This window comes from Aeromicrobium endophyticum (genome assembly GCF_003586285.1).
Lineage (GTDB): Bacteria > Actinomycetota > Actinomycetes > Propionibacteriales > Nocardioidaceae > Aeromicrobium > Aeromicrobium endophyticum.
Genome location: NZ_QUBR01000001.1, coordinates 1481373 through 1536812, shown reverse-complemented (window position 1 = coordinate 1536812; position 55440 = coordinate 1481373). Strand labels below are relative to the sequence as shown.

Sequence of the window (55440 nt, the reverse complement as noted above, 5' to 3'; positions counted from 1 at the left end):
CTGATCGAGAGGCGGTATCCCCTGCCGTCGGTAGGCTCGGGACGTGGCCCAATCCACCCAGCTCCATGTCGTCACCGGCAAGGGCGGCACCGGCAAGACGACCGTGGCCGCTGCGCTCGCGATGTCGCTGGCGGGCCAGGGCAAGAAGGTCCTGCTCTGCGAGGTCGAGGGTCGCCAGGGCATCGCGCAGCTGTTCGACGTGCCGCCGCTGCCCTACGAGGAGCGCAAGATCGCGGTCGGCCTGGGCGGCGGCGAGGTCTACGCGCTCGCGATCGACCCCGAGGCCGCCCTGCTCGAGTACCTGGCGATGTACTACCGGCTCGGCCGGGCCGGCAAGGCCCTCGACAAGTTCGGCATCATCGACTTCGCCACGACCATCGCCCCCGGCGTCCGCGACGTGCTGCTGACCGGCAAGGTCTACGAGGCCGCGCGGCGCCGCACCGGCGGCCGGTTCACCTACGACGCCGTCATCATGGACGCACCCCCGACCGGACGCATCACGCGGTTCCTCAACGTCAACTCCGAGGTCGCCGGGCTGGCCAAGGTGGGGCCGATCCGTCGCCAGGCCGACTCGATCATGGAGATGATGCGCGCCCCCGAGACCCGGGTGCACCTCGTCACGGTGCTCGAGGAGATGCCGGTGCAGGAGACCATCGACGGCATCGCCGAGCTCACGTCCGAGCGGCTGCCCGTGGGTCACGTCATCCTCAACCTCGTCCGCCCGTCCGTGCTGTCGGGCGTCTCGCAGAAGGCTCTCGCCGCCGGCTCGGTGCGTCCGGCCGAGGTCGCGTCGGTGCTGGCGGCCATCGGCCTCGAGCGCGACGTCACCGTCGCCGAGGCGTTGATCGCCGAGGGCGAGGCGCACCTCGAGCGCCAGCGCCTGCAGGACGCCCAGCGCGAGATCCTCGACGACTGCGGACGCCCGCTGGTCGAGCTGCCGCTGCTCAGCGACGGCATCGACCTCGGAGCCCTGTTCGAGCTCGCCGAGCAGCTGGGAGACCTGCGATGACCGGCAAGGCCCAGACCAGCCCATCGACCCGCAAGGGTCGGACGTCCCCGCGCGGTGGCACCGGCAGCGGCACCGGCACCTCGAGCGGGGGCCGCCTCGACGTCGACGCCCTGCTCGACGACCCGGCCACCCGCATCGTCGTGTGCTGCGGCTCCGGCGGCGTCGGCAAGACCACCACCGCCGCGGCCCTCGCCCTGCGCGCCGCCGAGAAGGGGCGTTCGGTCTGCGTGCTGACGATCGACCCCGCACGACGCCTCGCCCAGTCGATGGGTCTCACCGAGCTCGACAACACCCCCCGACCCGTCACCGGCGCGGCCCTCGACGGAGGCTCGCTCGACGCCATGATGCTCGACATGAAGCGGACGTTCGACGAGGTCGTCGAGCAGCACGCGACGCCCGAGAAGGCCGCGCAGATCCTGACCAACCCGTTCTACGTCGCCCTGTCGAGCTCGTTCGCGGGCACGCAGGAGTACATGGCGATGGAGAAGCTCGGCCAGCTGCACGCGACCGGCCGCTGGGACCTCATCGTCGTCGACACGCCCCCGTCGCGCTCGGCCCTCGACTTCCTCGACGCACCCGACCGCCTGTCGTCGATGCTCGACGGCCGCTTCATCAAGCTGCTGCTGGCTCCTGCCAAGGGCCCGGCGCGACTCATCAGCGCCGGCTTCGGCATCGTCACGAGTGCGCTCAACAAGATCCTGGGCGCCCAGGTGCTCACCGACATGCAGACGTTCATCGCCGCCTTCGACACCCTCTTCGGCGGCTTCCGCCAGCGGGCCGAGGGCACCTACGCGCTCTTGCAGGCCCGCGGCACGGCCTTCGTCGTGGTGGCCGCACCCGAGCCCGCCGCGATGCGCGAGGCGTCCTACTTCGTCGAACGGCTCGCCGGCGAGCAGATGCCGCTGGCCGGCCTGGTCGTCAACCGCGTCCACGAGACCGGTGCCGGCGGCATCAGCGCCGTCGACGCGGAGTCGGCGGCACAGAGGCTGGTCGACGGCTCGGCCGACGACGACCGCACCGCGGGAGAGCTGCTGATGATCCACGCCGAGCGCATGCGGGTGGCAGCGCGCGAGGAGCGGCTGAAGCGGCGCTTCGGCGCGGCGCACCCGGGCGTCCCGACGGTGTCGGTCGCAGCCCTGGCCGGTGACGTGCACGACCTCGACGGGCTGCGCCGCATCGGCGACCTGCTCGCCGGCGACGGCGTCTGACCCAGCACGCGGTCGGGCGGCAACCGATCGGGCGGAGCCCGACCGGCGTCAGCTCAGACGGCGACCTGCAGGACGTTGCGCCAGGCCGTCACGTTGGGACGACGACGCAGCAGCGCACGACGCTCGCGCTCGGTCATGCCGCCCCACACGCCCCACTCGATCCGGTTGTCGAGCGCCTCGGCCAGGCACTCCGCCCGGACCTCGCACGTGCCGCAGACCTGCTTGGCGCGGTTCTGCTCGGCGCCCTTGACGAACAGCGCGTCGGACTTGCCCCGGCACGCGGCGTCAGCAGCCCAGTTTTCGTTCCACATGATGAACCTCCCCGAGACCGGCCCCAGTGGCCGAAGTTGGTTGATACAAACCTAGGAACTTGGTCCCTTGCACGTCAGAGCGTTCCTAGTCATTTTCCCTAGTCCCGAAGGACTAGACACGTTGTCGTCGGCACTGTCCGCTGGCGCGCGTCACGTAGGCTGAGCGGCATGGCCTCGGACGACTTTCGCGACTCGCTGCGCCGCGCAGCCCAGTCGGAGACGCAGAGCAGACGCAAACCCGTCCTGATCGCGGCGATGGCCCGCCTGTCAGGCCTCGCCGGCCTGCTCGTCGCGCTGATCCTGATCCCGACCACGGCGATCGTCGCCATGACCACCACGCAGGTCACCGACGACGTCCTGTCGCTCCCCCTCGAGCTCAAGGACCAGCCGAACGCGCAGACGTCGCGGCTCCTGGCGTCCGACGGCAGCCTGATCGCGTACTTCTACAACGAGAACCGCCAGGACGTCCCTCTGGCCGACATCGCACCGGTCATGCAGGACGCGATCCTGTCGATCGAGGACGCCCGCTTCTACGAGCACGGCGCGCTCGACGTCAAGGGCACGGCGCGCGCCCTGGTCAACAACGCCTCCGAGGGCCAGACGCAGGGTGGATCGTCGATCACGCAGCAGCTCGTCAAGCTGACCCTGCTGTCGCAGGCCACCACCAAGGAGCAGCAGCGGGCCGCGACCAAGCAGTCCGCGGCGCGCAAGATCCGTGAGCTCAAGCTCGCGATCGAGTACGAGTCGAAGCACTCCAAGAAGGAGATCCTCGAGCGCTACCTCAACCTGGCGTACTTCGGCGACGGCGCCTACGGCATCAGCGCCGCCGCGAGCCACTACTTCTCCAAGGCCCCGAACGAGCTCAACGCCCGGCAGGCCGCGACGCTCGCGGGCCTGGTCAAGAACCCCGTCAAGCTCGATCCCAACGCCTACCCCGAGGCCGCCCTGCAGCGTCGCAACACGGTGCTCGCGGTCATGGCCCGGCTCGGCAAGATCTCTCCGGCCGACGCCAAGAAGTACCAGGCGTCCGGCCTGGGCCTCAAGCTCACCGAGTACCCCAACGGCTGCCTCGGCGTCGTGGGCGAGTTCTCGTGCGACTACGCCCGCCAGTGGCTCATGGCGCAGCCCGCGCTCGGCGCCACGGTCGAGGAGCGCCGCGCCAAGCTCGACCGCGGCGGCCTCACGATCAAGTCGAACATCGACCTCAGCATGCAGTCGGCCGCGGACGACGCCGTCACCTCCACGGTCAAGAGCACCGACGGCGCGATCGCGGCTCTCGCCATGGTCGAGCCCGGCACCGGCAAGGTGCGCGCCGTCGCCCAGTCGCGTCCGATGGGCCGCAGCAAGAAGAAGGGCGAGTCGTTCATCAACTTCGTCGTCCCCACCGCCTACGGTCAGTCGGGCGGCTTCCCGGCCGGCTCGACCTTCAAGATGTTCACCGTCGCCGCCGCGCTCAAGAACGGCATCGACGTCGGCCAGAGCTACAACTCGCCCAAGAGCATGACCATGCCGGTCGGCTCGTACACGACCTGCGACGGCCTCAGCACGAGCGAGTGGAAGGTCAACAACTCCACGACGTCCGGTCGCAAGAACATGTACAACGGCACGCGCGAGTCGGTCAACACCTACTTCTCGCAGCTCGAGAAGCAGGCCGGTCTCTGCAACGTCGTGCGTGCGGCCGAGTCGATGGGCATCAAGGTGCGCAAGGACGACCAGGTCGGCCCGTTCACGCTCGGTGTCACCGACGTCAGCCCTCTCGACATGGCCGCCGCCTACGCGACGCCGGCCTCCGGCGGCATGTACTGCAAGCCCCGACCCGTCGACGAGATCGTCGACTCCAGCGGCCAGGTGCTCAAGAAGTTCGAGCCCAGCTGCGAGCGGGTCATGACCAAGGACCAGGCCGCCCAGATCAACGACATCCTGCGCGGCGTGCAGGAGCCCGGCGGCTTCGGCTACTCCAACGGCACGGGCCTGTCGGTGCCGTCGGCGGCCAAGACCGGAACGGCCCAGGACAACAAGGCCGTCTGGTACGCCGGCTACACCCCCGAGCTCGCGACGGCCTCGATGATCGCCGGCGTCGTCACCAACGACAAGAAGGCCGATCTCAACGGCCGGCCGAAGTCGCTGGCCGGCGTGACGATCAACGGCAAGCTGCTCGACTTCAACGCCGTCGGCGGATCGTCGCTGGCCGGACCCATGTGGGCCAAGGCCATGAAGAAGATCCAGAGCAGCCTGACGCCGGTCAACTTCGACACTCCGCCCAAGCGGCAGCCGGTCGCCCAGAGGGCGGACAGCAAGAAGAAGAACGACCGCGGCGGCCGGGGCGGCCGAGGTCGCGACCGCGGCTGAGACGCAGACGCCGCCCCCTGACCCTTCGACAGGCTCAGGGGGCGGCTTCGGCTCGGGGGAGGCGGGTCAGGGGTTGATCTGGCGCTTGACCTCGGCGGCGACGGCACCGCCGTCGGCCCGCCCCTTGACCTGCGGCGACACGATGCCCATGACCTGTCCCATGGCCTTCATGCCCTGACCTGAGGCTCCGGCCGACTCGACGGCGGCCGTGACGATCGCGGCGATCTCGTCGGCACCCAGCTGCGCCGGCAGGTACTCGGCCAGGATCTCGGCCTCGGCGGTCTCCTTCTCGGCCAGCTCGGGCCGGTTGCCCTCGGCGAAGGCGGCAGCCGCCTCGCGGCGCTTCTTGGCCTCGGCGCCCAGCACCGTCAGGACGTCGTCGTCCGTGAGCTCGCGGACCTCCTTGCCCGAGACCTCGGCGTTGGTGATGGCGGTGAGCACCATCCGCAGGGTCGAGGTGCGCAGCGCGTCGCGCGCCTTCATCGAGGTGGTGAGATCGGCGTGGAGCTGGTCCTTGAGGGCTGACATGTCCCCAGTGTCCCACCGCGTCCCCGCCGCTCCTGTGACAGGCTGAGCGCATGCGTCCCCTCCTGTGGCCCGTCGCTGCCGCCGCGGCCACCCTGGCGTACTCCGTCGCCGAGACCCGGGCGTTCACGCTGCGCACCGTGACCGTCCCCGTGCTGCCGGCCGGATCGTCGCCCCTGCGCGTCCTGCACCTGTCCGACACCCACATGACACCTCGACAGCACCGCAAGCAGCAGTGGCTGCGCGGGCTCGCCGACCTGCGTCCCGACCTCGTCGTCAACACCGGCGACAACCTGGCCCACCTCGACGCCGTCCCGTCGGTGCTCTCCGCCTACGGCGACCTGCTCGACGTGCCCGGGGTGTTCGTGTTCGGCTCCAACGACTACTTCTCGCCCACCCGCAAGAACCCCGTCAAGTACCTGACCGGGGGCACCGGCGTCAGCTCGGCCGGCGAGATCCCCCGCGAGCGCGACCTGCCCTTCGACGAGCTGCGGGCCGCGTTCACGCAGCGTGGCTGGGTCGACCTCAACAACCGGCACGCCGAGGTCGAGGTCGCGGGCCGGCGCCTGTCGTTCGCGGGGGTCGACGATCCGCACCTCGAGTACGACGTGCTCGACGGACGTCCGGCCGACGCCTCGGCCCACCTCGCGATCGGCGTGGCGCACGCGCCGTACCTGAGGGTGCTCGACCGGTGGAACCGCTCGGGCTACCCGCTGATCATGGCTGGGCACACGCACGGCGGGCAGCTGCGCGTCCCGTTCTACGGCGCTCTCGTCACCAACTGCGACCTCGACCGGGCCCGAGCGCGAGGCCTGCACACGCACCGCACCGCGGGCCACGACCCGTCCTGGCTGCACGTGTCGGGAGGCCTCGGCACGTCGCCGTACGCGCAGGTGCGCTTCGCATGCCGCCCCGAGGCAACACTGCTCACCCTCACTGGGATAGACTCGTCCGGTTCCCTCTCGTAGGGGGCAAGCACGATCGGGCTGTGGCGCAGTTTGGTAGCGCGCGTCGTTCGGGACGACGAGGCCGCAGGTTCAAATCCTGTCAGCCCGACCAGGAGGATCACGAGGCCCCGGCCCTGCGAGAGCAGGCCGGGGCTTCGTCGTCTGCGCGGGATGGCCGCCGGCGACCGGGCTCGCGGGCGCTGTGACGTGACGCACGCTGTGACAAACTGGCCGCATGGTGGACGAGCAGCAGCCCCCTCGGCGGGTCGTCAAGAAGGTGGTCAAGAAGACCGTCGTACGTCCGGGCGCCCCCAGGCCCGCCGCCGAGCCCGCTCCCACGATCCGTTACGGACGTCCCGTGGCGACCGCCGCGCGACCCGCGCCGAAGGCCAAGGCAGCACCGTCCAACCCCTCGGCGCCTGCGCCGAGGACCGGCGGCTCGCAGACCAGGCGCCCGATGCCGACGATCGACGTCCGGGCCAGGACCGCCGGTGCGCGTGACGTCGCCGGGCGGGCGTGGTGGGCGACCGCCGACCAGGTATCGGTCCGATCACGCACGGCCGGACGCTTCGTGGCCGGTCGCGCCCGCGCCGCTGCCGCGTGGCGACTGCCGCACGTCAACCCCTACCTCGCGTCGGTCGTCACGGGTGCCGTGGTCGGACTCGTCGCCGTGCTGCTCGCCGCTCTGTCGTTGCAGGTCTTCGAGGCCGTCCGCGGGGTCTCGTCCGGTGGAGGGCTCTGGGGCGGGCTGACCTTCGTCACCGTCGCAGTCGTGTGCCTGTTCGCCGGCGAGGCGTTGCTGCGCGGCTTCGGCACGCCGTCGGCCCGGCTCACCAGCTTCCTGGCCGTGATCCTCGCGATCATCGCGATGCTCGGGCTGTTCATCGACCTGCTCGACGGCGTGGCGGGCCTCGCGATCGTGCCGCTGATCGGCGTCGCGGGCTACGCGCTCTCGCACTGGCTGGTCGACCTCGCCGAGCAGCGACCCCACGACGAGTGAGTCCCGAACTTCGGCCTCAGGCCAGCACGCGACCCAGCTGACGGACGCCGAAGGCGTAGCCGTCGATGCCGGCTCCGACCACGACGACCTCGGCGATGTCGGACACGTACGAGTGGTGCCTGAACGGCTCGCGCCGGTGGACGTTCGACAGGTGGACCTCGACGACCGGCAGCTCGACGGCCAGCAGCGCGTCGCGCAGCGCGATCGAGGTGTGGGTGAAGGCGCCGGGGTTGATGACCACTCCGGCGCAGTCGTCGCGGGCGGCATGGATCGCGTCGATCAGCACGCCCTCGTGGTTGCTCTGCACGCTGCGCACCTCGAGCCCCAGCTCGGCGGCCGTCTCGCCGACGAGCGTCTCGATGTCGGCCAGCGTGTGGTGCCCGTAGACCTCCGGCTCACGGGTGCCCAGGAGGTTGAGGTTGGGGCCGTTGACCAGGAGGATGCGCTGCGAGGTGCTCACGCGCCCACGGTATCGGGTGCCGGCGAGCAGGGAGTCGTAGGACGTCAGCGGCGCATCGAGCGCCAGATGACGACCTGATTGTCGGCGATGAGCGCCGGCAGGTTCTGCACCTGCTGCGACTGCGCGAGCTCGGTCTGCAGCTCGGCGACCCGCGCCTGCAGCGCCAGCACCTGGTTCTCGAGCTCGATGACCCGCTTGACGCCCTCGAGGCCCAGCCCCTCGGCCGTCAGCCGCGCGACCGTGCGCAGCAGCTCGATGTCGCGCAGCGAGTAGCGCCGCCCACCTCCGCCCGTGCGACCCGGAGCCACGAGACCCAGACGGTCGTACGTGCGCAGGGTCTGGGGGTGCAGCCCAGACAGCTCGGCGGCGACGCTGATGACGAAGACCTTGGCCTCGGGCCCCGGCGGCTGGAAGCCGTCGGCACCCTGACCGGGCCGCGGCGACTGCGTCGTCACGAGGCAACCCCCTCGAACAGTCCGTCACGCGGGGTGACGGCGCCTCGCGCCTCACGCAGGGCCTCGACGGCCGCACGCTCGGCATCGGACAGCTCGGTCGGCACCTGCACCTCGACCGTCACCAACAGGTCTCCGCGGCCACCTGCCGACGTCGTACCCCCCTTGCCGCTGGCGCGGAAGGTGCGGCCGTTCGGCGTGCCCGCGGGGATGCGGATGCGCACGGGCGGCCCGTCGAGGGTCGGCACCTGGATCTGAGCGCCGAGTGCCGCTTCGTCGAAGGCCACCGGCACCGTGATGGTGAGGTTGGCCCCCTTGCGGCCGAACGTCTCGTGCGGCTCGACGTGCACCAGCAGGAACATGTCACCGTTGGGGCCACCGTTGTCGCCCTTGCCGCCCTTGCCCTTCAGGCGGATGCGCTGGCCGTCCTTGACCCCGGCAGGCACCTTGACGTTGAGCGTGCGGCTGGAGGCAGCACGGCCCGAGCCCCGGCAGACGTCGCACGGGTGCTCGACGACCAGGCCGCGTCCGCGGCACTGGTCGCACGGCTCGGTCATCGCGAACAGGCCGCCCGCGGCACCGGTCTGCATGCCGCTGCCCTGGCACTTGGAGCAGACCTTCGGGGTGGTGCCGGGCTTGGCACCGGTGCCGTGGCAGGTGGCGCAGGCCTCGTCGCTCGTGGTGCGCAGCGGGAGCGTGGCGCCCTCGACGGCCTGCTGGAAGGTGATGGTGGCCTCGGTCTCGAGGTCGTCACCCTTGCGGGGCTGGGGACGCCGCGACCTCCCTCGACCGCCTCCGAAGAGGCCGCCGAGCAGATCGCTGACGTCGAAGTCGGGCTGGCCGCCGCCCGGGGGGCGGAAGCCCGTGGGGCCCCCGCCCCCGCGGAACTGACCGAACATCGAGCGCTGCTCGTCGTACTCCTTGCGCTTGTCAGGTGACGAGAGCACGGCGTACGCCTCGGAGACGCCCTTGAAGCGCTCCTCGGCAGCCTTGTTGCCGGGGTTGGAGTCGGGATGGTTGTCCCGCGCCAGCTTGCGGTATGCCTTCTTGATCTCGTCCTGAGATGCGTCCTTCTTGACGCCGAGGACCTTGTAGAAGTCCTTGGTCGCCCAGTCGCTTGCCGCCATCCCGTCCTCCTTTCCCGTGCTTGCTACTTCTCGTCGGTCTCGTCGCCGGTCAGCGACGACGCGTCGTCGGGCACCTCGACATCGACCTCGGCCTCGTCGACCGGGCCGGCCGACGAGGCCGGATCGACCACGCCGACCGTCGCCGGCCGGAGAACCCGCTCTCCGTGGCGGTAGCCGGTGCGCATGACGGTGTCGACCGAGGTCACCTCGACCTCGGTGGACTCGCCGGCGTGGAACACCGCCTCGTGCAGGGACGGGTCGAAGGCGTCGCCCTTGGCGCCGAACGCCTCGAGCTGGTGCTTGGTGACCGCCTGCTGCAGCGAGTCGGCGACGGCCTTGAAGCCACCGGTCAGCTCGCCGTGCTCGTCGGCGCGGGCGATGTCGTCGAGCACCGTGAGGAGCGACTGCAGGACGGCAGCCTCTCCTTGGGCGCGGACGAGCTCGCGGTCGCGGTCGACGCGGCGCTTGTAGTTGACGTACTCCGCCTGGAGCCGCTGCAGGTCGAGCGTGCGCTCGGCGAGCTGCTGCTCCGCGGTCGGGGCACTGGGCTCGGCGGGAGCCTCGGCCGGCTGCTCCTCAGCAGCCGGCTCGAGGTTCTCCTGCTCGGGGGCCGGGCCGTCGGTCGGCTCGGTCACTTGGCGCCCTTGTCGTCCTCGTCGTCGACGATCTCGGCGTCGACGACGTCGTCGTCATCGGCCGACTCCCCCGCGGGAGCATCGGCACCCGTGGCCTGGGCCTCGGCGGCCGCGGCGGCGTACATCGCCTCGCCCATCTTCGAGCTCGACTCGCCGAGCTTGGTCACGGCTGCCTGCACGGCGTCCGCGTCCTCGCCCTTGAGCGCCTCGTTGAGCGCGTCGAGGTCGGCCTGGACCTCGGTCTTGACCTCGTCGCCGACCTTGTCGCCGTTCTCGGCCAGGAACTTCTCGGTGGAGTGCGCGAGCGACTCGGCCTGGTTGCGGGTCTCGATCTGCTCGCGACGCTTGCGGTCCTCCTCGGCGTACTGCTCGGCATCGCGGACCATCTTGTCGATGTCGTCCTTGCTGAGCGCGGAGCCGCCGGTGATCGTCATCGACTGCTCCTTGCCCGTGCCGCGGTCCTTGGCCGAGACGTTGACGATGCCGTTGGCGTCGATGTCGAAGGTGACCTCGATCTGCGGGACGCCGCGCGGAGCCGGCGGCAGGCCGGTCAGCTCGAACGTCGCCAGCAGCTGGTTGCCCGCCGCCATCTCGCGCTCGCCCTGGTAGACCTGGATGGCCACGGACGGCTGGTTGTCGTCGGCTGTCGTGAACACCTCGGACCGCTTGGTCGGGATCGTGGTGTTGCGCTCGATGAGCTTGGTCATCACGCCGCCCTTGGTCTCGATGCCGAGGCTCAGGGGGGTGACGTCGAGCAGCAGGACGTCCTTGACCTCGCCCTTCAGCACGCCGGCCTGCAGGCTGGCGCCGATCGCGACGACCTCGTCGGGGTTGACGCCCTTGTTGGGCTCCTTGCCACCGGTGAGGCTCTTGACCAGCTCGGTGACGGCCGGCATGCGGGTCGAGCCGCCGACCATCACGACGTGGTCGATCGCGCTGAGCTGGACGCCCGCGTCCTTGATGACGCTGTTGAACGGCGCCTTGGTGCGCTCGAGCAGGTCGGACGTGATCTTCTCGAACTCGGCGCGGGTGAGCGTCTCGTCGAGGAAGACGGGGTTGCCGTCCTGGACCGTGATGTAGGGCAGGTTGATCGCGGTGCTCGACGAGCTGGACAGCTCGATCTTGGCGCGCTCGGCGGCCTCGCGGATGCGCGGCATAGCCATCTTGTCCTTGGTCAGGTCGACGCCCGTGCTGCTCTTGAAGCGGTTGACGAGCCACTCGACGATGGCCTGGTCCCAGTCGTCACCACCGAGGTGGTTGTCGCCGCTGGTGGCCTTGACCTCGATGACGCCGTCGCCGATCTCGAGCAGCGACACGTCGAAGGTGCCTCCACCGAGGTCGAACACGAGGATCGTCTGGTCGTCGGCCTTGTCGAGGCCGTAGGCCAGGGCGGCCGCGGTGGGCTCGTTGATGATGCGGCTGACGTTGAGGCCCGCGATCTCGCCGGCCTCCTTGGTGGCCTGGCGCTGGTGGTCGTTGAAGTAGGCCGGCACGGTGATGACCGCGTCGGTGACCGTCTCGCCCAGGTAGGCCTCGGCGTCGCGCTTCAGCTTCTGGAGGATGAAGGCCGAGATCTGCTGGGGGTTGAACGACTTGCCGTCGATGTCGGTCGACCAGTCGGTGCCGATGTGACGCTTGACCGAACGGATCGTGCGATCGACGTTGGTCACGCCCTGGCGCTTGGCGACCTCGCCGGCCAGGACTTCTCCGTCCTTCGCGAACGCGACGACGGACGGGGTGGTGCGAGCGCCCTCGGCGTTCGCGATGACGGTGGGCTCGCCACCCTCGAGAACGGCGACGACCGAGTTGGTCGTGCCCAGGTCAATTCCGACCGCTCTTGCCATGGTGTTTCCTCCTGCTGTGGGTGAACTGTGGGACCTCAAGACGAGCCCTCACGATGAGGTGTCACAAGACTTGAGTCTGATGTTATCAACTACGCACAAGCCCTCCCCATTCCACCCCTGACGACTTTTCACAGTAGTTTTCTCGTATGCGCACCCTGACCCGCCGCGTCGCGGCCCTGGCCGTCGTCTCGACCCTCACGCTCGCTGGCTGCGGCGGGAGCGACGACGACAAGCCCGACACCGACACCTCGTCCTCCGCATCCGACTCCGATTCCGATTCCGGCTCGGACGCCGACTCCGACGTCGCACCGGCCACCGGAGACGTCATCACCGCCGACGGCTTCTCGTTCAACGCGCCCGAGGGCTGGACCGATGCCAAGGACGTCAACCCGGCGGCCGTCGCCCTCGCCGCCAACCGTCAGGACACCGACGGCTTCGCCGACAACGTCAACGTCATCGAGGACCCCACCGTCGTCGACGCCGACATCGACGAGCTCGAGAGCTCGATCGAGCGGGTGCTCAAGAATGCCGACTCGCAGGAGGTCGAGGTCGAGGACCCGACCGACATCGACGGTGAGGAGGCGGCCCGCATCAGCGCCCTGCTCACCCTGAACGGCAACAAGTACCGCACCGAGCAGTTCGCGGTCGACCACGACGGCAAGGGCTACATCGTGACGTTCTCGTTCAGCGAGACCGTGTCCGACGACGACCGCGACGAGCTCGCCGAGTCGGTCCTCGCGACCTGGAAGTGGAGCAAGTGACCACCACGGCGCAGCGGGACGAGCTGGCGACGGCGATCCTCGCGCTGCTGTGGGAGACGACCGACCACCAGATCAGCCGCGAGATCGCGCACCTGGCCGACATCACCGCCGACACCGACGACGACGGATCGCACGCCGCGCCTCCTGGGCTCGTCATGCCGTCCGGCGGTTGCATCACCACGCGGGTCGTCGCCACGGCCCGCGGGCACCAGGGCGTCAGCGAGGCGATGCGGGTGGCCGTCTGGCCCACGGCCGAGGGCGACGACCCCGCCTTCGTCGTGACCCGGTCCGACTCCGACCGCACGCTGCCGGTCGCGCTGACCGACGTCCAGCCCGAGGTCACCGAGCACCTGCGGCACCAGGTCAACGACTTCATCGCGGCGATCATCGCCCAGATGGTCGCCGACCTCGACGTCAAGATGCAGCGCACGTACATCCGCGAGTCGCAGGGCGATCTCGCCGAGTACACCGAGGACTGACCCCCGACGTCACAGGGACCGCGGCCCGGGGGCCACGGTCCCTATGACGCGAACGACGTGGGGGTCAGCCGGCGTGGGCGTGCGGCTTGGCCGCGTGCTTGCCACCGTCGACGTCCGTGCCGAGGTGCCGCTCGAGCGACTCACCCTCGATGTCGAGGTTGGGCAGCGTCTTGTCGAGCCACTTCGGCATCCACCACATGCGGTCGCCCATCAGCGCCATGAACGCCGGGACGATCGTCATGCGCACCAGGAAGGCGTCGGCCAGCACGCCGACCGCCAGGCCGAAGCCGATCGACTTGATGATGATGTCGTCGCCCAGGGCGAAGCCTCCGAAGACGCCGATCATGATGGCCGCGGCCGCCGTGACGACGCGCGCGCCGTACTGGAAGCCGATCACGACCGACTCCCGTGCCGGGCGTCCGTGCGTGTACTCCTCGCGCATGCGTGACACCAGGAACACCTCGTAGTCCATCGCGAGACCGAACAGGATGCCGGTCAGCAGCAGCGGCAGCATGAACAGCACCGGACCTGAGGTGTCGACCCCGATCAGGCTGGCCAGCCAGCCCCACTGGAACACCGCGACGGTGGCGCCGAGCGCCACTCCCACCGAGAGCAGGAAGCCGAGCACCGCCTTCAGCGGCACGAGCACCGAGCGGAACACGATCGTCAGCAGGACGAACGCCAGGCCGACCACCACGAGCAGGTACTTCGGGAACGCGTCGGCCAGGCTCTCGGAGATGTCGACACCCAGCGCGGTCTGACCCGTCACGAGCACCTTGGCCCCGGTGGACGACTCGACGTCGCCGACCGCCGTGCGGATGTCGTCGACGAGCTGCTGGGTCTCGGCGTCCGACGGCCCGCTCTTGGGGACGACGTTGACGATCGCGTAGCCCGTGGACTTCAGGCCGTCGAGGTACGTCTGCGTGGCCGCGGTGTCGGACGGGTCGGGTGCCGGCGGGACGACGGCCTGGACGTCCTTCTTGATGCTCTCGACCTGCTTCACCGTCGCCTCGACGGCGGCGGCCGGGTCGGCCGCTCCCTTGGTGTCGACGACGACCAGCAGGGGTCCGTTGGTGCCGGCACCGAAGTTGTCGGAGATCAGGTCGTAGGCGACGCGCGGTCCGCTGCCCTGGGCGGCCGTGCCGTTGTCGGGCAGCGCGAGCTCCATCGACGCGACGGGGATCGCGATGACGCCCGCCACGACGAGGCCGCCCACGAAGGCTTTGGCCCGGTGGGTCGTGACGAGGTCGGCCCAGCGGCGTCCGTTGGTGCGGCGTCCCGACTGGTCCTCGGGATCGCGGGCGGCGATGAACGGCAGGTTGCCCCAGCCGAGCTTGCTGCCGGCGAAGCCGAACAGCGCCGGCAGCAGCGTCAGGGCGATCAGCACGGCGACCGCGACGGTGCCCGCCGCGGCGAGACCCATCTGCGTGAGGAACGCGATGTTGACGACCGACAGCCCGGCCAGAGCGATGATGACGGTCAGACCGGCGAACACGACGGCTGAGCCGGCCGTGCCGACGGCGCGCCCGGCGGCCTCCTCACGCTCGCGACCCGTGTGGATCTCGTGCCGGTAGCGCGACACGATGAACAGGGCGTAGTCGATGCCGACGGCGAGGCCCAGCATCGTGGCCAGGATGGGGGTCGTCGAGCCCAGGTCGACGAAGCCCGTGAGGGTCGTGATCGACAGGACGCCGATGCCCACGCCGATGATCGCGGTCAGCAGCGGCATGCCCGCCACCAGCAGCGACCCGAACGTGATCAGCAGGACGAGGATCGCGATGCCGATGCCGATCGCCTCGGCGGAGCCGCCGTGCGGCACCTCCTGCAGCGCGTCACCGCCGATCGCGACGGTCAGGCCCGCGTCCTCGGCAGCATCCGGCGCCTTCTCCAGCGCCATGCGGTCGGCATCGGTCAGCTCGATCGACTGCTTCGCGTAGGCCACGGACGTGAATCCCGTCCGGCCGTCCTTCGACACCGTCAGCGACGCGGCGTCGACCGGCGCGAGGACGTTCTTGGAGTCGATCGACGCGAGGCTCTCATCGATCGCCGACTGGTACTTCGGCGCCGAGAGCTGCTGTCCCTTCGGCGCTTGGAAGACGATCTGAGCCTGGGCGCCATCGGGCGCAGCCTTGGGCGTGCGGTCCTTGATCAGGTCGAAGGCCTGCGTGGACTCGAGCCCGGGCACGCTGAACTGGTCGGACGTCTTGCCCGACAGCGTGAAGGCGCCGACCCCCACCATCAGCAGCAGGCCGATCCAGAACGACAGGACGATGAAGCGGCGCCGGAACGACCAGCGTCCGAGGCGGTAGAGGTACCAGGCCATGAGTGTTCTCCCTCGAGATGGTGGTGCGGGTCGGTGGGTCAGTGGATGCCGAGGGCCGGCAGCAGCGCGCCCTCGACGTAGCGGCGCAGGAAGTCGGTGGACGGCTCGTCGCCCTCGAGCAGGTGATGCAGGACGACAGGCGCGATGAAGACGTAGTCGACGAACGCGAGCCCGGGGCAGTCGGCGGCCACCTCTCCACGGTCGACCGCGCGGCGCACGACCGACCGGATGTTCTCGCGGCCGGGCTCGAGGATCTGTGTGCGCACGGCCTCGCCCAGCTCCGCGTCGTGCCGGACCGCGTGCATGATCGCGGCGATCAGGTCGGCGTCGTGCTCGTGAGCCTGCTCGTCGGATCGGTCGACCATCACCATCAGGTCTCCGTGCAACGTGCCCGTGTCGGGCACCTCGGGCTTGTCGTCGCCGAGCCAGCACAGCGCATCGACCACGAGGGCCGACTTGCTGCCCCACTGCCGGTAGAGCGTCGCCTTGCTCGAGCGGGTCGCCTCGGCGATCTGGTCCATCGTCAGCTTCTCGTACCCGTGCGCGGCGACGAGCTCGAGCGTGCCGGCGTACAGCTCGCCCAGTCGCTCGTCAGACATGCGGGACACAGGGATTCCTATCGGTACGAAACAGTTTCGTTTCGATGTTAGCCGCTCTGCGACCAGCCCCCAACCGAGGGCTCGATGACCTGCGTCACACGCCGGGATGTCGGCGGGCACCGATACCGTCTGCGACATGCACCGCTTCGACGACGACGAGCGGCGGCGGCGTCTCGGAGTGCGGCACCGACTCGTCCCGTCGGCCCGCGACCACGACCTCACGGCGGCGGCCGCCTCCGTGGTGGCCCTGCACGCCACCGATCCCAGCTCGACCTTCCTCTCGGCCTGGGCCCGCACGGCCGACGGGCTCGGCGTGGCCGACGTCGAGCGGGCCCTCTACGACGACCGGTCCCTGGTGCGCGTCATGGCCATGCGCCGCACGGTGTTCGTCGCCCCCACCGACCACGTCCCGGTGCTGCTGGCCGGGGCGGCCGACGACGTCGCCCGCGAGGAGCGTCGCAAGCTCGTCGCGCTGCTCGAGGCCGGCGGCGTGCCCGAGCCGGCGGTCTGGCTGCAGCAGGTCGAGCAGGCCGCGGTCGACGTCGTGGGCCGGCTGGGCGAGGCGACACCGGCCGACCTGGTCGCCGCCGACCCACGGCTGGCCACCACCGTCGTGCTGGCGCCGGGCAGTCGCAACGAGGCCACCGTGCGCGTCGTCAGCCGGGTGCTGACGCTCCTCGGCGCGCAGGGACGCATCGTCCGCGGCCGGCCGAAGGGCTCGTGGACGTCGACGCAGTACCGGTGGTCGACGCTCGAGCACTGGTCCGCCGGCGCCGCCGTCGCCCTCGACCCCCTGGTCGCCGAGGCCGACCTGGCCCGTCTGTGGCTCAGGCGCTTCGGCCCCGCTCCCGAGGCCGACCTGACGTGGTGGGCCAAGTGGACCAAGACCCGCACCCGCCGCGCCCTGGCCGCGATCGATGCCGTCGAGGTCGAGGTGGGCGGGGGCACCGGATGGGCGCTGCCCGACGACCTCGATGCGACGCCACCCGTCGAGCCGTGGGTCGCGCTGCTGCCGGCTCTCGACCCCACGCCGATGGGCTGGAAGCGACGCGACTTCTACCTCGGCGCGCACGAGTCCGCCCTGTTCGACACCACCGGCAACATCGGGCCGACGGCGTGGTGCGACGGGCGCGTGGTGGGCGGGTGGGCGCACCTGCCGAGCGGCGAGGTCGCCGTCCGCCTGCTCGACGACATCGGCTCCGCGGCGACAGCCGCGCTGCACGCCCAGGCCGAGCGGCTGTCGGCCACGATCGGCGACGTGCGACTCAGCGCGCGCGGACGCCGCCCGTGCCCGCTCGAGAAGGAGCTGCTCGCCGACTGACGACCTTATTCTTGAACATGTTCAACTCTTGCGCTACTGTCGGATCAAGAGTTGAACACGTTCAAGAATGAGGTCGTCATGAACTACACCGTCGCTGCCTACGCCACCTACCTCCTCACCGCCGTGCCCATCACGATCTGGGTCGCCTCGACGCTGGCGAGCAACGGCCGAGTGTTCCTGCGCGACGTCTTCCACCAGGAGGACGGGCTCGCCGACGCCGTCAACCGGCTGCTGGTCGTCGGCTTCTACCTGGTCAACCTCGGCTTCGTGATGCTGTACCTGCGCGGCGGCGGTCAGGTCGCCGACCTCACCGAGCTGCTCGAGACCGTCAGCGTCAAGATCGGTGTCGTGATGCTCGTGCTGGGCGTCATCCACTTCGGCAACGTCATGGTGTTCTCGTCGATGCGCCGTCGCGGACGCATCGAGGCCGATCGTGCCCGTCAGGCCGCCGCCTGGGCCTACCAGCAGTACCCGGCGCAGCCCCAGCGCTGACGACCGATGGCTAGATTGAGCATCGTGACCGACAACCCGCGTCCCGCGTCCAGGCCAGAGCGCTCGGCGAAGGCCGAGCAGACCCGCCAGACGATCATCGACGCGGCCATGCGGCTCTTCCGCACCCACGGCTACGACAAGGCCACGATGCGGGCCATCGCCGACGAGGCGGGGGTCTCGATCGGCAACGCCTACTACTACTTCTCCTCCAAGGAGCACCTGATCCAGGCGTACTACGACGGCATCAACGCCGAGCACGCCGAGCGGGCCGCCGCCACGCTGACGACGGCCACCTCGTTCGCCGACCGGCTCGCGGGCGTCCTGCTGGCCTGGGTCGACGTGGCCGAGCCGTACCACGAGTTCGCCGGCAAGTTCTTCAAGAACGCCGCCGAGCCCAGCAGCCCCCTGTCACCCTTCAGCGACGACTCCGAGGCCACGCGCCTCGCCGCGATCGACCTTCACCGCCAGGTGGTCGACGGCTCCGACATCAAGCTGGCCAAGGCGCTGCGAGCCGAGCTGCCCGAGCTGATGTGGCTGCTGCAGATGGGCGTCGTGCTCTTCTGGGTGCACGACACCAGCGACGGCCAGCGACGCACCCGCCAGCTGGTCGAGCAGGCCGTCCCCGTCATCGACCGCGCCCTGCGACTCACCCGCATCCCCGGGGTGCGCGGACTGGTCGACGACGTCGTCGGGCTCGTCCGCACCATCAAGCCCACCGCCGGTTGACCCGCGGGTCAGCGCAGGGCGACCACCACGACGCCGGCGCCGACGGCCACGATCAGCACGCCCAGCACGGCGGCGATCAGGGCCGGGCCCGCGAAGCCCGGCAGCGGACGACCGGTGCGGATCGCCAGCTCGACCTCCTGCCAGCGCCGCCACGACAGGCCGATCGCCAGCGCCGCCGCGACCAGCAGCACCAACGACGCCGCCACCTTGACCCACGCGTCGAGGGCGACGGCCGGCGCGTGCACCGCGACGGCGCCGGCCAGCAGGGCCAGGGCCGTGCGCACCCACGCCAGGAACGTCCGCTCGTTGGCGAGCGTGAACCGGGCGTCGGGTTCCTCGCCCTCGCCGAAGACCCTGCGCGGAAACCGAGGGTCGGTCATGCCGCGACGGCGTGACGGTCGCACATCTGCTCGTCGGCCAGGCACGAGTCGCAGCGGACCATCTGACGCACGCACGCGACGTCTCCGCAGTCGGCGACCCGGTTGGTCGCCTCGCCGCACCGGTCGCACGACCCGACCAAGGCCGCGTGGTCGGAGAAGTCCATCGTGATGCGGTCGTCGAAGACGTAGAGCGACCCCTTCCAGAGGCCGTCGTCGCCGTAGGCCTCGCCGTACGTCGCGATGCCGCCGTCGAGCTGGTAGACCTCGTGGAACCCACGGTTCCTCATCAGCGGCGTGAGGACCTCGCACCGGATGCCGCCCGTGCAGTACGTGACGACGGGCTTGTCCTTGAGGTGGTCGTAGGCACCGCTGTCGAGCGCGGCGACGAACTCACGCGTCGTCTCGACGGCAGGACGCACGGCTCCCTCGAAGTGGCCGATCGCCGACTCGATCTGGTTGCGCCCGTCGAAGAACACGACGTCCTTGGCTGCGACGAGCTCGTGCAGCTGCGCCGGGGTCAGGTGCGTCCCGCCGTCGACGACGCCCTGGTCGTCGACCTGCAGCTCGTCCGGGGCACCGAAGGTGACCAGCTCGTCGCGCACCCGCACGCTGAGCCGAGGGAAGTCCGCCGTGGTGCCGTCGTCGCGGGAGCGACCCTCGCTCCACTTGAAGTCGATGCCCTTGAAGGGCGGGTAGGAGCGGGTGGCCTTGACGTACTTCTTGAGCGCGACGACGTCTCCGCCGAGGGTCGCGTTGATGCCGTCCTTCGAGACGATGATGCGTCCGCGGACGCTTAGCGAGTCGCACAGCGTGTGCTGCCACAGCCGGATCGCCTCGGGATCGGCCAGCGGCGCGAAGCCGTAGAAGAGAAGAACCTTGGGGGTCGCCACGAGCCAAGCCTAGGCGTTGCCGGACGCGCCTATCGCCCGGCGGGGACGTCCCAGGTCGAGCGCGCGTCGCCGTCCCACCGGCGACCGCAGCGGATCGTGCCGTCGAGCTCCTTGGGGCGCTCGGCCAGCACCCTCAGCGCCGCGGCGAGCTGGGCGGGATCGAGACGCCGGGCGAGCGTCACGTGGGGGGTCCAGGCGCCCGGACGCATCGTGGAGGGGCGGCCCGGCGCCTCGTCCAGGGCCGAGGCCACGGCAGCGTGGGTGATCATCAGGTGCGCCGTCGGCACGACCACGCGCGACAGCACCGACGTGCGTCCGCCGAACACCAGCAGCCCGCCGAGACGCACGGCCAGGCCGGCACCGTAGTCGATCCTGGCAAGGGCCCGCTCGGCCACCGGGTCGATGGTGTCGGCGACACCGAGCGTGACGTGCGGAGCGTTGGACGCGCCCGTGTGACGCCCCTGGCTCGGCAGGTCGGCCGCGACGAGCAGCTCCCACTCCTCGCGGACCAGGACGTCCAGCCGCTCGTCCAGCACCAGCTCGACCGACTGCACCATGCGTCTATCGTCGTGCACATGAGCGAGCTGCACGATCTGGACGCCACCGACCAGGCCCGGCTGCTGCGCGACCGCGAGGTGTCGTCGGTCGAGCTCGTGACCCACCACCTCGACCGCGTCGAGCGCCACGGTCCGGCTCTCGGCGCCTTCGTCACCGTCACGGCCGAGCGCGCCCTCGCGCAGGCGGCCGCGGCGGACGCCCTGCTCGCCGCGGGGCACGCGCCCGTCTTCACCGGGGTGCCGACGGCGATCAAGGACCTCACCTCCACGGCCGGCGTCCGCACGACGATGGGCTCGGTCGCCATGCGCGACCTCGTCCCCACGGTCGACGCCCACGTCGTGCGCCTGATCCAGGAGGCGGGGCTCATCAGCCTGGGCAAGACCAACACGCCCGAGTTCGGTCTCTCGTCGTACACCGACAACGACCTGGTCGGCCCGGCGCGCACCCCCTGGGACCTCGCGCGCAACGCAGGGGGATCGAGCGGCGGCGCGGCAGCCGCCGTCGCGGCCGGGCTGGTGCCCATGGCGCAGGGCAGCGACGGGGGCGGCTCCATCCGCATCCCGGCCAGCTCGTGCGGGATCTTCGGCTTCAAGCCGAGCCGCGGACGGGTCAGCGCCGGTCCGTCCGGGTCCGACTGGAGCGGTCTGGCGGTCGACGGCCCGATCAGCCGGACGGTGCGCGACGCCGCCGCGCTGCTCGACGTCCTCGCGCACCCCATGCCGGGTGACCTGCGGCCGCTGCCCGATCCGTCCGTCCCCTTCGCCGAGTGGGCTCGCAGGACGCCCGGCCGGTTGCGCATCGCCCGCTGGTCGGGCACGCACCTCGATGGCATCGCGCCCGGCCCGGACGCCCTCGAGGCCTGGGAGGCGGCGAGTCGGCTGCTCGAGTCGCTGGGGCACGAGGTGGTCGACGTCGCCAACCCGTTCCCGTCCGAGCTCGAGCCGCAGTTCAACGTCATCTGGTCGAGCGGCATCGCCGGGGCGCCGATCCCGCCCGAGGCCGATCCGTCGCTGCGCGCCAACACCCGCTACTGGCGCGAGCGGGGTGGCCGGGCGTCCGCGGTCGAGCTGGCCCGCGCGATGCAGTTCGTCGAGGCGACGACCCGCGAGGTCGTCACGGCCCTGCAGCCGTACGACGCGATGCTGACACCCACGCTGGCCCTGCCCCCGCAGCCGGTCGAGTGGTTCAACGAGTCGGGCGATCCCGTCGAGGACCACCACCGCGAGCTGCTCTACACGCCGTACACCGCGCTCTACAACATGAGCGGCCAGCCCGCCGCGAGCCTGCCGCTGCACTGGACGGCCGAGGGTCTGCCGGTCGGCGTCATGCTCGCCGGGCTGCCGGGCCAGGACGGGCCGCTGTTCAGCCTGTGCGCGCAGGTCGAGGCAGCGGCTCCGTGGCACGACCGCCACCCGCCAGGATTCGGCGGATAGAGCCCGCCGGTTCGCATGGTTCGCACGATGCGGCGGGCCTGATCCGCCACAACTCGGCCTGGATCAGAGGCCGGCGGGGAGGTGCTCGCGCACGCGGTTGATGTCGTCCTCGGACGGCAGCGCGTCGGTGATCTTGATGATGCTGGTGCCGATGTCGGTGGAGTCGACCGGCACCTGGCCCGACTTCGTGAGCTCGGCGACCACCGCCGCGACCTCGTCATCGGTCAGCCGGCGACGCAGCAGGGCGAGCAGCGGCACGTAGTCCTGCGCCGGGACGCCTTGCGGGTACCCCTCGCGCAGCCATCCCACGATGGCCTCGACGAACGACGGCTTGCTCACTTCGCCTCCGCCCCGAGGATGTACCAGCCCGTGTGGTGACCGATGAAGTCGCGCGCGACGAACAGCACGCCCGTCACGATCGCCACCGTGACGAGAGCGAAGCACACGTAGGCGACGGCCGTCAGCAGCGGGCGGCGGTCACCCGCGAGGTGCTGGCCGCCGATCGTCCCGGCGCCCACCGCCTGCGTGCGCACGCCGAGCGCGAAGAGCGCCGGCAGACCCGCGCCCGCGATGATCCCGAAGACGAGCACCTTGACCAGGGCTCCCACGTTCAGCCAACCGTCCATCGTCCGCTCCTCAGCTCTCCGCGCCGGCCACGGCCGGTCGCCGGGACGACGGGCGGTCGTCCCACTCGTCGTTGACGTTGTCGTGGCTGACCACGCTGGCGCGCGAGCGCAGCCAGATGGCGAACGATCCGGCGACGAGGCCGGCGAAGACCACCAGCACGCCGGCCAGGCCACCGATGCCGGCGGTGGCGGCGTACGCGACGGCACCGACCAGCGCCGCGGCCGGAAGCGTCACGACCCATGCCGTCACCATGCGCAGGGCCACGTTCCACCGCACCTGCGCGCCCGGCTTGCCGAGCCCCGAGCCGAGGATCGACCCGGTGGCCACGTGCGTCGTCGACAGCGAGAAGCCGAAGTGGCTGGCCAGCAGGATGATCGCGGCCGACGAGCTCTCGGCGGCCATGCCCTGCGGCGACTTGATCTCGACCAGGCCCTTGCCCAGGGTGCGGATGATGCGCCAGCCGCCGAGGTAGGTGCCGAGCGCGATCGCGCTGGCGCACGCGACGATCACCCAGGTGGGCGGCAGGGTCTCGTCGGCGCTGACGCTGCCGTACGAGATCAGGGCCAGGAAGATGATGCCCATGGTCTTCTGCGCGTCGTTGGTGCCGTGCGCCAGCGAGACCAGCGAGGCCGAGCCGATCTGGCCGATGCGGAAGCCGCGCTCGGTGCGACGCTCCTCGAGCCCGCGGGTCGTGCGGTAGACCGAGTAGGTGCCCAGGGTCGCCACGAGACCGGCGATCAGCGGTGACAGCATGGCGGGCAGGACGACGTTGGACACCACGCCCTTCCACTCGACACCGCTCGAGCCGGCAGCGGCCAGCATCGCGCCGATGACGCCGCCGATCAGCGCGTGCGACGAGCTGGACGGGATGCCGAGCAGCCACGTCATCAAGTTCCAGGCGATGCCGCCGACCAGCCCCGCGAAGACGATCTCGAGCGTCACGAGGTTGGCGTCCACCAGGCCCTTGGCGATCGTGGCCGCCACGGCCGTGGACAAGAAGGCGCCCACCAGGTTGAGCACCGCGCTGAGGGTGACGGCGACCTTCGGCGTCAGGGCGCCCGTCGCGATCGACGTCGCCATGGCGTTGCCGGTGTCGTGGAACCCGTTGGTGAAGTCGAAGGCCAACGCGGTCACGACCACGATGGACAAGATGATGAGGGACTCGTTCACGACTCAACGATGCGGCCTGCAACCACCGTGGTCGAGGCTTCCGGACACCTGTTCAACCGTTGTTCACCTACCGCGTGACAGGTGTCTCAGACCTACCGCGGAGCGACCTTGGTGGTCCTTCGCGACGTCTTGCTGACGGTCGCGTACCCGGCCCGCGTGCCGGTGACCCGCACCGTGATGCGCTGTCCCTTCTGCTTCGACGTCAGCCTGAACGAGGCCTTCGTGCCCTTCGACGAGATCTTCCGTCCGTTGGCGAACCACTGGTAGCGGAACGTGGGTCGCGGCGACCACGAGCCCACCTTCACCCTCAGCGTCCGGCCGACCTTGACGGTGCCGGAGATGCGAGGCGTGGCGGGCGAGAGCCGGCTCGGAACGGGCGGTGCGGGGGCAGCGGGTGGGGCGAACGCCACCGTGACCTCGGCTGTCGGCCCCGACACGGCTCCCACGCCGATGCGGACCGCACCGGTGGGGCTGACGAACTGCGACCCGGAGGCGAACGACCCGAGCGCGCCCCCGGCCGAGCGCTGCGTCTGCAGCACGAGCTCGCCGGACGGCGAGAGGCTCGTGACGGTGACACCCGTCGGATACCTCAGCTGGTAGGTCGTCGTGCCCAAGCCGAAGCGTGAGGCGTAGAAGCTGCCCGCGTCACGGTCCGTGCCCGACCTGTAGTCGACCCAGTACTGCTGACCGGAGATCGGGTCGACGACCTGGAGGCCGCGGAGCCCGTTGGCGGCCGACCGTGCGGTGAGGCTGACCGTGCGCGACGGCGAGCTGTCTGCGGCGGCGAGACGGGCAACCTCGGACGTCCCCGCCACGCCGAGTCGGGCTCGGTACGCGGTGTCGAGCACGGGCGACGTGACCGCGGAGCCGAGGCTGATGGCAAGGGACATGGGGCTGTAGAGGTCGAAGTACTCTCCGTCGCCGCACACGGTGGGCGCGCCGCAGACGTCGAGATTGGCGTGACCCAGGCCGAACGTGTGGCCGATCTCGTGCACGCCGACCTGCGTCGCGATGTCCCCCAGGCTGAAGCTCATGGGCCCCTCGCTCGAGAAGTCCGAACCCACCGCAGCGACGCCGGCGACCCCCGCATCCGTGGCCAGGACGCCGGCGCACTCATTGGCCATCGCGACGAACAGATGATTGCCGGATCCTCGGCCGAACGAGACACCGTACTTCTGGAAGAAGATGTTCGCTGCCTCGTTCCACACCTCGTCGGGGTCGCTGGCCATGCCGCAGCTGTCGCTGACAGGACCGGCCGTGGACGTCGCGAATCGCTCGATACCCCGCGGACGGGTGAACGACGAGATCACCCCGCCCGACTCGGTCTTCCAGTAGCTCATCAATCCGTCGACGATGCTCGCCACCTGGGTGTCGGTCTCCTCGACCGACCCCCTCCCCGTCATGACCGCGACGTACGCGCGGTGGGCCTTGGGTGTCGTGACGGCCGCCGCCGTGACGGGCGCGACGGTGGACGTCGCCACCTCGAGCGGTGTGTCCTGGCGCTCGGCCTCGGCGACGGCGACGCGTCCGGCGCGGGTGTCCTGCGCGATCGTGCTGCCCTCACGGGGCAGGAGGTCCTTGGCGTCGAGCGCGTCCTCGACGTCTCCGTCGACGACCAGCTCGCCCTCGAAGCGCCCGTTGGCGGGGGTGGCTTCTGGCAGGTCGACGGGGATCTCGGCGCCGGCGTCGGTCACGACGGTGTAGAGGTGGTCGGACGATGCCTCGGCCCCGAACCGGTCGACGACGACAGCCCTCACGGTGCCCTCGACCGCCAGGGTCGTCGGATCGGACGTCTCGCCGGCCTGAGCGGGCAGCATGGCGATCCCGGACGCCACGAGCGCACCCGCGATCAGGACGGACGTACGGCGGACCACGCGCATGACAGCTCTCCCTGTGTCAGCAGCCGTCGGACCTCTCCCCATCCAGAGCCGCAGACCTCAGGGTAGGCCAGAGACAGGGCGTCCTGGGACCTAAACCAGCCATGCGGTCCGGACACCCCTAGCGGGACCTCAGTCGCGGGCGGTGAGGACGATCGGGTCGCCGTCGGTGATGGCGATCGTGTGCTCGACGTGCGCGCCGCGAGAGCCGTCGGCGCTGCGGATCGTCCAGCCGTCCTCGTCCATGCGGATCTCGTCGGTCGTGTGCAGGAACCACGGCTCGATCGCGATCACGAGGCCCGGCTTGAGAGGCAGCCCGCGCCCGGCCCGGCCGTCGTTGGGAACGTGGGGGTCGCCGTGCATCGTGCGTCCGACGCCGTGCCCGCCGAACTGGGTGTTGACCTTGAGACCGTGCGACCGGCCCACCGCGCCGATGGCCGCAGAGATGTCGCCGATGCGGTGGCCGGGACGAGCGACGGCGATCGCGGCGTCGAGAGCCTCCTGCGCGTGGTCGATCAGGCGGAGGTCCTCGTCGCGCGGGGTGCCGACCACGACGCTGACCGCCGAGTCGCACACCCAGTTGTCCACCGACACCGCGAAGTCGAAGCTCACGAGGTCGCCGTCACGCAGCTTGTACTTGTGCGGCAGCCCGTGCAGCACCGCGTCGTTGACCGACGTGCACAGCACCTTGCCGAACGGCATCGCACCGAAGGACGGGTGGTAGTCGATGTAGCACGACTCGGCACCCTCCTTGCGGATCATCTCGTGGGCGAGCGCATCGAGGTCGAGCAGGTCGACGCCGACGTCGGCGGCCTCGCTCAGCGCGGTTAGCACGGACGCCACGAAGCGTCCGGCCGGGCGCATCTCGTCGATCTGGGTGGGGGTCAGGAGCTCGATCATCGAGCGCCTCCCTTTCTGTCTGGTGGGGTGGTGTGCGAGCGGGTCTGCCCGATCTGCGCGATCGTGACGGCGGCGACGACGGCCATCGTGCCGACCAGTGCCATCGGGTCGCTGCCGTAGAGGTCGTCACCGGTGGCGGTCGTGACGGTCGAGGCCAGGGACGCGCCGCCCAGCAGCGAGACCACCATCGCGCTGAGGCTGTGCGGGTTGCTGTCGTGCGACCAGCCCTGGAACGCGAGCGCGGCCACCAGCACGGCAGCCACGAGCACGGCGATCTTGACGAAGCCGAGGGCTGAGCCGAGGTCGACGCCCGCGAGACCGCCGACCACGTAGGCACCGAGCACGACGGCGCCCGCGACGCTCATCAGCCTGATGCCGTTCACACTCGTCATGTCCTGCCCTCCTCGGCACTCATTCTCGGCAAGCCTACGTGGCCTCCCGGTGCTTGACTGATCCCGTGACCCAGGCTGACTTCGACTACTCCAACCTGAGCGGACGCGACAGCGGTCCGTTCGTGCGCACGGCGAGCCTGCTGCTGCCGGGAGTCCGAGCCGTGCAGCGCCAGGTCGAGCCGTACGCGCGGGCCTGGGAGCGACACAACCGCGTGGCACTCGCCGCCACCGGCCCGTTGTGGGTCGTCCTCGGCGACTCGATGGCGCAGGGCGTCGGTGCCTCCGCCTACGACCGCGGCTGGGCCGGACAGCTGGCGCAGGAGCTGCCCCGGCACCGGCTCGTCAACCTGTCGGTCTACGGCGGACGCGTTGGCGACGTCGTCGAGCGGCAGATCCCGGCGATGCGGTCGATCGGCGTCGAGCCCGACCTGGTGACGGTCGTCATCGGCAGCAACGACCTCATCAGCCGCCGGCTGCGTCCGCAGCTGCCGCAGGCGCTCGACGCGATGCTGTCGCAGCTGCCGACCGGCTCGGTCGTCGGCACGCAGCCCGGTGGACGTCCGGCGTCCGTCGACTTCAACCGACGCGTCGACGAGGCCGCCGCCGCCGGACGCATCCGCGTCGCGGAGTTCCGCGACCCCCGCATGCGGTCGTGGCGGGGGCGCCTCTCCCCCGACCACTTCCACCCCAACGATGCGGGCTACGCGGGCATGGCCGAGATCGTCGGCGAGGCGGTCGCGCGGCGATGAGCACCCCACACGTCCGGCTGATCTACCCGCACCAGCTGTTCGAGCAGCAGCTCGACGCGAGCGCAGGCACGGTGTTCGTGCTCGTCGAGGACGACCTGTTCTTCCGCCAGTACGCGTTCCACACCCAGAAGCTCGTGCTCCACCGCGCCTCGATGCGACGGTTCGCCGATCGTCTGCGCGCCGCCTCGTTCGACGTCGAGTGCATCGACACCAGCGCCGACGAGCCCACCGCCGTCCGACTGACCGCGCTGCTGGCGCGTCTGCGTCCGCAGCGCGTGACGGTCTACGACGTCGTCGACGACTGGCTGTCGCGTGACGTGTCGGCCGCCCTGGCCGAGGCGGGCATCGAGCTGCACACGGAGGACGTGCTCGAGTCGCCCAGCTTCCTGACGTCCCGCGCCGAGATCGCCGCCTGGTTCGACGCGCACCCGGCCCGCATGCAGCACTTCTACTCGTGGCAGCGCCAGCGGCTCGACATCCTGGTCGAGGGCGACCAACCCGTGGGCGGACGCTGGTCGTTCGACACCGAGAACCGCAGGAAGCTGCCGCGCGAGCACCGTGTCCCCGACGTGACGTGGCCCGCCCGGCACCCGGCCGTCGACGAGGCGATCGCGTGGGTGGGCCAGGAGTTCCCCGACAACCCCGGCAACGCCGAGTCGTTCGCGTGGCCGACCTCCCACGACGAGGCCGAGGCCGCCTTCGACCAGTTCGTCGACGAGCGTCTGCCGCAGTTCGGTCCGTACGAGGACGCCATCGCCACCCGGCACCCGTTCGTCTTCCACTCCGTCATGACCCCGGGGCTCAACATCGGTCTGCTGTCGCCGTCGTGGGTCGTCGACCGTGCGCTGGCGGCCGACGACATCGACCTGCCGTCCCTCGAGGGCTTCGTGCGCCAGGTCATCGGCTGGCGCGAGTACATGCGGGCCACGTACGTCCTCTACGGCCGCCGGATGCGCACGAGCAACCACCTGCGGCACAGCCGGCCGCTCGCCGCCGGCTGGTGGACCGCCCGCACCGGGCTCGACCCCGTCGACCACGCGATCGAGGGGGTGCTCGAGCGCGGCTGGAGCCACCACATCGAGCGGCTCATGGTGCTGGGCAACGCGATGAGCCTGCTGCGCACCGACCCCGACGACGTGTACGAGTGGTTCATGCAGATGTACGTCGACGCCTACGACTGGGTCATGGTGCCCAACGTCTACGCCATGAGCCAGTTCGCGGCCGGCGACGGCATCACGACCAAGCCCTACGTGTCGGGCAGCAACTACCTCCGCAAGATGTCGGACCTGCCGACCGGCGACTGGACCGCCGACTGGGACGGCCTCTACTGGACGTTCGTGCGCGACCACCGCGACGTCTTCGAGGGCAACCACCGCTCGCGCATGATGACGCGGATGTACGACGGGTTGGCGCCCGAGAAGAAGGCGGCCCACACCCGGGCCGCGTCCCGCTGGCTCACCTGACCCCCGGCGCCGGCCCGGAGCTCGGAGGCCGGCTGCGGGGGGTCAGCGCTCGAGGGACGTCCGGAAGCGGTGCATGCCCGCGACCCACTGGTCGGTGTCGGACGCCTTGCGGGCGTACATCGTGCCGACCTCGGGGTGCGGGAGGGCGAAGAACGAGCCCGCCTCGATGGCCTCGAGCAGGACGTCGGCGACGTCGAGCGGCGAGACCGTGGCGCCGGCCGTCACGACCGATCGCATCGCGAGCCGTGCCGTCTCGTCGGCGTTCTGCTCGCCCTCGCGCAGCATGTCGGTGCGCACGCCCATGGGGCACAGGCAGCACACCTGGACGCCCTGGTCGCCGTACGTCGCGGCGAGCCACTCGGCGAAGCCGACGGCGGCGTGCTTGGTGGCCGAGTACGTCGGCGAGCCCAGCTGCGTCAACAGGCCGGCCGCCGACGCCGTGCTGACGAAGCAGCCGCGTCCCCGCTCGAGCCAGCCCGGCACGAGAGCCTGCGCGGCTCGCACCTGCCCCATGACGTTGACGTCCCACGACATCGACCAGTCGGCATCCGCCGCGTCGAGCCCGAAGCCCTTGAAGACGCCCGCGTTGGCCACGTACAGGTCGACGTCGCCCGGCGCCGCCGCGACCAGCGCGGCGACGTGCTCGGCGTCCGCGGCATCCCCCGCGACGTGGGCGACCCGTCCGGGGTGCACGCCGTCGAGCCGTGCGGACGTCTCGGCGAGCCGATCGGCGTCGAGGTCGCCCAGGACCACCGACGCACCGCGCTCGAGCAGGCGCTCGGCGATGCCCTCGCCGATGCCGCTCGCGGCGCCGGTGACGACCGCGACGGTGCCCGCTCCGGGCGTCAGGCCCACTTCTTGATCTCCGCCTTGGCCAGGGCGTTCTTGTGCACCTCGTCGGGGCCGTCGGCGAAGCGCAGCGTGCGCATGCCGGCGAACCACTCCGCGAGCGGGAAGTCCTGGCTCAGGCCGCCGGCACCATGCACCTGGATCGCCTTGTCGAGGATCCACTCGACGGTCTGCGGCGTCGCGATCTTGATGGCCTGGATCTCGGTGTGCGCAGCCTTGTTGCCCGCGACGTCCATCAGCCACGCAGCCTTCAGCACCAGAAGGCGCAGCTGCTCGACCTTGACCCGCGACTCGGCGATCCAGTCGCGGACGACGCCCTGCTCGGCGATCGGCTTGCCGAAGGCGACCCGCTCGGACGCCCGCTTGCTCATCATCTCGATGGCGCGCTCGGCGATGCCGAGCGAGCGCATGCAGTGGTGGATGCGGCCGGGCCCGAGGCGCGCCTGGGCGATCGCGAAGCCCTCGCCCTCGCCGCCGATGATGTTGCTGGCCGGCACGCGGACGTCCGTGAACCGCAGCTCGGCGTGCCCGCCGTGGTCGCGGTCGTGGTAGCCGAAGACGTGCATGCCGCGGATGATCTCGAAGCCCGGGGTGTCGCGCTCGACCAGGATCTGGCTCTGCTGGCGATGACGCGCCGCCGAGGGATCGGTCTTGCCCATCACGATGAAGATCTTGCAGTCGGGGTTCATCGCGCCGGTGATCCACCACTTGCGGCCGTTGATGACGTACTCGTCACCGTCGCGCACGATGCTGAGCTCGACGTTGGTGGCGTCGGACGAGGCGACCTGCGGCTCGGTCATCGCGAAGGCCGAGCGGATGTCACCGGCCAGCAGCGGCTCGAGCCACTTCTTCTTCTGCTCGTCGGTGCCGAACATGCTCAGCACCTCCATGTTGCCGGTGTCGGGGGCGGCGCAGTTGAAGGCCGCCGGGCCGATCTGGATGCTGCGGCCCGTCAGCTCGGCGATGGGCGCGTACTGCAGGTTGGTCAGGCCGGCACCGTGCTCGGACGGGTCGAAGAAGTTCCACAGCCCCTGGGCCTTGGCCTTGGCGCGGATCTCCATGACGATCGGCGGGAACGACCACGTGTCGGCGGCGATGGCCGCCTCGACCTGCTCCTTGAACACGGCCTCGGCGGGGTAGACCTCGGCCTCCATGAAGGCCGTGACCTTCTCGATCAGCGCGGTCGTCTTGTCGTCGTAGCCGAAGTGCATCTCAGGCTCCTGCCATGACGTAGACGACCTCGGCGATGCAGGCCGGCTTGTCGGCTCCCTCGAGCTCGACGACGAAGGTCATGACGACCTGGGTGCCGATCGCGATGTCGTTGGTCTCCTTGAGCGTCGCGGTGGCCCGCAGCCGGGAGTCGACCGGCACCGGCGAGGGGAAGCGCACCTTGTTGGCGCCGTAGTTGACGCCGAACGCCAGCCCGTTGATCTCGTAGATCTGCTTGGCGAGCACCGGGAGCAGCGACAGCGTGAGGTATCCGTGCGCGATCGTCGTGCCGAAGGGCCCGGTCGCCGCGCGCTCGGGGTCGACGTGGATCCACTGGTGGTCGCCCGTCGCGTCGGCGAAGGTGTTGATCTGCTCCTGCGTGACCGTGAACCACTCGCTCGTGCCGAGCTCCTCACCGGCGGCGGCCTTGAGGGCGTCGAGATCGTCGAACACTCGGGTCATGCGGGAACCTCCAGCTGTGGGGAAAAGCGCTAAGCGCTTGCTTAGTTCGAGACTAGCCCGAACCCGGGGGCGCGCGCCAGACGTGCCGCTCCCGGACGTCGTACGAACCGCGGCTCGGGCACCCCATCGGCTATGACGCCGGCGGCTAGGAGGCAAGGCGGGCGATCACGGGGACGGCGCCGAGCGCGACCGCCACCCCGATCGCCACGACGTCGCCGCGCGCCCACGGCGCCGCCAGCGCCCACGTGCGTCCGCGAGCGGTGGCGAACCCCCGCGCGTCCATCGCGATCGAGGCCGAGGTCGCCCCGCGCATGGCGTGCACCAGCAGGGCGAACGACATGTTGGCGGCGTGACGCCCGTTGGCGACGGGATGGCGTCCGGCCCCGAAGCCGCGCACCCGCCGTGCCCGCTCGAGCTGCTGCCAGGCCAGACCGAAGCCGGTGAACCTCTGCAGCGCCGCGGCCAGGGCCGCGATCAGCCGCGCGGGCAGGCGCAGCGTCTGCGCGAGGTAGTCGGCCAGGCGCGACGGGTCGACGTAGCCGGCCATCACCGAGCCCGGCCACGCCAGCACGACGATCCGCAGGCCGGCCGTCACGGCGATCTCGAGGTCGCGCCCGCCGAGGCGCCACGTCGAGTAGACGATCGTGAGGGCGGCGATCGACGTGAACGCCAGGCACACCAGCGGGTAGCGCCAGCCCGGCAGCAGCACCGCCGCGACGAGCACGTAGGCACCCAGGGCCGCGAGCGCGACCGGCAGGCTGTCGATCCAGAACGAGCCCAGCAGCGAGAACAGCCCCACCGACAGCTGGGCCAGCGGGTTGACCCGCAGCACGGCCGTCCTCATGCCAGCGCCCCTGCCCGCATGCGGTGGTCGACGTCGAGGGCGAGGTCGGCATCGTGCGTCGACATCCCGACCGTCGCGCCCGCCGCACGTGACGACGCGATCCAGCCCGCCACCGCGGCCCACGTCGCAGGGTCCTGACCGACCGTCGGCTCGTCGAGCAGGACGACCGGCGGGCGGTGGGCCAGCGCCGCGGCCAGCGCCAGCCGCCGCTGCTCGCCGCCCGACAGCCGGTACGGATTGGACGCCCCGTAGCGCTCCAGGCCGAACACCTCGAGCACCGCCGCGGCGTCGACCGTCCGTCCGACCCGGGCAGCGGTGAGCTCGACCTCGGCCAGCACGGTGGTGGTGAGGAAGCCGTGCTCGGGGTTCTGCGGCACCCACCCCACGACGGAGGCGAGGTCGACGGACCGGCGGCGCCGCAGCTCGGGCGTCACGGTGCCGCCCGCCGGCTTCAGCAGCCCACCGAGCACCGCGAGCGCGGTCGACTTGCCCGCGCCGCTCGGCCCGGTGAAGCCCGTGACCCGGGCAGGCACCAACCCAGCCGTCAACCCGGTCAGCGCCTGCGAGCGCTGCGTGCCCCGGAGCGTCCGCATGACCAGCTCGACCGACACCTCGGTCGCCGTGACCGCGAACGGCTCGGCCTCCGGCCGGACGAGCCCGACGGGCACGTCGAGCGGCGCGGGCGTCGGCAGGTCGGGCATCCACACGCCGGGAGGCCGGGCGCCGGCGAGGAAGGCCTCGACGGTTCCGTCGCTGACGACGACGCCGCCGGCACCGAGCACGACGACGCGGTCGACGTGCGGCAGCCACGGCTCGATGCGGTGCTCGACGACGACCAGCGTCCGGTCGCCGGCCGCCGCCAGGATCGCCTCGCGGACGCTCGTGGCCGTCGCGGCGTCGAGCATCGACGTGGGCTCGTCGAGCAGCAGGACGTCCGGGCGCATGGCCAGCACCCCGGCCAGGGCGAGACGCTGCTGCTCGCCGCCTGAGAGAGCCGCCGTGAAGTGGTCGCGGCCGTACGCCAGCCCCACCGCCTCGAGGCACTCGTCGACACGGCGCCAGATCTGGTCGCGCGGCATCGCGGCGTTCTCGGGGCCGAAGGCGACGTCGCGACCGATGCGCTCGGCCACGACGGCGTCCGCAGGGTTCTGCAGCAGCAGACCCAGCTGCCCACCGACGTCGATCGAGCCGCCGAGGTCACCTGCGACGGTCGTGCCGAGGGCGCCGGCGAGCCCGTGCAGGATCGTCGACTTGCCGGCACCGCTCGGGCCGACCAGCAGCACCCGCTCGCCGGGCTCGACCTCGAGGTCGAGCCCGGCGATGACCGGCAGCCGCCGACCGATCGGACGCCACGTGACGTCACGGAGGCGGATGCCGCCCCTGCTGACGACGCTGCTGACGACGTCCATCGAGCGGTCGCCTAGACCTCGACGGCCTGTTCGCGTCCGGCCGGGAAGGCGTCGAGCACGCCGGCACGGGCCAGCGCCTTGACGAGCGCGAAGCCGCCGAGGCCGGCCACGACGACGCCGGAGACCACGAAGAAGCCCAGGTGGGCGAGCTTGTAGTCCATGTCCCACGAGGAGTAGTAGCTCGTCCACTCGTAGACGGCCTCGAACGCCGCGGCCGCGGCGCCGGCCAGGGCCGCGACGAGCACGCCCCAGCGGCGGTAGAAGAACAGCAGGAAGATCAGCTCGGCGCCGAGGCCCTGCCAGAAACCGGAGGCGTAGACGCCCCAGCCCCACTGCGTCCCGCCGACGATGAACGACGACACGGCGGCCGCGATGAACTCCGTCGCGAAGGCCGCACCGGGCTTGCGGACGATCAGGCCGCCGACGACGCCGGCCGTGAGCCAGACGCCTCCGAGCAGCGCCGAGCTGGGCGGGAACGAGAAGACCGCGAGCCCGCTGAGCGGCTCGTACAGCTTGCCCCAGCCCCAGAAGATGACGCCGAAGGCGACACCCAGGGTGGTGATGGTGACCAGGTCGATCGTGCGGTATCGCACGTCGAACCCGGGCTTGGACGTGGTGGCAGAACTCATCGTGACTCCCTTCGCCGGTACTAACCGGTGCAGGTTCAAGGGTCTGCGGCGGATCCGCACTCTCAGCGCCCTCTGCGGTGGCGCTCCCCTGTCGTGTGGTCCGACCCTACTCCTCGGCACCGCCGTCCACCCACCGGGCTGACGGACGTGCGTCGGCGTCGCGGCTAGCGCCCGCTCCAGTGCGGCGGACGCCGCTCGACGAACGCTCGCGCGCCCTCGGCCGCGTCGTCCGAGGTGCGGACGACCTGCATCAACGGCTCCTGCGCCGCGAGCGCCTCCTCGAAGGTCAGCGTGCGACTCTGCACCGCGATCTGCTTGGACGCGCGCGCGCCGAGCGGGGCAGCCGCGGCCACGGCCGCTGCGAGCTCCAGACCCGCCTGCAGCCCCTGGCCCGCGGGGACCAGACGAGTGGCCAGACCCCACCGCTCGGCCTCGGCGGCCGGCATCCGGCGCCCGGTCAGCACCAGGTCGAGGGCCACGTGGTGCGGGATCCGCTGGGGCAGGCGGATGGCCCCTCCCCCGCCGGCGGCCAGCCCACGCGTCACCTCGGGGAGCCCGACCTCGCTGCCCTCCTCCATGACGATCAGGTCGCAGGCGAGGGCGAGCTCGAACCCTCCGCCGAGCGTGGCACCGTGCAGCACCGCGATGATCGGCTTGCTCGGCGGCGCCGCCACCATGCCGAGGGCTCCCCGACGCTCGGTGACCGGACGCTCACCGGTCGCCGCGAACGCCTTGAGGTCCATCCCGGCGCTGAAGTTCGCCCCGCGCCCGTGCAGCACGGCGACACGGAGGTCGTCGTCGGCCTCGAACGCGTCGACGGCTGCCTCGATCGCGCGGGCGGTCGGCAGGTCGATCGCGTTGCGCACCTCGGGGCGGTTGATCTCGATGCGCAGGATCGGTCCGTCGGCGGTCGCCACCACCGTGTCCGTCGTGATCACTGCTCGGCTCATGCGAGCACCTCCAAACGGCCGGACTCGACGCCGATCACCGACCCGGAGACCCATGACGCGAGGCCTGTGCACAAGAAGAGGACGACCCTGGCCACGTCGTCGGGGACCCCGTGGCGCCCGAAGGGCATCAGGGGCGGACGTCCGCCGGCGTACCCGGCGGCCGCGAGGTCGGTGGCGATCTCGGCGACGCCGGGCGTCGTGACGATCCCCGGGGCGACCCCGGTGACGCGGACGCCCCGACCGCTCAGCTCGAGGGCGAGGCTCTTCGTCAGGCCGGTGAGCGCGTGCTTCGACGCGGCGTAGGCCATGGTGCCCCGGGAGACGCGCAGGCCCGACGTCGAGATCACGTTGACGATGCTCGCGCCCGGCGCCATCTGGGCCGCGACCTCCCGCGTGACCAGGAACGTGCCGACCACGTTGACGTCGAACATCCGGCGCAGGTGCTCCTGGCTCGCGCTCAGGGGATCGCCCGTCGGGGTCAGCACGGCAGCGTTGTTGACCAGGAGGTCAAGGGGCCCCTGCCGGGTGGCGGCGGCGATGCCCGCGCGGACCGATGCCTCGTCGGCGATGTCCATGGCGAGGCCGGTGACGGGAGACCCCGTCCGCTCGGCGATCCGCAGCGCCGCGGACTCGGCCCCGTCGCCGTCGCGGTCGGCGATGACGACGCGCGCGCCGGCCTCCGCGAGACGTCGCGCGACGGCCTCCCCGATGCCTCGCGCACCGCCGGTGACGAGCGCACCGCGTCCTGCGAGGGAGGTCAGCTGTTCGAGCCCGACCTCGGTCAGGTCCGGTGCGACGTATGAGCTCATGGGTGTGTCCTCGTGATCGTTCATGGCACCAACAGGATCTTTCCGAAGTGGTCCGAGGCCTCGAGCCGTGCGTGGGCCGCGCCGGCCTGCGCGAACGGCACCACCGAGTCGACGACGGGACGGACACGTCCCTCGGCGACGGCCGGGAGCACGTGCTCGGCGACGGCTTGGAGGATGCTCGCCTTGTCCGCCGGCGACCGCGGGCGCAGCAGCGAGCCGGTGATGACCGCTCGCTTGCGCAGCACGTCGAGCAGGTCGAGCTCGCCCGTCGCCCCCGACTGGAGACCGATCACGGCGATCCGGCCGTCCGGCGCGAGGGCCGCGACATTGCGAGCGAGGTACGACGCCCCGACGATGTCGAGGATCATGTCGACCCCCCGTCCGGCGGTGCGCTCGTGCACGCCGGAGACGAAGTCCTCCGAGCGGTAGTCGATGCCCTCGTCCGCGCCGAGCTCGCGGCAGGCGTCGAGCTTGGCCCGTGACCCGGCTGTGACCAGCACCCGGGCACCGAGCATCGTCGCCACCTGGATCGCGATCGTCCCGATGCCGGAGCCGGCACCGTGCACCAGGAGGGTCTCGCCGCCACGGAGCCCGACCGGCGCGGTCAGGTTCGACCACACGGTCGCCAGGGCCTCCGGCAGCGCCGCCGCCTCGACCAGGTCGAGGCCTTCCGGCACGGCGAGCACGTGCGACTCGTGCACCGCCACGTGCGTCGCGTAGCCACCATCGGTCAGCAGGGCGCACACCCGATCGCCCACCCGCCACCGTCGCACGGCCTCGCCGGTCGCGGCCACCACACCGGACACCTCGAGGCCGGGGACCTGGGGCGCCGCCGTCGCGGTGAGCGAGGCGCCGCGTCGCTGGAGGGTGTCGGTGCGGTTCACGCCGGCCGCGGCCACCTCGACCAGGACCTCGTCCGGGCCGATCACCGGCTCGGGTGCCTCGACGAGCTCGAGCGTGGAGTCGTCGCCCTGCCCGGCGATCGTGATCGCCAGCATCAGCCCATCCTGCTGCCGCCGTTGACGTCGAGCGTCGCGCCGTTGACGAACGAGGCCTCCTCGGAGAGCAGGAAGGCGGCCATCGCGCCGATGTCGGCAGGTTGCCCGAGCCGGCCGACGGGGATCGAGCGTCGCCAGGTCTCGTTGACCTCGTCGCTGACGGCAGCCGCCATCGGGGTCTCGATGCGCCCCGGCGTGATCGCGTTCGCGGTGATGCCGAAGGGCCCGTACTCGTGCGCCACGGTGCGGGTCAGCCCGAGCAGCGCTGCCTTCGTCGCACCGTAGTGCGCGCCGGCGACGCGGGCCCCCGTGTGCGCCGCCTGCGACGACAGGTTCACGATGCGCCCCCAGCCACGCTCGCGCATCGGCTCGAGGACCGCGCGCAGCCCGTAGAAGGCACCGGTGAGGTTGATCCCGATGACACGATCCCACTCCTCGGCGGGGATGTCCGCGGTGACCAGCTTCGCGCCGTCGTGCTTGGGGGAGATCGCCGCGTTGTTGACCAGCGCGTCGACACCACCGACCCACCGCTCCGCCTCGGTGACGACCGCAGCCCAGTCGGGCTCGGACGCCACGTCGACCGGCAGCGTCCGCAGCTGCGAGGCGTGCTCGGTCCGTGCGGCGGCGAATCCTGCGAGCGCCTGCTCGTCGATGTCGGTGGCCAGGACGTTCCAGCCGGCTCGGAGCAGGCTGTCGGAGATGCCGGCCCCGATGCCACCGGCCGATCCCGTCACGACCGCGGCGCGGGTGCGTGTGGTCATCGCTGCTCCTCCTTGTTCTTCAGGGTCACGACACCGTCGAGCGCCATGACGCCGCCGGAGCCCGTGATCACCAAGGGGTTGACGTCGATCGACTCCACGGCCGGCGAGATCTCCGCGAAGGCACGCGAGAAGTCGCTGATGGCCGCCGCCAGGCGACTCTCGTCGGCGACCGGCAGCCCCCGCGTGCCGCGCAACAGCGCGACACCGCGCAGGGAGGCGACCATGCGGCGGGCCTCCCCCGGGTCGATCGGGGCCGGCCGCATCGCGACGTCGCGCAGCACCTCCGTGAAGATGCCGCCCAGGCCGACCACCACCACCGGCCCGAACGTCGGGTCGTGCGTCGCTCCGAGGATCAGCTCGGCACCGCCGGTCACGGACTCCTGCACCACGACGCTCCGCTCGGTGAGCTCGAGCCTGTCGGCGATCGCCAGCACCTCGGCGGCAGCGTCCTCGACGGCGTCGAGGTCGGCCAGGCCGAGCTTCACGCCGCCGATGTCCGACTTGTGCTCCACCTCGTCCGAGAGCAGCTTGAGCACGACGGGCAGGCCGATCTCGTCGGCCGCCGCGCGTGCCTCGGCCGGGCTCCTCGCCTCGATCTCCCGCGTGACGGGGATGCCGCTCTGGGCGAGCACCTTCTTGCTCTGCATCTCGTGGAGCATCGAGACACCGTCGTCGGCCATGGCGGCCAACCGGTCCTTCAGAACCGACAGCTCGGACGACGGTCCCGCCGGCGATGGCGCAGGGGGCTCGGCGAGGGCCCAGTCGGCCAGGGCCGCAGCCGCACGCATGGCGCGCACCGGGTCGGTGAACGTCGGCACACCCGCCGACGACAGGATCCGGCGCGGGTTGCCCGAGCCGCCGACCCAGGCCACGAGGATCGGCTTGTCCGACCCCGCCGCGACCTCGATGATCCGGTCGCACAGCCCGTCCTCCTCCATCTCGAGGTTGCCCAGGAGCACGATCGCGATGTCGGTCTCGGGATTGTCGAGGCAGAGCTGCAGACCGTCGGTCAGGATCTGCTGGTCCGCCGCGATCGCGCCGGTCGTGTCGATCGGGTTGCTGACCGGGGCGTACATCGGCAGGATCTCCGCCATCCGGCGCTGCCACGGCTGGTCCCACTCGAACACGTCGAGCCCCAGGTCCTCGGCGTAGTCGGTCATCAGGACGCCGGCACCGCCCGAGATCGTCATGATGCTCACCTTGCGGCCGCGGGGGATGCGGTTGGCCGCGAAGACGCGCCCGAAGTCGACCAGCTGCTCGACGTCCTCGGCGCGCTGCGCACCGTAGCGCTCGAGGATCCCGTCGAGGACCGCGTCGGAGCCGGCCAGGGCGCCCGTGTGAGAGGCCGCCGCGACGGCGCCGCGCTCGGACCGGCCCACCTTCATCAGCACCACGGGCACCCGCGCCCGCTGGGCCTTCTCGAGCGCCCGGCAGAACGCCTCGCCGTCACGCACGCCCTCGACGTACGCGAGCATCGCGCGGGTGGACCCCTCGTCCACCAACCCCTCCATCAGCTCGCCGAGCGCCAGGTCGGCCTCGTTGCCCGTGCTGAAGAAGCGCCCGACGCCGAGGCCGTCGCTCTGGGCCATGTTGAGGACGAAACCGCCCATGGCGCCGCTCTGGGAGACGAAGGCGACGCCGTCGTCGCGCAGGGCGAAGCGGTCCTGGTCGAGCCCGGTCATGAACGCCGTCGTGACGGCTTCTGCCGCCATGACCGCTCCGACCGAGTTCGGTCCGAGGAACCGCACGCCGGCGCGCTCTGCGACCGCCGCGAGCTCGGCCTGCTCCTGTGCGCCCTCGGCCCCCACCTCGGCGTACCCGGCCGCGAAGACGATCGCGAACCTGATGCCCTTGGCGCCGCACGCCTCGATGGCTGCGGCGACGGCGGCCTTCGGCAGCACGATCACGGCGACGTCCGGGACGGCCGGCAGCTGCTCGATCGACGCATACGCCGGCTCGCCCTGCACCGTCTCGCGGCTCGGGTTGACCGGGTAGATGTCGCCCTTGTACCCGTACTTGCGCAGGTACCTCATCGTGCGGCCAGACGCCTTGGCGCCGTTGTCGGACGCGCCGACGATCGTGATGGCGGTGGCGTGCAGCAACAGGCTGACCACCTCGGATGCCGTGCTTCTCGTGCTCACTTCGCCTCCAACAGCTCGGCGCCCATCTGGGCGCGCAGTTCGCGAGCGATCCCGAAGGACCGCTCCCATGACATGGCTCGCTGCAACCACAGGTGCAGGTCGTGCTCCCACGTGAAGCCGATGCCTCCGTGGAGCTGCAGGGCGGCGGCCCCGGCTCTCGATGCGGCCTCACTCGCCGCGGCCTTGGCCGCCCGCGCGGCCATCGCCGCTCCCGGGTCGCCGACGCCCACGCGGTAGCCGGCGTTCCAGGTGAGCGAGCGGGCCGCCTCGACCGCGACCGCGACATCGACCAGACGGTGCTTCAGCACCTGGAACTCGGCGAGCGGGCGGCCGAACTGCTGCCGCGTCAGGAGGTGCTCGCGGGTCAGGTCGACCAGCCGGTCGCACAGTCCCACGAGCAGAGCGGCTGTGCCCGCCGCACCGGCGGTGTCGATCAGCAGGGACGCTGCGGGGTCGACGGTGACCAGCGTGGAGTCGTCGAGCCGGTAGTCGCACTCCGCCAGCCGCCGGGACGGGTCGGCACCCGCCAGTGGGCGGGCGGTCACGCGCTGGGGCCGGACGAGATGGACCTCGTGGCCCGAGCGCACCAGCGTGACGTCCGCTGTGGCACCGTCGGGCACCCGCGCCCCCTCCGGACGCGCGGCGACGGCGACGATCGTGTCGCCCGCGGCGATCTGGGGCAGCCACTCCTGCTGGAGCGCTGGGGCGCCGAACCCGCTCAGCACCAGGGGTGCGACGACGGCCGTCTCGACCGCCGGCTCGGGCACGGCGTGGGTCCCGAGCTCGCCCAGCACCAGCACGAGATCGGTCAGCCGGCCGCCGGACCCACCGTGCGCCTCGTCGACCAGCGAGCCGGCCACCCCCAGACCGGCGAGCTCGCGCCACACCTCGTGGCGGTAGCCCTGGCCCTCGTCCCAGATCGTGCGCAGGCGCGACGGAGGGAGCTTGGCGTCGAGGAAGCGGCGCACCGCGGCTCCGAACGCGACCTGGTCCTCGTCGAACTCGAAATCCACTAGCGCCCCTTCGGCAGGCCGAGCCAGCGCTCGGCGATGATGTTGCGCTGGATCTCGTTGGACCCCGCGTAGATGTGTGCGGCACGGCCGAGCCAGTAGCGGTGCACGAAGCCACCGGGCGCGTCGGCCGGATCCAGCAGCTCGGCGTCGTCGCCGAGCATCTCGAGGCCGAGCTCGTGGATGCGGGTCTGCATCTCGCTCCACCAGAGCTTTCCCATCGACGACTGGATCCCGGGTCGTCGCCCCTTCGAGAGCTCGGTCAGCGTCCTCAAGGTCAGGTAGCGGTACGCCTCGATCTCCTCGTGGAACCGGCCGATCTCGGCCGCGATCCGCGGGTCGCGACGGCGCTCGGGCGGCACCAGGTCGATGACCTCGCCGAGCAGCCGCTCGAAGTGCGCGGCGGTGTTGAGGTTGCTGCTCCGCTCGTTGGTCAGCGCGACCATGGCGACCCGCCACCCGTCGTTCAGCTCGCCCACGACGTTCTCGAGCGGCACCTCGACGTCGTCGAAGTAGACCTCGGCGAACGACGAGCTGTGGTTCATCTGCCGGATGGGCCGCACGTCGACACCGGGGCTGTGCCGGTCGATCATCACGAAGGTGATGCCTCGGTGCTTGGGAGCCTCCGGGTCCGTGCGGACCAGGGCGAAGATCCAGTCGGCGAACTGCGAGTGCGAGGTCCAGATCTTCTGGCCGTCGACCCGGAGCCGGTCGCCGTCGACCACGCCACGCGTGCGCAACGAGGCGAGGTCGCTGCCCGCGCCGGGCTCGCTGAACCCCTGGCACCAGATCTCGTCGCAGGACAGCATGTTCGACAGCCAGCGCTCACGCTGGGCCTCGTCGCCGCACTCGATCAGGGTCGGCCCGGCCAGCCCGAGCGCCAGGCGGTTGAGCCGGTCGGGCGCACCGGCGGCGAGGTACTCGTCGTAGAAGATCGACGTCTCGATCGGGCCGAGGCCGCGTCCGCCGTGCTCGCGCGGCCAGTGGACCGCGGCGAGGCCGGCCTCGAACATCGTGCGCTCCCAGGAGCGGTGCTGCTCGAGACCCTCCGGCGTGCCGGGGCTCGCCAGTCGCTCGGTCGGGACGTGGGCGCGCAGCCACGTCCTGACCTCGTCCTGGAAGCTCGCCTGGTCCGGCGTCAGTGTCAGGTCCACGGACTAGCGGACGTCGTTCGTGGACGAGCCGGCGGACGCCTGGCCGAGCATCTGCTGGGTGATCTGCTCGACGCCCTCGACGTCCGCGATGTCGCGGTCGAAGCCGATCTCGCCGTGCCGCATGACCATCACGCGGTCGGCGAACCGCAGCGGCTGGTCGATCGACTGCTCCACCAGCAGGACGCCCATCCCCTCGGCGGTGCGACGCTTGAGGAAGGCCAGGATCTCGGGCACCAGCGAGAGCGCGAGGCCCATCGAGGGCTCGTCGCAGAGCATGTACTTCGGTCGGGCCACCCACGCCTGGACCAGGGCCAGCATCTGCTGCTGCCCTCCGGACAGGTCGCGCGCCGGCTGGCGACGCTTCTGACCGAGGATGTCGAAGACGCCGAAGGCCTCGTCGAAGATCTCCCGCTCGGGACGGCGCTGCTTGCGGGGCACGCTGATCTGTCCGAGCCGGATGTTGTCCTCGACGGAGGTCTCCGGGAACACGCGGTGACCCTGCATCACGAGGCGGACGCCGTGCCGAGCGACGCGCTCGGGCGTCCAGCCCGAGATGACGTCGTTCTCGGCCTCGACCGTGCCCGACTGCGGCTTGATCAGCCCCGCCATCGTGCTCAGCAGCGTCGTCTTGCCGGCGCCGTTCGGGCCGAGCAGCAGCGACAGCTGGCCGGGCTCGACGTGCAGCGAGACGTCGCGAAGCACTGTCATCCGGCCGTAGCCGGCACTCAGATCCTTAACCTGCAACATGGTCGACTCCGACGAAGAGATGGGCGATGGTCGTGCTGTTGCGGAGCTCCGCCGGCGTGCCGGAGGCGATCACTCGGCCGCCGTCGACGACGGTGATCGTGTCCGCGATGTTCCAGACCAGGTCGAGGTCGTGCTCGACGATCAGCACCGTGACCGTGGTGGTCTTGGCGACGTCGCGCAGCAGCTGGCCGAACTCGAGGCGCTCACCGTGCGAGAGACCGGCGGCCGGCTCGTCGAGCGCGACCAGGCTCGGCCCGGCGTGCAGGGCCCTGAGCACCTCGACGAACCGGCGCTGCCCGTGCGGGAGCACGCCGCTGTTCATGGTGTCCCACTCGGCGGCGTAGGCGGCGATGGCCTCCTCGAACCACTCGATCTGGTGCGCGGACCGACGACCGCAGTCGATGTTCTCCCAGACCGAGAGCGAGTCCAGGACCCGTGGTTGCTGGAAGGTCCGCCCGAGCCCGAGCCGGGCACGGGCGCTGGCCGACGTGGACGTGATGTCGCGGCCCTCGAGCTCGACGGTGCCGCTGTCGACCGAGATCAGGCCCGAGATCGCGTTGAGCAACGTGGTCTTGCCGGACCCGTTGGGCCCGACGATCGCGTGCACGGTGCCGCGCTCCACGGTCATCGACGCACCGTCGAGCGCCTTCACCGACCCGAAGCTGCGCCGCACGTCGTCGACGACGAGCAGAGGGGTACGGGCCTCGTCCGACTCCGAGACCTCGGCGCGAGGTGCGGCCGCCAGGATCGGAGCCAAGGAGATCAGGGTGCGGCTGCGGTCGTCGGAGCGCTTCGACAGCTTGCGCAGCAGGCGGTCCAGCCCGCCGGCGATCCCCTCGGGCATCACCAGCATGACGACGAGCACCAGCGTGCCGTAGATCAGCAGGCGGTAGTCCAGCAGACCGGCGAGCAGGTGGTCCGGGACGATGTAGAGCAGCACGACACCGAGGATCGGGCCCAGCACCTTGCCGGGACCGCCGACGATGACGACGAAGTACAGCATCACCGACAGCGCGAGGGTGAACGATCCCGAGCCGACGTACTGGATGACCCCGACGTAGCAGACGCCGGCCACCGACGCCGCGAACGACGACAGCGCGAACGCCTGCAGCCGGAGCTGACCGGGACGCAGCCCGACCGTCACCGCCGCCTCGGGGCTCTCGCCGGCCAGCAGCATGGCCCGACCGAAGCCGGACGACCGGAGGACGGCGCCGCCGAAGATCGCCAGCACGGCCAGCAGGGTCACGCCGATCGTCAGCCAGTTGAGCGACCCCACCAGGGGCTCGTTGATCCCGTCGAGGAACACGTTGACGCCGGTGAGCGCCTGGGTCTGGTCCTTGAACTTGATGATGAGGTCGGGCAGCGCCAGGGCACCTGCCAGGGTGACGAAGCCCAGGTAGTAGCTCTGCACCCGCAGCGAGGGCAGCGCCATGAGCATGCCGGTCACCATCCCGGCGGCCAGGCCGAGGCCCGCCGCGACGATCAGCGGCTTCTCCCACACCCCGTTCGCCAGAGCCGCGACGTAGGCCGCGACGCCCAGCACGGCTCCTTGCCCGAACGACATCTGCTCGGCCTGCGAGCGCAGGACGTCGAGCCCGACCGCCGCGATCACGTAGACCGCGGCGAGGAGCATGGCCTGCTGCCAGAACAGGTTGCCCATGAAGGTCGGGACCAGCGTGGCGGCAGCGATGAGCATCGTGCCGGCGACGAGATCCCTGCGCAGCTCACGGCGGATCAGCCGTGGCCGGGTCGAGTGCTTCGTTGACATGGCTACCTCACCTATACCCGTCGGGCGTGGGGACGCCCGAAGATTCCTTGGGGCCGGAGGAGCAGGACCGCGACGATGACGGCCAAGGCCGTGACCACCTGCAACCCGCCGCCCAGCTCGAACGAGACGTACATCATCAGCACGCCGAACAGGGGGCCGGCGATCAGCGCACCCTTGTTGTTTCCGATGCCGCCGATGACGGCGACGATGAAGCCGAAGATCACGTAGTTGGTGCCGCGGCTGCCCGAGATCTCGATCGCACTGGACCCGATGAACCCTGCCCCGGCGGTGATGGCCGCCGCGAGGCCGAACGCCAGCATCTGGAACTTCAGTGCCGGCACTCCCGCGGCCCGGGCCGCGTCGACGTCCTGGCTCAGGGCGTTGAGCGCCAGGCCGCTGAGGAAGGAGCTCTGGTACCAGCGCAGCCCGGCCCACACCACCAGCGCCAGGACCACCAGCATCGGGTAGACGCCGGGCACCCGGCCGTCCGGCAGCGGCACGAACCCGAAGTAGTTGGGCACGTTGACGACCTGCGGACCGATCCACAGGGTGATCAGGGCGCCCAGGACGATCGATCCGGCGATGGTGGTGGCCACCCAGGAGTGGCTGCCACCATCGCGCCGCATCGGGATCAGCGTGATGAGACCCTGGATCATCCCGACCACGGCGGTCGCCACCAGGACGGCGACCAGCGTGAGGTACCACATCGGGGACGCGGTGCCGGCGCCGTCCGGCATCCACAGGTAGGTGCAGACGCCTGCCGTGACCAGCAGGTGACCCTGCGCGAAGTTCAGCACCCCCGTCGCGTTGTACGCCAGGTTCAGGCTCATGGCGATCAGCGCGTACAAGGAGCCGACGCCGGCGCCGCGGATCAGGATGACCAGGATCTCGTTCATGACAGTGGTTCCCTCAGGTTCCGGATCAGCAGCCGTCGATGCGCTGGATGATGCCCGGCACGACCTCGGTGCCGGCGTTGACGAGGGTCAGCGAGTCGGGGTCCATCAGGAAGCGGCTGTCGTCACTCAGCGCGTAGGCGTTGTGCACGAGCGGCTGCTTCTTGGCGGCCGCGGTCTCGTTCTTGGCCAGCCAGCTGGTGACCTTCTTCGCGTCCGTCGACTTCGAGCCCTCGATGCCGGCCTTCAGCAGCCACAGGGCATCGCGGAACGAGGCGATGTTGTCGAAGGCGGCACCGGTCGTGCGCTTCTCGCCGTACGTCTTCTTGACCTCGGCGATGAAGTCGGTGGCCTCGGTGCGGACGTCGCTCGTCGAGCAGGCGCTGAACGCAGGCCAGCTGACGGAGACGAAGTTCTTGTAGGCATCCGGACCGGCGACGGCCTTGGCCTGCCCCGCATAGGTCGTCGCGTAGCTGCCGACGACCGGCACGTCCAGGTTGGCGTCGCGCATCGCCTGCACGAGCAGCCCGGTGTCGTTGCCGGTCTGGGGGAAGGCGAGCACGACGTCCGGGTTGCCCTTCTTGAGCGCCAGGACCTGCGAGCTGAGGTCGGTGACCGGGATGTCGTACTCCTGGCCGGCCGACTCCTCGACGCCCTTGACCTTGAGCTGCTTCTCGATCGCCTCTCGGCCGACCTTGCCCTGGGTGCCGGAGTAGCTGATGACGGCGACCTTCTTCGCGCCGTACTCGCTGACGGCGTAGTCGACCATCTTCTGACCCTGGTACTCGGCGTTGAGCAGCATGCCGAACGAGTACGGGGCGACCTTCGGGTCGAGCTTGCTGCCGGCGCCGTTGATGGAGGGGATGTTGGCCCGGCTGAGGGCCGGGAGGGTCGCCAGCGTCTCGTCGCTGGTCATCGGGCCGACGACGAGGTCGACCTTCTCCTCGTTGATGAGCCGGTTCGTGGCAGTCACGGCCTTGGCCGGGTCGAGCTCGGTGTCGACGAAGACCGCCTTGACCTTGCGGCCGTCGATGCCGCCGTCCGCGTTGATCTGCTTCACGGAGAGCTCGACGCCCATCCGGTCCCAGTCCGCGGTGCCGGCCGCGGGGCCGGTGATCCCGAGCGGGACCCCGACCTTGATGGGTCCCGAGCCGCCGCCGCTACCGCTGCCGCCACCACAGGCCGCCGTGGTGCCAAGCAGCACCAACCCGGTGACAAAGGCTGCGCCCCGCTTCGAACGAGTGAAGATCGTCATGCCCGTCTCTTTCCTGCTAATCATAGTTATCTAAGTGATCTTAGTGAGCATCCTGCCGTGATGGCGGTCACACGTCAAGCGTTCGCCCGGAATTTCGGGCGAAGCATGCGGCGACCAGCCACCCCGCGGTGCCGGTGGGTCTACCGCAGCGCCAGGGCGTTGGCCGGAGACCCGATGCCGCCGCTGAGGTTCCACGGCGCCGAGACCAGCAGGCTGTCCCAGCGGCCCTCCGCGGCGCAGTCGTCGGCCAAGGCGTCCAGCCACCACATCTCGCCCCAGGGCATGCCGAGCCGGACCAGGGTCCGGTGGTGCAGCAGCTCGGTGCCGAGCGGCATCGACTCGACGCTGATGTTGTCCGCCGCAGCCGCGCTGATGCCGTGGTCCCACAGGTACTCGGCCATCTCCGCGCAGGCCTCGAGGCCGGGCGAGTCATGCCGCGTGCGCACGTCGTGACGCTCCTCGGTGCTCGCCGCGAGGTATCCGGCCCACCACCCGGTGCGCAGCAGCAGGACGTCGCCCCGTTGCCACTCGATGCCCTGCGCCAGCCGGGTGTCGTCGAGCTCGCGGACCGAGATCGGGCGCGACGTGTGCCAGTGCAGCTGCTCGCCGCGGGTGCGCAGGAAGCGCTCGACGTCCAGCAGCACACCGCGCCCGGCGATCCCTCGCCGCGCCCAGTTCTCGACGCCGAGGCGCTCGGGCGGCTGGTGGTTGTACGAGCCGATCTCGGGGTCGCTGATGTGCAGGAACCCGTCCCACTGCGACGAGCTCTGCGGATAGAAGTTGTCGACCCAGTCGTCGCGGTTGCCCATCTTCGTGCGGAAGACGTGGTGCCGGAACGGCTCACGGTCGAACAGGGGAGGGTCGGGCAGCTCCATCGGGGCGTTCAGGCTGAAGACCTTGCCGCTCCTGATCGACGCAGCAGCACTCAGCACGGCTTCCGGGGTCTGGAGGTTCAGCGTCCCGAGGACGTCGTCGTCGCCGAAGACGCCTCGGGCGTCACCGGCAGGAAGGTCTCGATAGGGCACGGTCATGGCAGGTGTCACCTCTGCAGAAGGGCGTGCGGGCACGCGGGCACGCACCCGTGAGGGATGCGAGCAGGGTCGCGAGACCGACCGCCGAGGATGGTTCGCGTGGGTGCCGCCGGAGGGCGGCGGGGATCACCGCGTGGTGGCGGCGGTCTTCTCCGGGATCGTCGGGACACCGTCGATGTGGTTGTCCCGCAGGTACTGGTCGTACGTCGCGAGGTGGCGACGCATCGCGTCCTCGGCCGCGTCGGCGTCACGGGCCACGATCGCCTTCGCGATCTCGACGTGGTCGTGGGTGCCGCCGTCCGGCAGCTCGGACTCGATGAGGTCGTAGCGGTAGTGCCCGGCGGCCGAGTCGTGGAGCGCCTTGAGCGTCATCTCGAACACCTTGTTGCCGCACGCAGCCGTGAGCAGGGCGTGGAACTCCGCCAGGCGCACCGCGTCGAAGTCTCCGTTGGCGATCTTGGCGATCTGCTCCAGCTGCACCTCCGTCGCGTTGATCGCGGCGAGCCGGGCCACCCGCGGCTCCAGCAGCGACCGGAACTCCGAGGCCTCGCCGAGCGTCGTGTCGCTGAAGCGGAACAGCATCGCCATCGCGTCGCTCACCTGCGAGATGTCCGTGTGCCGCACGAAGATGCCGCCCGTCGGGCCACGCCTGATCTCGACCAGGCCGTCGCGCTCCAGCACGCGCAGCGCCTCGCGGACCGTCACCCGCCCCAAGCCGTACTGCTCCATCAGCTCGGTCTCGTTCGGGAGCCGCGTGCCGACCGGCAGGCGATGGAAGAGGATCCGCTCGCGGATCTCCGCGATGACGACGTCCGACGCCTTCGGGATCCGCACTCGATTCGTCGCCATTGCTCATGCTCCTTGTCGCGCCGCGCAACGCAGGCCCCTGACACCCGCTGCCCGCCGAGATGTTGACGTGTCCGGACGGACTCATACGAGCAGGTCCACCGGGTACGGAAACCTTACGCCAACGCCGCCGTCGACCAGAACGGCCTGTCCGTTGACGTGCGACGACAGGTCGGTGGCCAGGAACGAGATGACGCCGGCGACGTCGCTGGGCTCGCCCAGGCGGCCCGTCGGGGTGTTCTCGGCGAAGACGTCCCGGTTCGCCTCGCCGATCGCGGTGCCCATGCGCTCGGTCCAGATGACACCCGGAGCCACCGCGTTGACGCGGATGCCCTTGGGGCCGAGCTCGACGGCGGCCGTCTTCACCAGCGACAGCAGGGCCGCCTTGTGAGCGCCGTACGCGCCGTGGTGCTGGGTGCCGTACGTCGAGCTGATGGACGCCACGAACACCAGGGTGCCGCCGCCGGCCTCGGCCAGCGCAGCGCCCCCGAGCTCGACCGTCAGGACGGCGTGACGCAGGTTGACCCGCTCGCTGCGGGCCCACATCTCGTCGGTGTGCTCGTCCAGGTTGCCGAAGGTCGCCATGCCGATGATGTCGACGATCGTGCCCAGGCGGTGCTCGGACCGGGCAGCTGCCGCGAGGATCTCGGCGACCCCGTCGCGCTCGCACGCGTCGGCCACGACGGCCGTGCCGCCGACCTCGTGCGCGACGGTCTCCGCCCGCTCGCGGTCGAGGTCGACGCAGATGACGCTGGCGCCGACCTGCGCCAGGGCATGGGCCGTCTGGCGGCCGATGCCGTGACCTGCGCCGATGACGATCGCGCAGGTTCCGGCCAGCGAGGCCTTGGCTGCGTAGTCGGCGATGGGGCTGTTGTCGAGACTCACGCTCGTCCTGCTTCCGTGAAAGGTGGTGCCGGCCGCGGAACCGTTCCGCGACCCGTGATCAGTAGGTCGTCCGGCCGCCGCTGGCGTCGATGACGGACGCGGTGGTGAAGCTGCACCGCGGGCTCGAGGCCCAGCGGATGATCTCGGCGACCTCTTCGGGCTCGCCGATGCGTCCCATCGGGATCTTCGCCGCGAGCCGCTGGATGTGCTCGGGCGTCGTCCGCATGGCCAGCGGCGTGCGGATCACGCCCGGGGTGACCGCGTTCGCGATGACCCCCGTGCCGGCCAGCTCCTTGCCGAGCGACTTGGTCATGCCGATGGCTGCCGCCTTGGCCGACGAGTAGGCGCTGCTGCCGGTGTTGCCCTCCTTGCCCGCCACGCTCGCCACGTTGACGATCCGGCCGTAGCCGCGCTCGATCATCGCCGGCACGAAGGCCCGGCACATCAGGTAGGTGCCGAAGAGGTTGACCCGCCACATCTTCTCGAAGATCTCGGGCGGGGTCTCCCACAACGTCATCGCCTCGGCGTTGACGCCGGCGTTGTTGACCAGGATGTCGATCCGTCCGCCGTCGGCGAGCACGGTGCCGGCCAGGGAGTCGACGTCGTCCTGCGACGCGATGTCGACGAGCTCGCTGCGGACGTCGTGCCCGGCAGCGGTCAGCTCGGCGACCGCAACGGCCGACGCGGCCGCGTCGCGGTCGACGATCACCACGCGGGCCCCGTCCTCGCAGAGGAGCTTGACCGTGGCCAGGCCGATGCCGCTGGCGCCGCCCGTGACGACCGCGACCTGCCCGGCGAGCAGCGCGCCCTCGCTCATGACCAGCTCCACTCGGGCTCGCGCTTCTCGAGGTAGGCGCTCATCGCCTCGCGCGAGTCGTTCAGGTGCCCCAGGCGGTTCGTGTAGTCCCACTCGGTGCGGTACTGCCGCTCGACCTCGTCGCCCTCGATGCGCACGATCGACTCCTTGGCCATGCGGATCGCGAGCGGGCTCTTCGACGCGATCTCGGCCGCCAGCTGCTGGGCGACGGGCAACGCCTGCCCGTCGGGGACGACCTCCTCGACGGCGCCGAGCCGGTACATGTCCGCAGCGGTCACGGGTCGGCCCGTGAACAGCATCATCCGGGCCTTGTGCGGACCCAGCAGGCGCAGGGCCTTGCTGCCGCCGCCGAGCAGGCCGACGTTGATCTCGGTGAGCGCGAAGGTGGCGCGCTCGGCGGCGATGATGAGGTCGCAGACTCCCAGCAGCCCGAAGCCGGCACCGATCGCGGGGCGCTCCACCGCGGCGATGACGGGGACGGCCGCGTGGCGGATGACGTGCTGGGTCGCCCGCCACTGCCAGCCCGGGTTGACCTGCGCCTGGAGCGAGTCGCCGGCCGGCCCGTCGGCCGCCACCTCCTTGAGGTCGATCCCTCCGCAGAAGGCACGGTCGCCGGCCGCCGCGAGCACGACGGCGCCGACGCTCTTGTCCTCGGCCAGACCTCCGAAGACCGAGGAGAGCTCGTGCTGCATCTCCAAGGTCACCGCGTTGACGGGCGGACGGTCGATCGTGACCGTGACCACCCGGTCGTGCTGCTCGACGACGAGCGTGTTCATGGATTCCTCTTTTCGGATCTGTTCGCGACGGACGGCCGGCGAGGTCAGGAGATGGTGAAGGCGTCGGGGTCGAAGGACGACACCCGGTCGTAGTACTCCTCGTTGCGGAACGGCCAGTGGACGATCTGGCGACCGTCCTTGACGTAGTAGTTCTTGTCGGCCGGCGCCTCGCCCTGCCAGATGAGGTTGTCGTGGGCGGCGTCGACCTCCGACTGGTAGTCGTCGAAGACCTCCCGCCGGAGCTCGAACGACCGGGCGCCGTTCTCGAGGAGGTGGACCACGCCCTCGGCGGCGTACCGCGACCAGATCTCGCTCCAGGTGACGAACGCGCCCGAGCGGGGCTGGGCGTTCGGGCCGTAGAAGACGAACAGGTTGGGGAATCCGGGCAGGGTCATCCCGAGGTAGGCACGTGGGCCGTCCTTGGACCAGAGGTCCTGCAGGTGCACGCCGTCCGACCCGGTGTACTCGGTCGGGTAGAGGTACTTGCTCACGTCGAACCCGCTCGCGAACACGATCGCGTCGACCTCGAGCCGGCGACCGTCCTTGGTGACGATCGCACCGGCCTCGATGTGGTCGATGCCCTCGGCGACGAGGTCGACGTCCGGGCGCAGCAGCGTGTCGTACCAGCCGCTGTCGACGACGAGCCGCCGCGCGAGCGGGGCGTAGTCGGGGGTGACCTTCTCGATCAGGTCGGGCCGGTCGGCCAGCTTCTCGCCGATGTAGGCCGTGAGCGCCGCGCGGAGGCCGTCGTTGCGCTCGCTGATGAGCCCGCCGCCGGCCTGCCACTCGCGGTCGTACTCCTGGGCCAGCTGCATCCCGTTGGTCGTGACCTGCGTGTGGAAGCAGTACCAGTTCCAGTAGTAGGGGACGTTGTCGAAGAGCCAGCGGATCTCCGGCGTGATGCGGTCGCGGTAGCCCTCCATCGGGGAGATCCACTGCGGCGTGCGCTGCAGGACGAACAGCTTCTCGGCGCGGTCGGCGAGCCACGGGGTGAGCTGGACGCCGGTCGACCCGTTGCCGATCACCGCGACGACCTTGCCGCTCGGGTCGAAGGAGGAGTCCCACGCCGTGGTGTGGAAGAAGTCGCCCTGGAAGTCCTCGACGCCCGGGATGTCCGGCAGTCGAGGCGTGGAGAACTGGCCTGCGGCGCTGACGATCACGCTGGCGGTCGCCTGGCGCTCGGTGCCGTTCGGGCTGCGGAGCGTGAGCGTCCACGACGACGTCTCGTCGTCGAACGTCGCTCCCTCGAGCGATGAGTTGAACTGGATGTGCTCGGTCACGCCGAAGGTGTCGGCGGTGTGCTGGACGTACTTCTTCACCTCGTCCGCGGCCGCGAAGTACTCCGACCACGGGTAGTTCTTGATGAACTTGAACTGGTAGAGGAAGCTGCTGGTGTCGACCCTGGCGTCGGGGTAGCTGTTGACCTGCCACGTGCCGCCGGCCGCGGACTCCCGCTCGTACACGTCGTAGGGGATGCCGAGACGCTCGAACTGCACCGCGGCGGCGATGCCGCTGGGGCCCGCGCCGATGATCGCGACCGAGAAGTCCTCGGGGATCGACGGCTTCTCACCGTGCCAGACGGCCTCACGGGGGAACTCGTCGAAGGCGAGCTCTTCCCGGCCGTGACGGAACGCGACCTCGTCCGGGACGACGGCGGTCATCATCTGCATCATCGACCGCAGGTCGTCGTCGTTCGGCAGCTCGCGCTCACGAGCGACATCGCCCGAGACGAGGAGCTCGACGGCCTTGCGCCGGATCACCTCGGCGTGGCGCTCGTCGACGATCGGCGAGTGGAAGGCCCCGCCACGCTTGGGCTCCTGGTTGACCTGCATGTCAGCGAGCTCGGGGTCGCGGGTCAGCTGGTAGAGAGCCATGCGCAGCACGCTGGGATTCGCCTGGGCGACGGCTGCCTCGACCTGGGAGCGCTCGACACGGAGGGACATAGATTCCTTTCACTGCTAACTACGTAATGATAGCTAAGATAGCGGTGATCCACGTCACCGTCAACGGTCACGCCGCCGACCACACGGCTCCGGGCACGCAGAGATCGGTCTTCGTCCGCGCTGGCGGGGACAAAGACCGATTCCTCGGCCGATCAGAGGATCAGCGGCCGGTGAGGCGGTCGCCCAGGCGAGCCAGGCGGCTCGGGCGGGCGAGGCCGCGCCCCTCGCGGCGGTCGGCCTCGCGATACAGGCCGTACATCGCCCGCACGCCCAGCCAGCGCAGCGGCTCCGGCTCCCACCGACGGACCCGCCGGTCGACCCACGGCAGGTGCGTCAGGTCGGTGTCGCGGGCCAGCGCCAGGTCGGCGAGCGTCCGACCGGCCAGGTGGGTGGTGGTGAGCCCGCTGCCGACGTAGCCGCCGGCCCACCCCAGCCCCGTCGACGGGTCGAAGCCGACGCTCGCGCACCAGTCGCGCGGGACGCCGAGCACGCCGCACCACGCGTGGTCGATGCGGGACGAGCGCGTGGCCGGGAACATCCCGTGCAGGATGTCGGTCAGTGACGACACGGTCCAGTCCTGGGTCTGCCCGTCGACGTCGGTGCGCGAGCCGAAGCGGTACGGGATGCCGCGCCCGCCGAGGGCGATGCGACCGTCCGCGGTGCGCTGGGCGTAGCAGTAGGCGTTGGCGCTGTCGCCCAGCAGCTCGGCGCCCGACCACCCGATGTCGTCCCACGCGGCGTCGGACAGCCGCTCGGTCACGATCATCGCCGAGTTCATCGGCAGCCACGACCGCCGCTGTCCGGGAAGGGACGCGGTGTAGCCCTCGAGGCAGCGCAGCACCCGCGGCGCACGCACCCGCCCGCGGCTCGTCGTGACGACGCCCGGCTCGATGCGCGTGACCCGGGTGCGCTCGAGGATGCGGACGCCGCGACGCTCGGCGGCCTCGGCGACACCCGCGACCAGCTTGGCGGGCTGCACGCGGGCGCAGTGCGGGCTGAACACCCCGCCGAGCACGCCCTCGACCCGCACCCTCTCGCCGACCTGCTCGGGAGTCAGCTCGGCCTGGTGATCGGCGCCGATGCCCCACGCGAGGTCGTCGGCGAGACCCTCCCGCATCCGGACGAGCTGTGCCGGCGAGCGGGCGACGTACAGCACGCCGTTCTTGACGACGTCGGCGTCGATGCCCTCCGATCGGCAGACCTCCAGGACGTCGTCGACCGACTGCTCCATCGCGGACACGAGAGCCGTGACGCCCTCGCGACCGTGCGTCGCCGCGTACCGCTGCTTGCTGCCCGACAGCTCGGCCGACAACCATCCGCCGTTGCGTCCCGACGCGCCGAATCCGGCGAACTCGGCCTCGAGCACCACGACGTCGAGCGTCGGGTCGAGACCGGCCAGGGCGTAGGCCGTCCATAACCCGCTCAGCCCTCCGCCGACGATGCACACGTCGCAGTCGAGGTCGCCGTCGAGCGCCTCGCGCGGCGCGGGCCGACCGGCCTGGTGCCACCAGAACGAGACGTCGCCGTTGATCACGTCCTCATGCTGGCACGGTCAGGGCGCACCGTCCGTCATGTCCGGTAGGACAGAATGTGGGCATGTCCGTGCGCACCCCTGACCCGAATCCCGGCTGGCTCCCCGAGTTCGCGCTCGACGAGACGCGCGCGCGGGTGCCGATCCTGTACGTCGAGGCCGTCCCGGTCCGCGTCGACTCGCACGGCACGGTCGAGCACATCGGCGTGCTGCTGCGCGGCTCGTCCACGACCGGCGAGATGACCCGCACCCTGGTGTCGGGGCGCGTGCTGCACGGCGAGTCGGTGCGCGACGCACTGCTGCGCAACCTCGAGAAGGACCTCGGCCCCACGGCGTTCCCGCAGCTGCCGACGTCGGTCGTCCCGTTCACGGTCGCCGAGTACTTCCCCTTCCCGGGCGTCACGCCGCTGCACGACCCCCGCCAGCACGCGGTCGCGCTCGCGTACGTCGTGCCGGTCACCGGCGAGTGCAATCCGCGCCAGGACGCGCTCGAGCTGACGTGGCTCACGCCCGAGGAGGCCGCGCACCCCGACGTGCTGGCCGACATGGAGGGCGGACGCGGCACGCTGCTCAAGCAGGCGCTGGCCCACCTGGGCGTCCTCGGCGCCTGACAGCCCGCTCGGCCCGCCCCGACCCGTAGGAGCGGTGGGGGGGGGGGCCATACCGGGGCAGGGGGGGGCGCCCAGGGACCCCGCGCGGCCGGGGGCCGAGGAGTG

At 70.8% G+C, this 55440-nt stretch carries 56 protein-coding genes, 1 tRNA gene and 1 riboswitch; of the genes, 15 read left to right on the top strand and 42 right to left on the bottom strand.

All coding sequences use genetic code 11. The features are described 5' to 3' along the window. The first annotated feature begins 43 nt into the window (after positions 1 to 43). Complete coding sequence (locus DX116_RS07545; protein ID WP_119703506.1) at positions 44 to 1009, top strand: ArsA-related P-loop ATPase; 966 nt, start codon at positions 44 to 46, stop codon at positions 1007 to 1009. Then, entirely contained in the window at positions 1006 to 2217 is a 1212-nt protein-coding gene (locus DX116_RS07540) for an ArsA family ATPase (protein ID WP_119703505.1), read from the top strand. Before DX116_RS07545 ends, DX116_RS07540 begins: the two co-directional genes overlap by 4 nt. Positions 2218 to 2270: 53 nt before the next feature. On the opposite strand, the gene DX116_RS07535 is transcribed toward DX116_RS07540, so the two are convergent. Next, on the bottom strand, positions 2271 to 2528 hold the full coding sequence (locus DX116_RS07535; protein ID WP_119703504.1) for a WhiB family transcriptional regulator: 258 nt from the start codon (positions 2526 to 2528) through the stop codon (positions 2271 to 2273). A 168-nt stretch (positions 2529 to 2696) separates the two neighbouring features. On the opposite strand from DX116_RS07535, the gene DX116_RS07530 reads away from it, so the two are divergent. After that, a complete protein-coding gene (locus DX116_RS07530; RefSeq protein ID WP_119703503.1) occupies positions 2697 to 4877 on the top strand; it encodes a transglycosylase domain-containing protein in 2181 nt (726 codons plus the stop codon). 66 nt (positions 4878 to 4943) lie between these two features. Here the strand turns inward: DX116_RS07530 and DX116_RS07525 are convergent, their stop codons facing one another. After that, positions 4944 to 5405 (bottom strand): GatB/YqeY domain-containing protein, encoded by a 462-nt coding sequence (locus tag DX116_RS07525; protein WP_119703502.1) that lies wholly within the window; start codon positions 5403 to 5405, stop codon positions 4944 to 4946. A 50-nt stretch (positions 5406 to 5455) separates the two neighbouring features. On the opposite strand from DX116_RS07525, the gene DX116_RS07520 reads away from it, so the two are divergent. The 3 genes from DX116_RS07520 to DX116_RS07510 all read left to right on the top strand — a co-directional run bounded on the left by DX116_RS07520 (position 5456) and on the right by DX116_RS07510 (position 7349). Beyond that, the gene (locus DX116_RS07520) at positions 5456 to 6370 is read left to right on the top strand and encodes a metallophosphoesterase (protein ID WP_119703501.1); all 915 of its coding nucleotides are present in this window, start codon (positions 5456 to 5458) and stop codon (positions 6368 to 6370) included. A 14-nt stretch (positions 6371 to 6384) separates the two neighbouring features. Beyond that, positions 6385 to 6461 (top strand) — tRNA-Pro (locus DX116_RS07515). 123 nt (positions 6462 to 6584) lie between these two features. Then, positions 6585 to 7349 carry a hypothetical protein gene (locus tag DX116_RS07510; protein ID WP_119703500.1) on the top strand — a complete coding sequence of 255 codons (765 nt, stop codon included), beginning with the start codon at positions 6585 to 6587 and terminating at the stop codon, positions 7347 to 7349. 16 nt (positions 7350 to 7365) lie between these two features. Here the strand turns inward: DX116_RS07510 and aroQ are convergent, their stop codons facing one another. Genes aroQ through dnaK form a run of 5 tightly spaced genes read right to left on the bottom strand, consistent with a single transcriptional unit; the run spans position 7366 to position 11867 of the window. Further along, positions 7366 to 7809 carry a type II 3-dehydroquinate dehydratase gene (gene aroQ, locus DX116_RS07505; protein ID WP_119703499.1) on the bottom strand — a complete coding sequence of 148 codons (444 nt, stop codon included), beginning with the start codon at positions 7807 to 7809 and terminating at the stop codon, positions 7366 to 7368. Positions 7810 to 7853: 44 nt separating this feature from the next. Then, entirely contained in the window at positions 7854 to 8264 is a 411-nt protein-coding gene (locus DX116_RS07500) for a heat shock protein transcriptional repressor HspR (protein WP_119703498.1), read from the bottom strand. After that, entirely contained in the window at positions 8261 to 9388 is a 1128-nt protein-coding gene (gene dnaJ / locus DX116_RS07495; protein WP_119703497.1) for a molecular chaperone DnaJ, read from the bottom strand. The genes DX116_RS07500 and dnaJ overlap by 4 nt, the downstream gene beginning before the upstream one ends. A 23-nt stretch (positions 9389 to 9411) precedes the next feature. Continuing rightward, positions 9412 to 10023 carry a nucleotide exchange factor GrpE gene (gene grpE / locus DX116_RS07490; protein WP_119703496.1) on the bottom strand — a complete coding sequence of 204 codons (612 nt, stop codon included), beginning with the start codon at positions 10021 to 10023 and terminating at the stop codon, positions 9412 to 9414. Further along, positions 10020 to 11867, bottom strand: coding sequence for a molecular chaperone DnaK (gene dnaK / locus DX116_RS07485; RefSeq protein WP_119703495.1), 1848 nt, complete (start codon positions 11865 to 11867; stop codon positions 10020 to 10022). The genes grpE and dnaK overlap by 4 nt, the downstream gene beginning before the upstream one ends. A gap of 146 nt (positions 11868 to 12013) precedes the next feature. Here dnaK and DX116_RS19890 point away from each other — a divergent pair, with 146 nt between their 5' ends. Both DX116_RS19890 and DX116_RS07470 read left to right on the top strand, forming a co-directional pair. Then, entirely contained in the window at positions 12014 to 12628 is a 615-nt protein-coding gene (locus DX116_RS19890) for a hypothetical protein (RefSeq protein ID WP_158591932.1), read from the top strand. Next, positions 12625 to 13107 carry a hypothetical protein gene (locus DX116_RS07470; RefSeq protein WP_119703493.1) on the top strand — a complete coding sequence of 161 codons (483 nt, stop codon included), beginning with the start codon at positions 12625 to 12627 and terminating at the stop codon, positions 13105 to 13107. The genes DX116_RS19890 and DX116_RS07470 overlap by 4 nt, the downstream gene beginning before the upstream one ends. Before the next feature lie 64 nt (positions 13108 to 13171). Here the strand turns inward: DX116_RS07470 and DX116_RS07465 are convergent, their stop codons facing one another. Next, on the bottom strand, positions 13172 to 15430 hold the full coding sequence (locus tag DX116_RS07465; RefSeq protein ID WP_119703492.1) for an MMPL family transporter: 2259 nt from the start codon (positions 15428 to 15430) through the stop codon (positions 13172 to 13174). Between the two features lie 38 nt (positions 15431 to 15468). Beyond that, a complete protein-coding gene (locus DX116_RS07460; protein ID WP_158591931.1) occupies positions 15469 to 16029 on the bottom strand; it encodes a TetR/AcrR family transcriptional regulator in 561 nt (186 codons plus the stop codon). Positions 16030 to 16165: 136 nt separating this feature from the next. Between DX116_RS07460 and DX116_RS07455 the strand changes: the two genes are divergently transcribed. The 3 genes from DX116_RS07455 to DX116_RS07445 all read left to right on the top strand — a co-directional run bounded on the left by DX116_RS07455 (position 16166) and on the right by DX116_RS07445 (position 18568). Further along, complete coding sequence (locus DX116_RS07455) at positions 16166 to 17350, top strand: winged helix DNA-binding domain-containing protein (RefSeq protein WP_119703490.1); 1185 nt, start codon at positions 16166 to 16168, stop codon at positions 17348 to 17350. Between the two features lie 78 nt (positions 17351 to 17428). Next, the gene (locus tag DX116_RS07450) at positions 17429 to 17842 is read left to right on the top strand and encodes a hypothetical protein (RefSeq protein ID WP_119703489.1); all 414 of its coding nucleotides are present in this window, start codon (positions 17429 to 17431) and stop codon (positions 17840 to 17842) included. A 24-nt stretch (positions 17843 to 17866) separates the two neighbouring features. Then, entirely contained in the window at positions 17867 to 18568 is a 702-nt protein-coding gene (locus tag DX116_RS07445) for a TetR/AcrR family transcriptional regulator (RefSeq protein ID WP_233556599.1), read from the top strand. A gap of 8 nt (positions 18569 to 18576) precedes the next feature. Here DX116_RS07445 and DX116_RS07440 read toward each other — a convergent pair whose 3' ends face one another. Genes DX116_RS07440 through DX116_RS07430 form a run of 3 tightly spaced genes read right to left on the bottom strand, consistent with a single transcriptional unit; the run spans position 18577 to position 20395 of the window. After that, entirely contained in the window at positions 18577 to 18948 is a 372-nt protein-coding gene (locus DX116_RS07440) for a YidH family protein (RefSeq protein ID WP_119703487.1), read from the bottom strand. Next, positions 18945 to 19838, bottom strand: a complete 894-nt coding sequence (gene trhO / locus DX116_RS07435) for an oxygen-dependent tRNA uridine(34) hydroxylase TrhO (protein WP_119703486.1) — start codon at positions 19836 to 19838, stop codon at positions 18945 to 18947. Before trhO ends, DX116_RS07440 begins: the two co-directional genes overlap by 4 nt. Before the next feature lie 29 nt (positions 19839 to 19867). Then, on the bottom strand, positions 19868 to 20395 hold the full coding sequence (locus DX116_RS07430) for a 2'-5' RNA ligase family protein (RefSeq protein ID WP_147393611.1): 528 nt from the start codon (positions 20393 to 20395) through the stop codon (positions 19868 to 19870). Between the two features lie 18 nt (positions 20396 to 20413). Here DX116_RS07430 and DX116_RS07425 point away from each other — a divergent pair, with 18 nt between their 5' ends. After that, positions 20414 to 21829 carry an amidase gene (locus tag DX116_RS07425; RefSeq protein ID WP_119703484.1) on the top strand — a complete coding sequence of 472 codons (1416 nt, stop codon included), beginning with the start codon at positions 20414 to 20416 and terminating at the stop codon, positions 21827 to 21829. A 63-nt stretch (positions 21830 to 21892) separates the two neighbouring features. On the opposite strand, the gene DX116_RS07420 is transcribed toward DX116_RS07425, so the two are convergent. The 6 genes from DX116_RS07420 to DX116_RS07395 form a co-directional block, all read right to left on the bottom strand. Next, complete coding sequence (locus DX116_RS07420; protein WP_119703483.1) at positions 21893 to 22168, bottom strand: DUF3349 domain-containing protein; 276 nt, start codon at positions 22166 to 22168, stop codon at positions 21893 to 21895. Then, a complete protein-coding gene (locus DX116_RS07415) occupies positions 22165 to 22455 on the bottom strand; it encodes a hypothetical protein (RefSeq protein ID WP_119703482.1) in 291 nt (96 codons plus the stop codon). The genes DX116_RS07420 and DX116_RS07415 overlap by 4 nt, the downstream gene beginning before the upstream one ends. Before the next feature lie 10 nt (positions 22456 to 22465). Beyond that, on the bottom strand, positions 22466 to 23626 hold the full coding sequence (locus DX116_RS07410) for an inorganic phosphate transporter (protein ID WP_119703481.1): 1161 nt from the start codon (positions 23624 to 23626) through the stop codon (positions 22466 to 22468). A gap of 92 nt (positions 23627 to 23718) precedes the next feature. Then, complete coding sequence (locus DX116_RS07405; RefSeq protein WP_119703480.1) at positions 23719 to 25506, bottom strand: zinc metalloprotease; 1788 nt, start codon at positions 25504 to 25506, stop codon at positions 23719 to 23721. Between the two features lie 129 nt (positions 25507 to 25635). After that, positions 25636 to 26403: a type I methionyl aminopeptidase gene (map, locus tag DX116_RS07400; RefSeq protein WP_119703479.1), complete on the bottom strand. Its 768-nt coding sequence runs from the start codon at positions 26401 to 26403 to the stop codon at positions 25636 to 25638. Next, complete coding sequence (locus DX116_RS07395) at positions 26400 to 26795, bottom strand: hypothetical protein (RefSeq protein WP_147393610.1); 396 nt, start codon at positions 26793 to 26795, stop codon at positions 26400 to 26402. The genes map and DX116_RS07395 overlap by 4 nt, the downstream gene beginning before the upstream one ends. Before the next feature lie 65 nt (positions 26796 to 26860). Between DX116_RS07395 and DX116_RS07390 the strand changes: the two genes are divergently transcribed. Continuing rightward, entirely contained in the window at positions 26861 to 27544 is a 684-nt protein-coding gene (locus DX116_RS07390) for an SGNH/GDSL hydrolase family protein (RefSeq protein WP_119703477.1), read from the top strand. Beyond that, positions 27541 to 29007, top strand: a complete 1467-nt coding sequence (locus DX116_RS07385; protein ID WP_119703476.1) for a cryptochrome/photolyase family protein — start codon at positions 27541 to 27543, stop codon at positions 29005 to 29007. The genes DX116_RS07390 and DX116_RS07385 overlap by 4 nt, the downstream gene beginning before the upstream one ends. 42 nt (positions 29008 to 29049) lie before the next feature. Here DX116_RS07385 and DX116_RS07380 read toward each other — a convergent pair whose 3' ends face one another. From DX116_RS07380 to DX116_RS07265, 24 genes are all read right to left on the bottom strand, one after another. Then, entirely contained in the window at positions 29050 to 29862 is an 813-nt protein-coding gene (locus DX116_RS07380; protein ID WP_233556598.1) for an SDR family oxidoreductase, read from the bottom strand. Further along, positions 29853 to 31067 (bottom strand): acyl-CoA dehydrogenase family protein, encoded by a 1215-nt coding sequence (locus DX116_RS07375; RefSeq protein WP_119703475.1) that lies wholly within the window; start codon positions 31065 to 31067, stop codon positions 29853 to 29855. The genes DX116_RS07380 and DX116_RS07375 overlap by 10 nt, the downstream gene beginning before the upstream one ends. Position 31068: 1 nt before the next feature. After that, entirely contained in the window at positions 31069 to 31527 is a 459-nt protein-coding gene (locus DX116_RS07370; protein ID WP_119703474.1) for a MaoC family dehydratase, read from the bottom strand. 145 nt (positions 31528 to 31672) lie between these two features. Continuing rightward, complete coding sequence (locus DX116_RS07365; protein ID WP_119703473.1) at positions 31673 to 32371, bottom strand: energy-coupling factor transporter transmembrane component T; 699 nt, start codon at positions 32369 to 32371, stop codon at positions 31673 to 31675. After that, entirely contained in the window at positions 32368 to 33780 is a 1413-nt protein-coding gene (locus DX116_RS07360) for an ATP-binding cassette domain-containing protein (protein ID WP_119703472.1), read from the bottom strand. The genes DX116_RS07365 and DX116_RS07360 overlap by 4 nt, the downstream gene beginning before the upstream one ends. An 11-nt stretch (positions 33781 to 33791) precedes the next feature. Then, positions 33792 to 34409 (bottom strand): ECF transporter S component, encoded by a 618-nt coding sequence (locus DX116_RS07355; protein WP_119703471.1) that lies wholly within the window; start codon positions 34407 to 34409, stop codon positions 33792 to 33794. Continuing rightward, a riboswitch (TPP riboswitch) is annotated at positions 34399 to 34509 on the bottom strand. It overlaps the preceding gene by 11 nt. A 64-nt stretch (positions 34510 to 34573) precedes the next feature. Further along, positions 34574 to 35359 (bottom strand): crotonase/enoyl-CoA hydratase family protein, encoded by a 786-nt coding sequence (locus tag DX116_RS07350; RefSeq protein WP_119703470.1) that lies wholly within the window; start codon positions 35357 to 35359, stop codon positions 34574 to 34576. After that, complete coding sequence (locus DX116_RS07345; protein WP_119703469.1) at positions 35356 to 36168, bottom strand: SDR family NAD(P)-dependent oxidoreductase; 813 nt, start codon at positions 36166 to 36168, stop codon at positions 35356 to 35358. The genes DX116_RS07350 and DX116_RS07345 overlap by 4 nt, the downstream gene beginning before the upstream one ends. A gap of 20 nt (positions 36169 to 36188) precedes the next feature. Continuing rightward, on the bottom strand, positions 36189 to 37166 hold the full coding sequence (locus tag DX116_RS07340; protein ID WP_119703468.1) for an NAD(P)H-quinone oxidoreductase: 978 nt from the start codon (positions 37164 to 37166) through the stop codon (positions 36189 to 36191). Further along, on the bottom strand, positions 37166 to 37927 hold the full coding sequence (locus tag DX116_RS07335) for an SDR family NAD(P)-dependent oxidoreductase (protein WP_119703467.1): 762 nt from the start codon (positions 37925 to 37927) through the stop codon (positions 37166 to 37168). The genes DX116_RS07340 and DX116_RS07335 overlap by 1 nt, the downstream gene beginning before the upstream one ends. After that, positions 37924 to 40068: an acetate--CoA ligase family protein gene (locus DX116_RS07330; RefSeq protein WP_158591930.1), complete on the bottom strand. Its 2145-nt coding sequence runs from the start codon at positions 40066 to 40068 to the stop codon at positions 37924 to 37926. Before DX116_RS07330 ends, DX116_RS07335 begins: the two co-directional genes overlap by 4 nt. After that, complete coding sequence (locus DX116_RS07325; RefSeq protein ID WP_158591929.1) at positions 40065 to 41081, bottom strand: acyl-CoA dehydrogenase family protein; 1017 nt, start codon at positions 41079 to 41081, stop codon at positions 40065 to 40067. Before DX116_RS07325 ends, DX116_RS07330 begins: the two co-directional genes overlap by 4 nt. Continuing rightward, positions 41081 to 42232: an acyl-CoA dehydrogenase family protein gene (locus DX116_RS07320; protein WP_119703464.1), complete on the bottom strand. Its 1152-nt coding sequence runs from the start codon at positions 42230 to 42232 to the stop codon at positions 41081 to 41083. The genes DX116_RS07325 and DX116_RS07320 overlap by 1 nt, the downstream gene beginning before the upstream one ends. A gap of 3 nt (positions 42233 to 42235) precedes the next feature. Further along, positions 42236 to 42940 (bottom strand): ABC transporter ATP-binding protein, encoded by a 705-nt coding sequence (locus DX116_RS07315; protein ID WP_158591928.1) that lies wholly within the window; start codon positions 42938 to 42940, stop codon positions 42236 to 42238. 25 nt (positions 42941 to 42965) lie between these two features. After that, positions 42966 to 44747: a branched-chain amino acid ABC transporter ATP-binding protein/permease gene (locus DX116_RS07310; protein ID WP_119703462.1), complete on the bottom strand. Its 1782-nt coding sequence runs from the start codon at positions 44745 to 44747 to the stop codon at positions 42966 to 42968. Between the two features lie 11 nt (positions 44748 to 44758). Continuing rightward, positions 44759 to 45643 (bottom strand): branched-chain amino acid ABC transporter permease, encoded by an 885-nt coding sequence (locus DX116_RS07305; RefSeq protein ID WP_119703461.1) that lies wholly within the window; start codon positions 45641 to 45643, stop codon positions 44759 to 44761. A 25-nt stretch (positions 45644 to 45668) separates the two neighbouring features. Beyond that, complete coding sequence (locus DX116_RS07300) at positions 45669 to 46895, bottom strand: ABC transporter substrate-binding protein (RefSeq protein WP_158591927.1); 1227 nt, start codon at positions 46893 to 46895, stop codon at positions 45669 to 45671. A gap of 140 nt (positions 46896 to 47035) precedes the next feature. Further along, entirely contained in the window at positions 47036 to 47926 is an 891-nt protein-coding gene (locus DX116_RS07295; RefSeq protein WP_119703459.1) for a cyclase family protein, read from the bottom strand. 126 nt (positions 47927 to 48052) lie between these two features. Further along, complete coding sequence (locus DX116_RS07290) at positions 48053 to 48775, bottom strand: FadR/GntR family transcriptional regulator (RefSeq protein WP_119703458.1); 723 nt, start codon at positions 48773 to 48775, stop codon at positions 48053 to 48055. A gap of 81 nt (positions 48776 to 48856) precedes the next feature. After that, positions 48857 to 49657, bottom strand: coding sequence for an SDR family NAD(P)-dependent oxidoreductase (locus DX116_RS07285; protein WP_119703457.1), 801 nt, complete (start codon positions 49655 to 49657; stop codon positions 48857 to 48859). Between the two features lie 58 nt (positions 49658 to 49715). After that, positions 49716 to 50474, bottom strand: a complete 759-nt coding sequence (locus DX116_RS07280) for an SDR family NAD(P)-dependent oxidoreductase (RefSeq protein ID WP_119704181.1) — start codon at positions 50472 to 50474, stop codon at positions 49716 to 49718. Next, positions 50471 to 51250, bottom strand: coding sequence for an enoyl-CoA hydratase-related protein (locus DX116_RS07275; protein WP_119703456.1), 780 nt, complete (start codon positions 51248 to 51250; stop codon positions 50471 to 50473). Before DX116_RS07275 ends, DX116_RS07280 begins: the two co-directional genes overlap by 4 nt. A 44-nt stretch (positions 51251 to 51294) precedes the next feature. Next, the gene (locus tag DX116_RS07270) at positions 51295 to 53193 is read right to left on the bottom strand and encodes a flavin-containing monooxygenase (protein WP_119703455.1); all 1899 of its coding nucleotides are present in this window, start codon (positions 53191 to 53193) and stop codon (positions 51295 to 51297) included. Between the two features lie 160 nt (positions 53194 to 53353). Continuing rightward, positions 53354 to 54727, bottom strand: a complete 1374-nt coding sequence (locus tag DX116_RS07265; RefSeq protein WP_119703454.1) for an NAD(P)/FAD-dependent oxidoreductase — start codon at positions 54725 to 54727, stop codon at positions 53354 to 53356. A 62-nt stretch (positions 54728 to 54789) separates the two neighbouring features. Here DX116_RS07265 and DX116_RS07260 point away from each other — a divergent pair, with 62 nt between their 5' ends. Next, positions 54790 to 55335, top strand: coding sequence for an NUDIX hydrolase family protein (locus DX116_RS07260; RefSeq protein ID WP_119704180.1), 546 nt, complete (start codon positions 54790 to 54792; stop codon positions 55333 to 55335). Positions 55336 to 55440 lie beyond the last annotated feature (105 nt).

Bases quoted from the DNA above. Each gene is read 5' to 3' on its own strand.
- DX116_RS07540 (WP_119703505.1), top strand. From the start codon at position 1,006: ATGACCGGCAAGGCCCAGACCAGCCCATCGACCCGCAAGGGTCGGACG.
- DX116_RS07535 (WP_119703504.1), bottom strand. From the start codon at position 2,528: ATGTGGAACGAAAACTGGGCTGCTGACGCCGCGTGCCGGGGCAAGTCC.
- DX116_RS07530 (WP_119703503.1), top strand. From the start codon at position 2,697: ATGGCCTCGGACGACTTTCGCGACTCGCTGCGCCGCGCAGCCCAGTCG.
- DX116_RS07525 (WP_119703502.1), bottom strand. From the start codon at position 5,405: ATGTCAGCCCTCAAGGACCAGCTCCACGCCGATCTCACCACCTCGATG.
- DX116_RS07520 (WP_119703501.1), top strand. From the start codon at position 5,456: ATGCGTCCCCTCCTGTGGCCCGTCGCTGCCGCCGCGGCCACCCTGGCG.
- DX116_RS07510 (WP_119703500.1), top strand. From the start codon at position 6,585: ATGGTGGACGAGCAGCAGCCCCCTCGGCGGGTCGTCAAGAAGGTGGTC.
- dnaJ (WP_119703497.1), bottom strand. From the start codon at position 9,388: ATGGCGGCAAGCGACTGGGCGACCAAGGACTTCTACAAGGTCCTCGGC.
- dnaK (WP_119703495.1), bottom strand. From the start codon at position 11,867: ATGGCAAGAGCGGTCGGAATTGACCTGGGCACGACCAACTCGGTCGTC.
- DX116_RS19890 (WP_158591932.1), top strand. From the start codon at position 12,014: ATGCGCACCCTGACCCGCCGCGTCGCGGCCCTGGCCGTCGTCTCGACC.
- DX116_RS07465 (WP_119703492.1), bottom strand. From the start codon at position 15,430: ATGGCCTGGTACCTCTACCGCCTCGGACGCTGGTCGTTCCGGCGCCGC.
- DX116_RS07460 (WP_158591931.1), bottom strand. From the start codon at position 16,029: ATGTCTGACGAGCGACTGGGCGAGCTGTACGCCGGCACGCTCGAGCTC.
- DX116_RS07455 (WP_119703490.1), top strand. From the start codon at position 16,166: ATGCACCGCTTCGACGACGACGAGCGGCGGCGGCGTCTCGGAGTGCGG.
- DX116_RS07450 (WP_119703489.1), top strand. From the start codon at position 17,429: ATGAACTACACCGTCGCTGCCTACGCCACCTACCTCCTCACCGCCGTG.
- DX116_RS07440 (WP_119703487.1), bottom strand. From the start codon at position 18,948: ATGACCGACCCTCGGTTTCCGCGCAGGGTCTTCGGCGAGGGCGAGGAA.
- DX116_RS07430 (WP_147393611.1), bottom strand. From the start codon at position 20,395: ATGGTGCAGTCGGTCGAGCTGGTGCTGGACGAGCGGCTGGACGTCCTG.
- DX116_RS07425 (WP_119703484.1), top strand. From the start codon at position 20,414: ATGAGCGAGCTGCACGATCTGGACGCCACCGACCAGGCCCGGCTGCTG.
- DX116_RS07415 (WP_119703482.1), bottom strand. From the start codon at position 22,455: ATGGACGGTTGGCTGAACGTGGGAGCCCTGGTCAAGGTGCTCGTCTTC.
- DX116_RS07405 (WP_119703480.1), bottom strand. From the start codon at position 25,506: ATGCGCGTGGTCCGCCGTACGTCCGTCCTGATCGCGGGTGCGCTCGTG.
- map (WP_119703479.1), bottom strand. From the start codon at position 26,403: ATGATCGAGCTCCTGACCCCCACCCAGATCGACGAGATGCGCCCGGCC.
- DX116_RS07395 (WP_147393610.1), bottom strand. From the start codon at position 26,795: ATGACGAGTGTGAACGGCATCAGGCTGATGAGCGTCGCGGGCGCCGTC.
- DX116_RS07385 (WP_119703476.1), top strand. From the start codon at position 27,541: ATGAGCACCCCACACGTCCGGCTGATCTACCCGCACCAGCTGTTCGAG.
- DX116_RS07375 (WP_119703475.1), bottom strand. From the start codon at position 31,067: ATGCACTTCGGCTACGACGACAAGACGACCGCGCTGATCGAGAAGGTC.
- DX116_RS07370 (WP_119703474.1), bottom strand. From the start codon at position 31,527: ATGACCCGAGTGTTCGACGATCTCGACGCCCTCAAGGCCGCCGCCGGT.
- DX116_RS07365 (WP_119703473.1), bottom strand. From the start codon at position 32,371: ATGAGGACGGCCGTGCTGCGGGTCAACCCGCTGGCCCAGCTGTCGGTG.
- DX116_RS07360 (WP_119703472.1), bottom strand. From the start codon at position 33,780: ATGGACGTCGTCAGCAGCGTCGTCAGCAGGGGCGGCATCCGCCTCCGT.
- DX116_RS07355 (WP_119703471.1), bottom strand. From the start codon at position 34,409: ATGAGTTCTGCCACCACGTCCAAGCCCGGGTTCGACGTGCGATACCGC.
- DX116_RS07350 (WP_119703470.1), bottom strand. From the start codon at position 35,359: ATGAGCCGAGCAGTGATCACGACGGACACGGTGGTGGCGACCGCCGAC.
- DX116_RS07345 (WP_119703469.1), bottom strand. From the start codon at position 36,168: ATGAGCTCATACGTCGCACCGGACCTGACCGAGGTCGGGCTCGAACAG.
- DX116_RS07340 (WP_119703468.1), bottom strand. From the start codon at position 37,166: ATGCTGGCGATCACGATCGCCGGGCAGGGCGACGACTCCACGCTCGAG.
- DX116_RS07335 (WP_119703467.1), bottom strand. From the start codon at position 37,927: ATGACCACACGCACCCGCGCCGCGGTCGTGACGGGATCGGCCGGTGGC.
- DX116_RS07315 (WP_158591928.1), bottom strand. From the start codon at position 42,940: ATGACAGTGCTTCGCGACGTCTCGCTGCACGTCGAGCCCGGCCAGCTG.
- DX116_RS07310 (WP_119703462.1), bottom strand. From the start codon at position 44,747: ATGTCAACGAAGCACTCGACCCGGCCACGGCTGATCCGCCGTGAGCTG.
- DX116_RS07305 (WP_119703461.1), bottom strand. From the start codon at position 45,643: ATGAACGAGATCCTGGTCATCCTGATCCGCGGCGCCGGCGTCGGCTCC.
- DX116_RS07300 (WP_158591927.1), bottom strand. From the start codon at position 46,895: ATGACGATCTTCACTCGTTCGAAGCGGGGCGCAGCCTTTGTCACCGGG.
- DX116_RS07295 (WP_119703459.1), bottom strand. From the start codon at position 47,926: ATGACCGTGCCCTATCGAGACCTTCCTGCCGGTGACGCCCGAGGCGTC.
- DX116_RS07290 (WP_119703458.1), bottom strand. From the start codon at position 48,775: ATGGCGACGAATCGAGTGCGGATCCCGAAGGCGTCGGACGTCGTCATC.
- DX116_RS07280 (WP_119704181.1), bottom strand. From the start codon at position 50,474: ATGAGCGAGGGCGCGCTGCTCGCCGGGCAGGTCGCGGTCGTCACGGGC.
- DX116_RS07275 (WP_119703456.1), bottom strand. From the start codon at position 51,250: ATGAACACGCTCGTCGTCGAGCAGCACGACCGGGTGGTCACGGTCACG.
- DX116_RS07270 (WP_119703455.1), bottom strand. From the start codon at position 53,193: ATGTCCCTCCGTGTCGAGCGCTCCCAGGTCGAGGCAGCCGTCGCCCAG.
- DX116_RS07260 (WP_119704180.1), top strand. From the start codon at position 54,790: ATGTCCGTGCGCACCCCTGACCCGAATCCCGGCTGGCTCCCCGAGTTC.